The 56,568-nt window shown below is 40.1% G+C and carries 63 protein-coding genes and 3 riboswitches (1 of these 66 cut by a window edge); of the genes, 48 read left to right on the top strand and 15 right to left on the bottom strand.

The features are described from left to right. Window positions 1-234: 234 nt before the first annotated feature. The 5 genes from IMZ31_RS15490 (at window position 235) to IMZ31_RS15470 (ending at window position 5,477) form a co-directional block, all read left to right on the top strand. Window positions 235-621, top strand: coding sequence for a DUF302 domain-containing protein (locus IMZ31_RS15490; RefSeq protein ID WP_207528186.1), 387 nt, complete (start codon window positions 235-237; stop codon window positions 619-621). Between the two features lie 150 nt (window positions 622-771). Further along, window positions 772-1,092, top strand: a complete 321-nt coding sequence (locus tag IMZ31_RS15485; protein ID WP_207528185.1) for a metal-sensing transcriptional repressor — start codon at window positions 772-774, stop codon at window positions 1,090-1,092. A gap of 12 nt (window positions 1,093-1,104) precedes the next feature. Next, window positions 1,105-3,492, top strand: a complete 2,388-nt coding sequence (locus IMZ31_RS15480; protein ID WP_207528184.1) for a heavy metal translocating P-type ATPase — start codon at window positions 1,105-1,107, stop codon at window positions 3,490-3,492. A 31-nt stretch (window positions 3,493-3,523) separates the two neighbouring features. Further along, entirely contained in the window at window positions 3,524-3,730 is a 207-nt protein-coding gene (gene copZ, locus IMZ31_RS15475; protein WP_207528183.1) for a copper chaperone CopZ, read from the top strand. 286 nt (window positions 3,731-4,016) lie between these two features. Continuing rightward, on the top strand, window positions 4,017-5,477 hold the full coding sequence (locus IMZ31_RS15470; RefSeq protein WP_256438009.1) for a catalase: 1,461 nt from the start codon (window positions 4,017-4,019) through the stop codon (window positions 5,475-5,477). Window positions 5,478-5,524: 47 nt separating this feature from the next. Here IMZ31_RS15470 and IMZ31_RS15465 read toward each other — a convergent pair whose 3' ends face one another. The 3 genes from IMZ31_RS15465 to IMZ31_RS15455 form a co-directional block, all read right to left on the bottom strand. Then, window positions 5,525-6,127 carry a lytic transglycosylase domain-containing protein gene (locus IMZ31_RS15465; RefSeq protein WP_242705581.1) on the bottom strand — a complete coding sequence of 201 codons (603 nt, stop codon included), beginning with the start codon at window positions 6,125-6,127 and terminating at the stop codon, window positions 5,525-5,527. A 433-nt stretch (window positions 6,128-6,560) separates the two neighbouring features. Beyond that, window positions 6,561-6,890: a spore coat protein gene (locus IMZ31_RS15460; protein ID WP_207528182.1), complete on the bottom strand. Its 330-nt coding sequence runs from the start codon at window positions 6,888-6,890 to the stop codon at window positions 6,561-6,563. 16 nt (window positions 6,891-6,906) lie between these two features. Then, entirely contained in the window at window positions 6,907-7,188 is a 282-nt protein-coding gene (locus IMZ31_RS15455) for a hypothetical protein (RefSeq protein WP_207528181.1), read from the bottom strand. Window positions 7,189-7,392: 204 nt separating this feature from the next. Here IMZ31_RS15455 and IMZ31_RS15450 point away from each other — a divergent pair, with 204 nt between their 5' ends. The 9 genes from IMZ31_RS15450 to IMZ31_RS15410 all read left to right on the top strand — a co-directional run bounded on the left by IMZ31_RS15450 (window position 7,393) and on the right by IMZ31_RS15410 (window position 15,945). Then, window positions 7,393-8,310, top strand: coding sequence for a proline dehydrogenase family protein (locus IMZ31_RS15450; protein WP_207528180.1), 918 nt, complete (start codon window positions 7,393-7,395; stop codon window positions 8,308-8,310). A gap of 189 nt (window positions 8,311-8,499) precedes the next feature. After that, window positions 8,500-10,899, top strand: coding sequence for a 3-hydroxyacyl-CoA dehydrogenase/enoyl-CoA hydratase family protein (locus tag IMZ31_RS15445; protein WP_207528179.1), 2,400 nt, complete (start codon window positions 8,500-8,502; stop codon window positions 10,897-10,899). 19 nt (window positions 10,900-10,918) lie between these two features. Beyond that, window positions 10,919-12,094: an acetyl-CoA C-acetyltransferase gene (locus IMZ31_RS15440; RefSeq protein WP_207528178.1), complete on the top strand. Its 1,176-nt coding sequence runs from the start codon at window positions 10,919-10,921 to the stop codon at window positions 12,092-12,094. A 14-nt stretch (window positions 12,095-12,108) separates the two neighbouring features. After that, the gene (locus IMZ31_RS15435; RefSeq protein WP_207528177.1) at window positions 12,109-13,893 is read left to right on the top strand and encodes an acyl-CoA dehydrogenase family protein; all 1,785 of its coding nucleotides are present in this window, start codon (window positions 12,109-12,111) and stop codon (window positions 13,891-13,893) included. Between the two features lie 126 nt (window positions 13,894-14,019). After that, entirely contained in the window at window positions 14,020-14,376 is a 357-nt protein-coding gene (locus tag IMZ31_RS15430) for an arsenate reductase family protein (RefSeq protein ID WP_207528176.1), read from the top strand. An 80-nt stretch (window positions 14,377-14,456) separates the two neighbouring features. After that, entirely contained in the window at window positions 14,457-14,840 is a 384-nt protein-coding gene (gene gcvH / locus IMZ31_RS15425; protein WP_207528175.1) for a glycine cleavage system protein GcvH, read from the top strand. Window positions 14,841-14,898: 58 nt separating this feature from the next. Next, window positions 14,899-15,072: a DUF2553 family protein gene (locus IMZ31_RS15420; protein WP_207528174.1), complete on the top strand. Its 174-nt coding sequence runs from the start codon at window positions 14,899-14,901 to the stop codon at window positions 15,070-15,072. 187 nt (window positions 15,073-15,259) lie between these two features. Next, window positions 15,260-15,619 (top strand): ribonuclease M5, encoded by a 360-nt coding sequence (locus IMZ31_RS15415; RefSeq protein WP_207528173.1) that lies wholly within the window; start codon window positions 15,260-15,262, stop codon window positions 15,617-15,619. A gap of 14 nt (window positions 15,620-15,633) precedes the next feature. After that, the gene (locus tag IMZ31_RS15410; RefSeq protein ID WP_207528172.1) at window positions 15,634-15,945 is read left to right on the top strand and encodes a thioredoxin family protein; all 312 of its coding nucleotides are present in this window, start codon (window positions 15,634-15,636) and stop codon (window positions 15,943-15,945) included. A gap of 197 nt (window positions 15,946-16,142) precedes the next feature. Here IMZ31_RS15410 and IMZ31_RS15405 read toward each other — a convergent pair whose 3' ends face one another. Further along, on the bottom strand, window positions 16,143-16,553 hold the full coding sequence (locus IMZ31_RS15405; protein ID WP_207528171.1) for a TlpA family protein disulfide reductase: 411 nt from the start codon (window positions 16,551-16,553) through the stop codon (window positions 16,143-16,145). Between the two features lie 83 nt (window positions 16,554-16,636). Next, window positions 16,637-16,740: riboswitch (SAM riboswitch) on the top strand. Between the two features lie 203 nt (window positions 16,741-16,943). Continuing rightward, window positions 16,944-17,049, top strand: a riboswitch (SAM riboswitch). 118 nt (window positions 17,050-17,167) lie between these two features. Here IMZ31_RS15405 and IMZ31_RS15400 point away from each other — a divergent pair. The 18 genes from IMZ31_RS15400 to IMZ31_RS15315 all read left to right on the top strand — a co-directional run bounded on the left by IMZ31_RS15400 (window position 17,168) and on the right by IMZ31_RS15315 (window position 35,136). Continuing rightward, complete coding sequence (locus IMZ31_RS15400; RefSeq protein ID WP_207528170.1) at window positions 17,168-18,199, top strand: methionine ABC transporter ATP-binding protein; 1,032 nt, start codon at window positions 17,168-17,170, stop codon at window positions 18,197-18,199. Then, entirely contained in the window at window positions 18,189-18,857 is a 669-nt protein-coding gene (locus tag IMZ31_RS15395; RefSeq protein WP_207528169.1) for a methionine ABC transporter permease, read from the top strand. Before IMZ31_RS15400 ends, IMZ31_RS15395 begins: the two co-directional genes overlap by 11 nt. A 15-nt stretch (window positions 18,858-18,872) precedes the next feature. Further along, a complete protein-coding gene (locus IMZ31_RS15390) occupies window positions 18,873-19,742 on the top strand; it encodes a MetQ/NlpA family ABC transporter substrate-binding protein (RefSeq protein ID WP_207528168.1) in 870 nt (289 codons plus the stop codon). Between the two features lie 87 nt (window positions 19,743-19,829). Then, window positions 19,830-20,189 (top strand): carboxymuconolactone decarboxylase family protein, encoded by a 360-nt coding sequence (locus IMZ31_RS15385; RefSeq protein ID WP_207528167.1) that lies wholly within the window; start codon window positions 19,830-19,832, stop codon window positions 20,187-20,189. A gap of 236 nt (window positions 20,190-20,425) precedes the next feature. Then, window positions 20,426-20,566 carry a YuzK family famiily protein gene (locus tag IMZ31_RS15380; protein WP_188652317.1) on the top strand — a complete coding sequence of 47 codons (141 nt, stop codon included), beginning with the start codon at window positions 20,426-20,428 and terminating at the stop codon, window positions 20,564-20,566. Window positions 20,567-20,895: 329 nt separating this feature from the next. After that, window positions 20,896-21,681, top strand: coding sequence for a Fe-S cluster assembly ATPase SufC (gene sufC, locus IMZ31_RS15375; protein WP_207528166.1), 786 nt, complete (start codon window positions 20,896-20,898; stop codon window positions 21,679-21,681). Window positions 21,682-21,699: 18 nt separating this feature from the next. After that, window positions 21,700-23,010 (top strand): Fe-S cluster assembly protein SufD, encoded by a 1,311-nt coding sequence (sufD, locus tag IMZ31_RS15370; protein WP_207528165.1) that lies wholly within the window; start codon window positions 21,700-21,702, stop codon window positions 23,008-23,010. Then, window positions 23,010-24,230, top strand: coding sequence for a cysteine desulfurase (locus IMZ31_RS15365; RefSeq protein ID WP_207528164.1), 1,221 nt, complete (start codon window positions 23,010-23,012; stop codon window positions 24,228-24,230). Before sufD ends, IMZ31_RS15365 begins: the two co-directional genes overlap by 1 nt. Continuing rightward, the gene (sufU, locus tag IMZ31_RS15360) at window positions 24,220-24,660 is read left to right on the top strand and encodes a Fe-S cluster assembly sulfur transfer protein SufU (RefSeq protein WP_036782548.1); all 441 of its coding nucleotides are present in this window, start codon (window positions 24,220-24,222) and stop codon (window positions 24,658-24,660) included. The genes IMZ31_RS15365 and sufU overlap by 11 nt, the downstream gene beginning before the upstream one ends. A 38-nt stretch (window positions 24,661-24,698) precedes the next feature. Then, window positions 24,699-26,096, top strand: coding sequence for a Fe-S cluster assembly protein SufB (gene sufB, locus IMZ31_RS15355; protein ID WP_036782551.1), 1,398 nt, complete (start codon window positions 24,699-24,701; stop codon window positions 26,094-26,096). Between the two features lie 352 nt (window positions 26,097-26,448). Continuing rightward, window positions 26,449-27,258, top strand: coding sequence for a sulfite exporter TauE/SafE family protein (locus IMZ31_RS15350; protein WP_242705580.1), 810 nt, complete (start codon window positions 26,449-26,451; stop codon window positions 27,256-27,258). Window positions 27,259-27,270: 12 nt separating this feature from the next. Beyond that, window positions 27,271-28,662 carry a bifunctional metallophosphatase/5'-nucleotidase gene (locus tag IMZ31_RS15345; RefSeq protein WP_207528162.1) on the top strand — a complete coding sequence of 464 codons (1,392 nt, stop codon included), beginning with the start codon at window positions 27,271-27,273 and terminating at the stop codon, window positions 28,660-28,662. Window positions 28,663-28,718: 56 nt separating this feature from the next. Continuing rightward, entirely contained in the window at window positions 28,719-29,033 is a 315-nt protein-coding gene (locus IMZ31_RS15340; protein WP_207528161.1) for a YunC family protein, read from the top strand. A gap of 102 nt (window positions 29,034-29,135) precedes the next feature. Beyond that, on the top strand, window positions 29,136-30,236 hold the full coding sequence (locus IMZ31_RS15335) for an HD-GYP domain-containing protein (RefSeq protein WP_207528160.1): 1,101 nt from the start codon (window positions 29,136-29,138) through the stop codon (window positions 30,234-30,236). 58 nt (window positions 30,237-30,294) lie between these two features. Beyond that, on the top strand, window positions 30,295-31,083 hold the full coding sequence (gene yunB / locus IMZ31_RS15330; RefSeq protein ID WP_207528159.1) for a sporulation protein YunB: 789 nt from the start codon (window positions 30,295-30,297) through the stop codon (window positions 31,081-31,083). Between the two features lie 61 nt (window positions 31,084-31,144). After that, a riboswitch (Lysine riboswitch) is annotated at window positions 31,145-31,328 on the top strand. Between the two features lie 237 nt (window positions 31,329-31,565). Further along, complete coding sequence (locus IMZ31_RS15325; RefSeq protein WP_207528158.1) at window positions 31,566-33,134, top strand: Na+/H+ antiporter NhaC family protein; 1,569 nt, start codon at window positions 31,566-31,568, stop codon at window positions 33,132-33,134. A gap of 392 nt (window positions 33,135-33,526) precedes the next feature. After that, a complete protein-coding gene (locus IMZ31_RS15320) occupies window positions 33,527-35,041 on the top strand; it encodes a sodium-dependent transporter (protein ID WP_207528157.1) in 1,515 nt (504 codons plus the stop codon). 2 nt (window positions 35,042-35,043) lie between these two features. After that, the gene (locus IMZ31_RS15315; protein WP_207528156.1) at window positions 35,044-35,136 is read left to right on the top strand and encodes a MetS family NSS transporter small subunit; all 93 of its coding nucleotides are present in this window, start codon (window positions 35,044-35,046) and stop codon (window positions 35,134-35,136) included. A gap of 46 nt (window positions 35,137-35,182) precedes the next feature. On the opposite strand, the gene IMZ31_RS15310 is transcribed toward IMZ31_RS15315, so the two are convergent. Together IMZ31_RS15310 and IMZ31_RS15305 are read right to left on the bottom strand one after the other, a co-directional pair. After that, complete coding sequence (locus IMZ31_RS15310) at window positions 35,183-36,148, bottom strand: M23 family metallopeptidase (RefSeq protein WP_207528155.1); 966 nt, start codon at window positions 36,146-36,148, stop codon at window positions 35,183-35,185. Between the two features lie 166 nt (window positions 36,149-36,314). Beyond that, window positions 36,315-36,989, bottom strand: a complete 675-nt coding sequence (locus tag IMZ31_RS15305; protein WP_207528154.1) for a YhcN/YlaJ family sporulation lipoprotein — start codon at window positions 36,987-36,989, stop codon at window positions 36,315-36,317. Between the two features lie 156 nt (window positions 36,990-37,145). Between IMZ31_RS15305 and IMZ31_RS15300 the strand changes: the two genes are divergently transcribed. After that, on the top strand, window positions 37,146-37,421 hold the full coding sequence (locus tag IMZ31_RS15300; RefSeq protein ID WP_036782576.1) for a YutD family protein: 276 nt from the start codon (window positions 37,146-37,148) through the stop codon (window positions 37,419-37,421). A gap of 56 nt (window positions 37,422-37,477) precedes the next feature. On the opposite strand, the gene IMZ31_RS15295 is transcribed toward IMZ31_RS15300, so the two are convergent. Genes IMZ31_RS15295 through glpX form a run of 3 tightly spaced genes read right to left on the bottom strand, consistent with a single transcriptional unit; the run spans window position 37,478 to window position 39,089 of the window. Continuing rightward, complete coding sequence (locus IMZ31_RS15295) at window positions 37,478-37,762, bottom strand: cytosolic protein (RefSeq protein WP_207528153.1); 285 nt, start codon at window positions 37,760-37,762, stop codon at window positions 37,478-37,480. A gap of 56 nt (window positions 37,763-37,818) precedes the next feature. Further along, complete coding sequence (locus IMZ31_RS15290) at window positions 37,819-38,088, bottom strand: DUF3055 domain-containing protein (protein WP_207528152.1); 270 nt, start codon at window positions 38,086-38,088, stop codon at window positions 37,819-37,821. A 29-nt stretch (window positions 38,089-38,117) separates the two neighbouring features. Continuing rightward, on the bottom strand, window positions 38,118-39,089 hold the full coding sequence (gene glpX / locus IMZ31_RS15285) for a class II fructose-bisphosphatase (protein ID WP_207528151.1): 972 nt from the start codon (window positions 39,087-39,089) through the stop codon (window positions 38,118-38,120). Between the two features lie 143 nt (window positions 39,090-39,232). Here glpX and IMZ31_RS15280 point away from each other — a divergent pair, with 143 nt between their 5' ends. After that, entirely contained in the window at window positions 39,233-39,670 is a 438-nt protein-coding gene (locus tag IMZ31_RS15280) for a DUF86 domain-containing protein (protein WP_207528150.1), read from the top strand. Between the two features lie 22 nt (window positions 39,671-39,692). After that, window positions 39,693-40,466 carry a TIGR01457 family HAD-type hydrolase gene (locus IMZ31_RS15275; protein WP_207528149.1) on the top strand — a complete coding sequence of 258 codons (774 nt, stop codon included), beginning with the start codon at window positions 39,693-39,695 and terminating at the stop codon, window positions 40,464-40,466. 85 nt (window positions 40,467-40,551) lie between these two features. On the opposite strand, the gene IMZ31_RS15270 is transcribed toward IMZ31_RS15275, so the two are convergent. Continuing rightward, on the bottom strand, window positions 40,552-41,049 hold the full coding sequence (locus IMZ31_RS15270; RefSeq protein ID WP_036782593.1) for a phosphatidylglycerophosphatase A family protein: 498 nt from the start codon (window positions 41,047-41,049) through the stop codon (window positions 40,552-40,554). Window positions 41,050-41,205: 156 nt separating this feature from the next. On the opposite strand from IMZ31_RS15270, the gene yutH reads away from it, so the two are divergent. The 3 genes from yutH (at window position 41,206) to IMZ31_RS15255 (ending at window position 44,743) form a co-directional block, all read left to right on the top strand. After that, entirely contained in the window at window positions 41,206-42,183 is a 978-nt protein-coding gene (gene yutH, locus IMZ31_RS15265) for a spore coat putative kinase YutH (RefSeq protein WP_207528148.1), read from the top strand. A 64-nt stretch (window positions 42,184-42,247) separates the two neighbouring features. Next, a complete protein-coding gene (locus IMZ31_RS15260; protein WP_207528147.1) occupies window positions 42,248-43,213 on the top strand; it encodes a 2-hydroxyacid dehydrogenase in 966 nt (321 codons plus the stop codon). A gap of 285 nt (window positions 43,214-43,498) precedes the next feature. Further along, window positions 43,499-44,743 carry a dicarboxylate/amino acid:cation symporter gene (locus tag IMZ31_RS15255; protein ID WP_207528146.1) on the top strand — a complete coding sequence of 415 codons (1,245 nt, stop codon included), beginning with the start codon at window positions 43,499-43,501 and terminating at the stop codon, window positions 44,741-44,743. A gap of 246 nt (window positions 44,744-44,989) precedes the next feature. Here the strand turns inward: IMZ31_RS15255 and IMZ31_RS15250 are convergent, their stop codons facing one another. Then, window positions 44,990-45,211 carry a NifU family protein gene (locus IMZ31_RS15250; RefSeq protein ID WP_036782805.1) on the bottom strand — a complete coding sequence of 74 codons (222 nt, stop codon included), beginning with the start codon at window positions 45,209-45,211 and terminating at the stop codon, window positions 44,990-44,992. A gap of 204 nt (window positions 45,212-45,415) precedes the next feature. Between IMZ31_RS15250 and IMZ31_RS15245 the strand changes: the two genes are divergently transcribed. From IMZ31_RS15245 to lipA, 4 genes are all read left to right on the top strand, one after another. After that, window positions 45,416-45,745: a YuzD family protein gene (locus IMZ31_RS15245; RefSeq protein WP_207528145.1), complete on the top strand. Its 330-nt coding sequence runs from the start codon at window positions 45,416-45,418 to the stop codon at window positions 45,743-45,745. 104 nt (window positions 45,746-45,849) lie between these two features. Beyond that, window positions 45,850-46,146: a YuzB family protein gene (locus IMZ31_RS15240; protein WP_052114962.1), complete on the top strand. Its 297-nt coding sequence runs from the start codon at window positions 45,850-45,852 to the stop codon at window positions 46,144-46,146. 165 nt (window positions 46,147-46,311) lie between these two features. Beyond that, window positions 46,312-47,130, top strand: a complete 819-nt coding sequence (locus tag IMZ31_RS15235; protein ID WP_207528144.1) for a lipoate--protein ligase family protein — start codon at window positions 46,312-46,314, stop codon at window positions 47,128-47,130. 39 nt (window positions 47,131-47,169) lie between these two features. Next, window positions 47,170-48,117 carry a lipoyl synthase gene (lipA, locus tag IMZ31_RS15230; protein ID WP_207528143.1) on the top strand — a complete coding sequence of 316 codons (948 nt, stop codon included), beginning with the start codon at window positions 47,170-47,172 and terminating at the stop codon, window positions 48,115-48,117. Between the two features lie 43 nt (window positions 48,118-48,160). On the opposite strand, the gene IMZ31_RS15225 is transcribed toward lipA, so the two are convergent. Next, the gene (locus IMZ31_RS15225; protein WP_207528142.1) at window positions 48,161-48,880 is read right to left on the bottom strand and encodes a DUF2225 domain-containing protein; all 720 of its coding nucleotides are present in this window, start codon (window positions 48,878-48,880) and stop codon (window positions 48,161-48,163) included. A 171-nt stretch (window positions 48,881-49,051) separates the two neighbouring features. Here IMZ31_RS15225 and IMZ31_RS15220 point away from each other — a divergent pair, with 171 nt between their 5' ends. Together IMZ31_RS15220 and IMZ31_RS15215 are read left to right on the top strand one after the other, a co-directional pair. Beyond that, a complete protein-coding gene (locus IMZ31_RS15220) occupies window positions 49,052-49,414 on the top strand; it encodes a HesB/IscA family protein (protein WP_207528141.1) in 363 nt (120 codons plus the stop codon). Between the two features lie 222 nt (window positions 49,415-49,636). After that, complete coding sequence (locus IMZ31_RS15215; RefSeq protein ID WP_207528140.1) at window positions 49,637-49,807, top strand: hypothetical protein; 171 nt, start codon at window positions 49,637-49,639, stop codon at window positions 49,805-49,807. 90 nt (window positions 49,808-49,897) lie between these two features. On the opposite strand, the gene IMZ31_RS15210 is transcribed toward IMZ31_RS15215, so the two are convergent. After that, window positions 49,898-50,887, bottom strand: coding sequence for an NAD(P)/FAD-dependent oxidoreductase (locus IMZ31_RS15210; RefSeq protein ID WP_242705579.1), 990 nt, complete (start codon window positions 50,885-50,887; stop codon window positions 49,898-49,900). Window positions 50,888-51,207: 320 nt separating this feature from the next. Here IMZ31_RS15210 and IMZ31_RS15205 point away from each other — a divergent pair, with 320 nt between their 5' ends. The 3 genes from IMZ31_RS15205 to IMZ31_RS15195 all read left to right on the top strand — a co-directional run bounded on the left by IMZ31_RS15205 (window position 51,208) and on the right by IMZ31_RS15195 (window position 53,758). Further along, a complete protein-coding gene (locus IMZ31_RS15205; RefSeq protein ID WP_207528138.1) occupies window positions 51,208-52,431 on the top strand; it encodes an NAD(P)/FAD-dependent oxidoreductase in 1,224 nt (407 codons plus the stop codon). A 169-nt stretch (window positions 52,432-52,600) separates the two neighbouring features. Further along, window positions 52,601-52,918, top strand: a complete 318-nt coding sequence (locus IMZ31_RS15200; protein WP_308422051.1) for a YuiB family protein — start codon at window positions 52,601-52,603, stop codon at window positions 52,916-52,918. 153 nt (window positions 52,919-53,071) lie between these two features. Continuing rightward, window positions 53,072-53,758: a 3D domain-containing protein gene (locus IMZ31_RS15195; protein WP_242705578.1), complete on the top strand. Its 687-nt coding sequence runs from the start codon at window positions 53,072-53,074 to the stop codon at window positions 53,756-53,758. 239 nt (window positions 53,759-53,997) lie between these two features. Here the strand turns inward: IMZ31_RS15195 and IMZ31_RS15190 are convergent, their stop codons facing one another. Continuing rightward, window positions 53,998-54,474, bottom strand: coding sequence for a divergent PAP2 family protein (locus IMZ31_RS15190; RefSeq protein WP_036782630.1), 477 nt, complete (start codon window positions 54,472-54,474; stop codon window positions 53,998-54,000). Between the two features lie 326 nt (window positions 54,475-54,800). On the opposite strand from IMZ31_RS15190, the gene IMZ31_RS15185 reads away from it, so the two are divergent. Beyond that, window positions 54,801-56,291 (top strand): leucyl aminopeptidase, encoded by a 1,491-nt coding sequence (locus IMZ31_RS15185; protein WP_207528137.1) that lies wholly within the window; start codon window positions 54,801-54,803, stop codon window positions 56,289-56,291. Between the two features lie 154 nt (window positions 56,292-56,445). Here IMZ31_RS15185 and IMZ31_RS15180 read toward each other — a convergent pair whose 3' ends face one another. Then, window positions 56,446-56,568 carry the 3' end of a YuzC family spore coat inner layer protein gene (locus IMZ31_RS15180; RefSeq protein WP_207528136.1) on the bottom strand. Its footprint extends 252 nt past the window's final position, so 123 of the gene's 375 nt are visible here — the last part of the coding sequence; its start codon lies off the right edge, out of view; the stop codon is at window positions 56,446-56,448.

The raw sequence follows: 56,568 nt of genomic DNA, 5'->3' as shown, positions 1-56,568 counted from the left end.
TATGTAATACGAAAGCGTTTTACTTAACTATGCAAATAGTAGCAATAATTTAGGGTGAAATCAATGTGAGGTTAAGGAAGGTTTCTTTTGACCTGTCTAGATTAACATGGCTAAGTTTCAATTAGGAGCTTCCTGTCTAACGGATGAATAAACACAAGCATAAAATCTGTTGTTTAGGTTATACCAATAAGGGTATATCAATGGTAGATCATATTTAATGAAGGAGGCAATACCATGTTCCATTACACAGTTGAAACATCTAAAACTTTAGATGAGGCGGTAGAGGCGCTTCAGGCTGAGTTGAAAGAAGAGAAATTTGGAGTACTTTGGGATTTCAATGTGAAAGATACTTTGCAAAGTAAGGGGTTTGACTTTGATACCACCTATCGAATTTTAGAGGTTTGTAATCCTGGAGAAGCGAAGGCCATTTTAGAGAAGAATCCACTCGCAAGTTATTTCCTTCCTTGTAAAGTTGTTGTATATGAACAAGAAGGTCAAACGAAGATCGGTATGCCAAAACCAACAGCCTTAATTGGATTTTTAGAGGACGCAGAACTTAATGATCAAGCGAAAGATATAGAAGAGCGTATGGCAGCATGCATGGATAAGGTAGCTCAATAATATACCCTGTGTATGTATATCAAATTTTATATAAATGAAGGGTTAGCAAAGTTTAATTTGCTAACCCTTTTTTACATGCAAGGAAGTTGACGAAAATACATAACGGGGGTATAGTAAATTATAAATTAAACAAAATAAGGAAGTGAGCGAATGGACCACTCCATGTTACCAGAAGATAGTGGGAGAAAGCCCGTCATGCCTCGTACAGATGAAGAAAAACAAAAGGTATTAAATCGCTTAAAGCGAATTGAAGGGCAAGTTCGCGGAATTCAAAAGATGATAGAAGAAGATCGGTATTGTGTCGATGTTCTCGTGCAAATATCAGCCATTAATGCAGCCTTGAAAAAAGTGGGCTTTTCTTTAATGGAACGGCACACAAATCATTGTGTAGCGGACGCAATTCATAAAGGGGATGGTGACGAAGCCATTCAAGAACTTATTAAAGTAATGGAACAGTTCTCCAAGTCTTAAGGAGGGTCTTCTATGGGTAATGAAGAGAAACAAATGAATGTCGGGATCACGGGGATGACTTGTGCTGCATGCTCGACTCGAATAGAAAAAGTCTTAAATAAAATGGATGGCGTCGAAGCAAGGGTGAATCTTGCGATGGAGAAAGCCCAAATTGAATACAACCCAAACCAAGCGAGTACCTCAGATATTGCGGCTAAGATCGAAAAACTAGGTTATGGTGTGCAAACTGAGAAAGTCGAATTAGACATCTATGGAATGACCTGTGCTGCATGCTCATCCAGAATTGAAAAAGTACTTAATAAGATGGATGGTATTCAAACAGCAACAGTGAATCTGGCTAATGAAACAGGTGTTGTAGAATATCAATCAGGTCTGCAAGATATTGATGCGGTCATAGCAAAAATACAAAAGCTTGGTTATGATGCAGAACCACGTGTGAATGCTGAGGAAAAATCATCACAAAAAGAGCAGGAACTGAAGAAAAAGAAAGTGAAGCTCGTTATTTCAGCACTCTTATCTTTACCTTTATTATATACAATGTTTGAGCACTTATTTGGTCTGCCAGTCCCTTCATTAATCATGAATCCTTGGGTACAGTTTGCCTTAGCAACACCTGTTCAATTTATTATAGGCTGGCAGTTTTACGAAGGAGCTTATAAGAATCTTAAAAATAAAACGGCAAACATGGATGTGTTAGTTGCTCTTGGTACAAGTGCCGCTTATTTTTATAGTCTGGCTGAAGCCATTCAAGCAACAGTAGGGGCTACGGATACCCCTCACTTGTATTTTGAAACAAGCGCAGTTTTAATTACGCTTATTCTTTTAGGGAAGTATTTTGAAGCCATTGCAAAAGGGAGAACGACACAAGCTATTTCATCTTTACTTAATTTACAGGCAAAAGAAGCAACTGTAATAAGAAATGGAGAAGAGATGAAACTTCCTATTGAGCAGGTAGTCGTGGGTGATCATATTCTTGTACGTCCAGGTGAGAAAATACCTGTAGATGGCAGTGTTATAGAGGGGTATACATCGATTGATGAATCTATGATTACAGGCGAGTCGATCCCTGTTGAAAAGAGTGAGGGAGAAGCGGTTATAGGCTCCACCATTAATAAGAATGGAACCATTACAGTTGAAGCTACGAAAGTAGGCAAAGATACAGCGCTTGCTGGCATCATAAAAGTAGTTGAAGAGGCACAAGGATCCAAGGCACCTATTCAACGTATGGCTGATGTCATTTCGAGTTACTTTGTACCAATCGTTGTAGGCATTGCTCTTGTAACATTTATCATTTGGATTGCGATTGTTAATCCAGGTAACCTGCCGATAGCACTTGAAGCGTCTATAGCCGTTCTCGTTATTGCTTGTCCTTGTGCTCTTGGATTAGCTACACCAACCTCAATTATGGTAGGGACAGGGAAAGCGGCAGAACAAGGAATTTTATTTAAGGGTGGCGAACACTTAGAATCCACCCACCATGTTCAAACGATTGTATTTGATAAGACTGGGACGATTACAAACGGAAAGCCAGTAGTAACTGACTTTGATGGAAATAAAGATGCTTTAAGATTGGTTGCAGCTGCTGAAAACAGTTCAGAACACCCATTAGCTCAAGCAATCGTCCAATATGTCAAAGACAAAGGTGTTCATATACCAAAGGCAGATTCTTTTGAAGCAATCCCGGGGCATGGTATTAAAGCTTATGTAGAAGGTAAAAGAGTATTAATTGGAACTAGGAAGTTATTTGAGGAAGAAAATGTGGAATATACTTCTTACAAGGACGCGATGGTTGATCTCGAAAATGACGGGAAAACGGCTATGCTCCTAAGTATAGATGGAAAGTCTAGTGGGATTATAGCTGTAGCAGATACCGTAAAAGAGTCAGCCGCTAATGCTTTAGCTGAATTAAAAGAACAAGGGATTGAGCTTGTGATGCTGACTGGAGACAATCAACGTACAGCACAAGCGATTGCCTCACAAGTTGGAATCGATCGCGTCATTGCTGAAGTGGTTCCAGAGCAAAAGGCAGAAGAAGTTCGAAAGCTGCAAGAAAGCGGTAAATCCGTAGCCATGGTTGGAGACGGCATCAATGATGCGCCAGCTCTAGCTGTAGCAGATATCGGAATCGCTATTGGTACGGGTACAGACGTAGCCATTGAAGCTGCTGATGTGACCATTCTCGGTGGAGAACTGACCCTTATACCAAAGGCGATTAGAATCAGCCATCAAACAATGAAGAATATTCGTCAAAATCTGTTCTGGGCACTTGCTTATAACACTGCAGGAATTCCAGTAGCAGCGCTTGGCTTATTAGCCCCATGGATTGCAGGGGCAGCGATGGCATTTAGTTCAGTAAGTGTTGTTTCTAACTCCCTTCGATTGAAGAGAGTTAAGATATAAAATTAAATTCTAGGGAAAGGATGAATGAATAATGCAAATTACATTAGCCGTTCATGGCATGACTTGTGGTCATTGCGAAAAAGCAGTTAAAGGAGCCGTTGAAGAACTTAACGGTATTCAAGGAGTAGAAGTACATTTAAATACGAATAAAGTAGATGTTACGTATGACGATGTTTACGTATCAAAAGAACAAATTGAATCAGCTATTGAGGAACAAGGTTACGATGTTGTTTCATAATTAGTTTACAGACCTTACATTGTTAAAGGGAAAAGGCGAAATCTTAAATGATTTCGCCTTTTTCTGTATCATATGTTGAACATACATCTCCACGTCTGAAAAGCAAACAAGTACATCAAAAAGTTTTACTACCAATTCCTGAGTTCTTCTTTTACATGTCGTTTTTTATAAGAGTATTTTTTTAATAACGAGTATAAATAATAGGGTGAAAAACGTTTTTAAATGTTTATAGTTGGGAATAGGATAAGCAGAATCGGGTTAGCCCATAAAAAGGAGATGTTACATAGTGAGTGATAAGAGAAAAAGATTGACGACTGAAGGTGGAATTCCTGTAGGTGATAATCAGAATTCCATGACAGCAGGTTACCGTGGCCCTACTATAATTCAAGATGTTCATTTGCTCGAGAAGCTTGCGCACTTTAATCGTGAGCGCATTCCTGAACGTGTGGTTCACGCTAATGGAGCGGGTGCATTTGGGTATTTCGAAGTGACCAATGACCTTTCCAAATACACAAAAGCAGACTTTTTATCTGAAGTCGGTAAGAGAACGGAGATGCTTGCTCGCTTTTCTACAGTAGGTGGAGAGAAAGGTTCTGCAGATACAGCCCGAGACCCGCGTGGTTTTTCTCTTAAATTTTATACGGAGGAAGGAAACTACGATCTTGTTGGGAATAACACACCCGTGTTCTTCATTCGTGATGCAATTAAGTTCCCTGATTTTATCCATACTCAAAAGCGTGACCCGCAAACGAACTTAAAGGACCCGGATATGGCATGGGATTTCTGGTCTCTTTCTCCAGAATCTCTGCATCAGGTTACCATTTTATATTCTGATCGAGGTGTCCCGGCTACTTTCCGCCATATGCACGGGTATGGTAGTCATACATTTAAATGGACCAATGCAGAAGGAGAGTCTGTTTGGGTGAAGTATCACATCCGTACAGATCAAGGATATAAGACCTTAGATGAGGAAACGGCTGTGAAAATTGCGGGTGAAAATCCTGATTATAAAACAGAAGATCTATTCACTTCTATTGAAGAAGGGGATCATCCTTCTTGGACAATGTATGTACAAATAATGCCACTAGAAGATGCTGAAACGTATGACATTGATCCGTTTGATGTAACTAAAGTGTGGCCACATGACGACTATCCTTTAATTGAAGTAGGTAAAATGGTTCTGAACCGAAACCCGAAGAATTATTTCACAGATATTGAGCAAGCTGCATTCAGTCCTGGTAACTTTGTACCTGGAATTGACGTATCACCAGATAAGATGCTTCAAGGACGTATCTTTGCATACGCAGACGCTCATCGCTACCGCTTAGGAGCAAACTATGAAACCCTGCCTGTAAATCGACCTAAAGTAGAAGTGAACAATTATCAACGAGATGGTGCCATGCGATTTGATGATAATGGGGGAGGATCTAAAAACTATGAACCAAATAGTTATGATGGACCAGTAGAGGATCCAAGTGTGAAGCAGGCTACTTATCCTGTTTCAGGATTAGCAGATAGTACCCCTTATGATCATGATGATCATTACACTCAACCTGGTAATCTGTACCGTCTCATGAGTGAGGATGAGAAGCAACGTCTGGTATCCAATATTGTCGGTTCAATGAAGGAAGTGCGTAAAGAAGAAATTCAATTACGCCAAATCGAACACTTCTATAAAGCAGACCCTGATTATGGCGAGCGTGTAGCACAAGCGTTAGGGTTAAAAGTACCAGAAGAAGTAAAATAAGTATTGACTATAAACAAAAGTGCCCGTGGGAATCCCGGGCACTTTTGTTATGCGTTTAGAAAATGCTCCATTACTTTTGGTACATAGGCTTTTGTTTCTTGAAAAGGAGGAATGCCTCCGTACTGATCCACGTTCCCGGGGCCGGCGTTATAAGCTGCAAGAGCTAACTCAGTGTCATCGTTATATCGGTCTAGCATTTGGCGAAGGTACTTGGCACCACCATCAATATTCTCTTTCGGATCAAAAATATTCTGAACCCCAAGCCCTTCAGCCGTCGAAGGCATGAGTTGCATTAACCCCTTAGCGCCAGCTTGACTCTCTGCACTTGGGTTATAGTTAGACTCTTGTTTTATTACTGCGTGAAGCAGATTTGGATCTATATTATATTGTCTGGACGCCTCTTCGATATAGGATTGATAGTTTTCAGAGCTCCCTTTATTGATAGGGAGAGAGCTATAAGGAGCGGAAGCCAATGGAGGGGGCCCGCTCCCTTTTTGCGTAATAGGCGTTATAGTGGATGACTTAGTTAGCTCACTTTCGAGTAATTGAGTGAAAAGCGTTGAAGCAGAAAAGGAAGTAGAGGAAGACCCACTACCTAATGATCGGATGGCTTGCAACTGAGCAAGTTGTTGCCACATTTTTATGTTCAAAAAACCACCTCTTGTATGTAAACTAGTATCTTTATTATAAAGGATTTCTAGAATTATGTGGAAAATAATTTAGTGAAGGACGAAAAAATAGGGCTATCTCAAAAGATTGTATCTTTTGAGATAGCCCGGTCTCGCAGGTCGATGGCGATTTTAGTCTAGCTTCTGCTTTTGCTGAACAGTCGCCTGTGCTTTTCTTAATGTCTAGCTCCGGGGGCTAAAGGCTAGCGCGATAAGCAATCGAACTACAGTGGCAGAAGCCACTTCCATTCGCTTGCTTATCCGTACGCCTTTGACCAAGCCCCCTGTGCTTTTCTTAGTGTCTAGCTCCGGCGGGGAGGGCCTAGCGCGATAAGCAATCTACCTCCAGTCTGCTGCGCAGACTTCCAGTAGCTTGCTTATCCGTACGGCCCTAAGCACCCCGCCTGTGCTTTTCTTAATGATAAGGCAGTTGATTCGTATATCCACTAAATTGTTGGTAGGTTTGTTGCATTTTTTGTTGGTCTGCTGCTTCGATGCTGTACCAGCCGTTTTTGAACATTAGGTTGTACAGGTTGCGTTGGCAGTCTTGGGATTCGTTGAAGATTGTGGATACGTCTTGGTAAAGATGGTCACAGCTTGCTTCGTTCATAGCTGTGCAGTACGCATCGGTCATGTATTTTTCAGTTGCTAACATATCGTTTATAAAGTCGCGTTCATTCATTTGTGCATTTTTAGGTACAGACGTTTCGGGGTTTTGTACTTTTTGGCTTTGTTGTTGATTCATGAGCTGGTCCTCCTTTCTAGTTTAAAGGTTGATTATTGTTTTGGTTTGGAGATGGTTTTTCATTTAAATGTTGTAGCATTTTTTCATAGTGACGTTGGTGCATTTGTCCTGCTTGTTCTAGTGCTGCTTTTAGTTCTGGGTTTTGGCAGAATCCTGCATAAAAGTGAGCTTTCTTTGAAGCCATTAAGTTCCAAGACAGCATATCTGAAATATACAGCTGATCCTTGGTGCTTACCATTGTTGGTGGTTGAGGCATAATGTTTGTTTGATTTTGTGCATTGGTTTGGTTTTGTTGCATATGAGGTACCTCCTTACATAAGACATATTTTTCAAGCTTAGATTTCCACAGTTTTGGAGTCTTATCCATGAATTCTGGACTCAATCTACGTTGATGTGTCGGAATTGGGCGAAAATTATACACGTTTTAAAGACTGAATGGTAAAATGGATATAGACATAATGGGTAATGGCTTCATAAGGTTGAATAGGTAGGAGGTCATCAAATGGAACAGATCATGCGTAATTTCTTTTTATTCCTTTCTAAAAACAAGGCATTTACGAAGATGGCTAGAAAATACGGGCTTAGGTTTGGCGCTGGTCGCTTTGTAGCCGGTGAGACAATGAGTAATACAGCGAAAGTAATTCAGGAATTAAACGCTAAAGGGATGGATGTTACAATCGATCACCTTGGTGAATTTGTCGATAATGAAAGAGAGGCGAAACAAAGAACTGAAGAGTGTATAGAAGCGATTAGAGTCATATCAGAGCAAGATTTACATTCTCAGTTGTCCTTGAAAATGACTTCAATGGGATTGGATGTTTCAGAAGAATTAGTACTTGAGAATATGAGAAAGATCCTGGATGCTGGAAAAAAGTATGATGTATTTGTCACGATTGATATGGAGGACTATGAGCGTTGCGGGAAGACGCTTGAAATCTTTAAACAACTAAAATCCGAATATGAAGGTATTGGTACAGTACTGCAAGCGTATCTGTATAGAACGGTAGAAGATATAGAAGAATTGAATGCATACAGCCCAAACTTGCGATTGGTTAAGGGAGCTTATAAAGAATCTCCAAAAGTTGCTTTTCCTGCTAAACAAGATGTAGATCAAAACTTTAAGAAGATCATAAAAATGCACATGTTAAACGGAAATTACACAGCAATTGCTACACACGATGATCAAATGATTGAATACACGAAACAAATTGAAAAGGAATATAATATTCCTAAAGACCAATTTGAATTTCAAATGTTATACGGGATTCGTACCGAGAGGCAAGAAGAACTAGTGGCTGAAGGTTATCGAATGAGGGTCTATGTCCCTTATGGAGATGATTGGTACGGATACTTCATGAGACGGTTAGCTGAACGACCTGCTAATGTAGCTTTCGTTGTTAAAGGAGTCATTGGCAAATAGAAGGGAAGGGACCGGTATTTATAGAGCCGGTCCGAAGCTTTGTAAAAAGATAGAAATAAGTCGGTAAAAAGGATTGCGAAATGTCTGAAAATAATTTATAGTAAAAGTAGAATTAGATCGAATGAGGATCTATTTATTTTTTCGCCGTAAAATGAATGAGTATTCATTCAAACGATAGGGGGAGCTGAAATGAATCGAACAATCAGGCGTGCAGCTGTATTAGGCTCAGGTGTAATGGGAGCTGGCATTGCTGCTCACTTGGCAAACGTAGGAATACCGACACTAATGCTCGATATTGTACCTCGTGAAGTAACAGCTAAAGAGGCGAGTGCTGGGCTTACATTAGAAGATCGACAAGTTAGAAACCGAATAAGCCAATCTGGCAAGCAAGGTCTCTTAAAGCAAAAACCATCTCCTTTAACAAGTAAAAGTAATTTAGAACTTATAGAGGTAGGTAACCTTGAAGATGATTTAGAACGTTTAGGAGAAGTGGACTGGATTATTGAAGTTGTTGTTGAGAATCTAGAGGTGAAGCAAAAAGTCTTTGCTTCTGTAGATCAATATCGTAAACAAGGAGCAATTGTAAGTTCGAATACATCGGGGATCTCAGTTGAGGCTATGGCAGAAGGGCGATCAGAGGACTTCAAAAAGCATTTCCTTGGTACACACTTCTTTAATCCTCCTCGTTACTTAAAATTACTTGAGGTTATTCCAACGAAGGATACAGATTCTAATGTTCTTCAATTTATGAAAACGTTTGGAGAAGACGTGTTAGGTAAAGGGGTTGTAGAAGCGAAGGATACCCCAAACTTTATCGCAAACAGAATTGGGACGTATGGTTTGCTCGTTACGGTAAGAGAAATGATAAACGGTGGATACAGTGTTGGTGAAGTTGATTCTGTAACAGGTCCGATGATTGGACGTCCGAAGAGTGCTACATTCCGAACTCTTGATGTAGTAGGTCTCGACACTTTTCTACATGTAGCTAAAAATGTGTACGATCAAGTGGAAGGAAAAGAAAAGGAAGTCTTTGACCCTCCAGCTTTCATGAAGACGATGCAAGAAAAAGGCTGGATTGGAGCTAAAGCAGGTCAAGGATTTTTCGTGAAAAAGAAAGGGGAAAAGGGGAGCGCTATATATGAGTTGAATCCTGAAACCCTGGAATACGTTGACCGCAAGAAATTAAAGACAAAGGCAACAGAAATGGTGAAGCAAGAAAAAGGACCTAAGCGGAAACTGAAAGCTCTTGTTTCAGCTAAAGGAGATCGTGCGGGTGATCTAGTCTGGAATGTGGTCAAACCTGTTCTTATATACTCTGCTCAATTAGCCGGTGAGATCGCTGACGATATCCCTTCTATTGATGATGCAATGAAGTGGGGATTTGGCTGGGAGCTAGGACCATTTGAGATGTGGGATGCAATCGGTGTTGAACAATCAGTAGCTCGCATGAAAGAAGAAGGTGAAGAGGTCCCACAATGGGTGGAAGACATGCTAGCAAAAGGCCTTTCCTCGTTCTATAAACAAGAAAATGGAAACGTTTACTTCTATCATAATGGTGACTACAAACAACAATCGTTTAATGATAAAGAAATTCATCTAAAACGTCATAAAGAAGTTCATGGCGTCATTAAAAGCAATAAAGGTGCCAGCCTCATTGACATAGGAGATGACGTTGCGCTTCTTGAATTCCACTCACAGAGCAATGCGATCGGATTAGATATTATTCAAATGATCAACTACGCTGTTGAAGAAGTCGAGAACAATTACAAAGGGCTTGTTATTGGGAACCAAGCGAAGAATTTCTGTGTGGGTGCAAACCTTGGAATGATTTTAATGGAAGCACAAGATTATAATTTCATTGAAATTGAAATGGTCGTGCGTCAATTCCAACAAGCTATGATGAATATTAAGTATTCTAATAAACCAGTAGTAGCTGCTCCGTTTGGTATGACACTTGGTGGAGGCACAGAAGTAACGTTACCAGCAAGTGCTGTTCAAGCATCCCAAGAAACGTATATGGGGCTAGTTGAACCGGGTGTGGGTCTAATCCCAGGTGGCGGCGGAAATAAAGAACTTTACATTAAACATCTTCAAGGCATTCCAAAATCAGTAGACTTTGATTTACAAAAAGTCACTAATGATGTTTTCCAAAAGATTGCTACAGCTAAAGTCTCAACCTCCGCAGAGGAAGCTAGAGAGCTAGGTTTTCTTAACCAATTAGATGCAATCAGTGTAAACGGGGATCATTTGATTCACGATGCAAAACAAAAAGTTCTAGGTCTAGCACAAGCGGGCTATAAAGCTCCTAAGCGCGAGAAAATCCCTGTAGTAGGTGAAGCGGGCTATGCAACGATGCTCCTAGGAGCTAAAACGATGGGCTTTGGTGGATATGCTTCTGAACACGATATCAAGATTGCCCAAAAGCTTGCTTATGTGCTTGCTGGCGGAAAGGTTGCACAAGGGACTCTTGTTGATGAACAGTATTTATTAGATTTGGAAAGAGAAGCATTTTTAAGTTTAGTTGGAGAGCCAAAATCTCAGCAGCGGATGCAACACATGTTAGTAAAAGGAAAGCCACTACGCAACTAAACAGATAGGGGGAAGTATTGTGAAGGAAGCTGTAATCGTTGCAGGTGCCAGGACACCTGTTGGAAAAGCCAATAAAGGAACGCTTCGGAATACGCGCCCAGATGACCTGGCCGCTCTAACAATTCAAGAGACGCTTAAGCGTGCAGAAGGATACGACGGCAATATTGATGACGTTATTATAGGATGTGCCATCCCAGAGGCTGAACAAGGTACGAACATGGCACGTAATATAGCGGGTTTAGCAGGATTGCCTAATGATGTGCCAGGTATAACGATTAATCGTTATTGCTCAAGTGGTCTTCAAGCAATTGCCTATGCTTCAGAGCGAATCATGCTTGGTTATAGTGATACGATTATCGCTGGTGGTGCAGAATCTATGAGTCTGGTACCTGTCCCGGGGCATGTTGTAAAGCCTAATGTAAAACTTGTCGAAAATGCACCTGGCTATTATATGGGCATGGGGTATACGGCAGAAGAGGTTGCAAAGCGCTATGGTATATCAAGAGAAGAACAAGATGCTTTCGCTGTTAGAAGTCATGAGCGAGCAGCTAGAGCGATTCAAGAAGGAAAGTTTGAAGATGAAATTGTTCCAGTCGATGTTATGCATCGATTTGTTGGGGCTGATCACAAGCAACACGAGAAGCAAGTAACTTTTAGTGTTGATGAAGGTGTCCGTAGCGGTACGAGTATGGAAGCTCTAGCTAAGTTGCGACCTGCCTTTTCAGTAGGGGGGTCTGTTACAGCTGGAAACTCTTCTCAAATGAGTGACGGAGCGGCTTCTGTACTAGTCATGGACCGAGAAAAGGCAGAAGCACAAGGGTTAAAGCCTCTTGTTAAGTTCCATTCATTCGCCGTTGCTGGTGTAGAACCTGAGATTATGGGTGTAGGACCTGTGAAAGCAATCCCGAAAGCTCTTAAACTAGCTGGATTAAGTCAGTCAGACATTGGATTGTTTGAATTAAATGAAGCATTCGCCTCTCAATCCATTCAAGTCATTCGTGAGCTTGGCCTTGATGAAGAGAAAGTAAACGTTAATGGTGGAGCTATTGCGTTAGGTCACCCTCTAGGGTGTTCTGGGACTAAGTTAACACTTAGTTTGATTCACGAAATGAAACGTCGAAATGAACAGTTTGGTGTAGTTACAATGTGTATCGGTGGCGGAATGGGCGCTGCCGGAGTCTTTGAACTTATTTAAAGGGGGAAACCAAGATGAGTGAAACGAAGGAAAGAGTATTTAAAGGTGGAAGCTTTTTAGTTGAAGATTTACAGGCAGACGATATTATTACGCCGGAAGATTTTACAGATGAGCATAAAATGATTGCAAAGACAGCTGAGGATTTTGTTTTAGGAGAAGTGGTTCCTAAAATTGAGAACCTTGAAAATCATGAATTTGAGCATTCCGTTAACTTACTTAAGAAAGCCGGAGAGCTTGGTTTACTAGGAGTAGACGTTCCTGAAGAATATGGTGGACTAAACCTAGATAAAATTAGTTCTTCTTTGATAACAGAGAAATTCTCTAGAGCTGGTGGTTTCTCAGTTACACATGGCGCCCATGTAGGGATTGGTTCTTTGCCAATCGTTTTCTTTGGTAACGAAGAACAAAAACAAAAGTATCTGCCTCTTCTAGCCACAGGTGAAAAAATCGCAGCGTATGCCCTTACTGAACCTGGATCTGGGTCTGATGCGTTAGGTGCTAAAACAACAGCTAAGCTAAATGATGCAGGTACACACTATGTATTAAATGGAGAGAAGCAGTGGATTACAAACTCTGCCTTCGCAGATGTATTTGTTGTATACGCTAAGATCGATGGAGATAAATTCACGGCCTTTATTGTTGAGAGAGATTATAAAGGTGTTTCTACAGGTCCTGAAGAGAAGAAGATGGGGATTAAGAGCTCAAGTACCCGTACTCTAATCCTAGAAGATGCCGAAGTTCCTGTAGAAAATGTTTTAGGGGAAATCGGTCGTGGGCATGTGATTGCATTTAATATCTTAAATGTTGGACGCTACAAGTTGGCGATTGGTGGAGTAGGTAGCTCCAAACGTGCGCTTGAACTAGCTGTTAAATACGCAAACGAAAGAAAGCAGTTTAAAACACCAATCTCTAGCTTCCCATTAACTCAAGAAAAGCTTGGCACAATGGCCGCTAATACGTATGCGAACGAAAGTGCTGTTTATCGTACAGTCGGCTTATTTGAACAGCGAATGGGTAAATTAAGTGCTGAACAATTAAAAGACGGAAAAGCAATAGCAGAAGCCATTGCTGAGTACGCCATTGAGTGCTCATTGACTAAGGTATTTGGCACAGAGCTATTGGATTATGTTACGGATGAAGCGGTTCAAATCCATGGTGGGTACGGATTTATGGCTGAATACGAGGTCGAAAGAATGTACCGTGACTCCCGTATTAACCGAATCTTTGAAGGTACAAATGAGATCAACCGTATGATCGTTCCGGGTACCCTTTTGAAAAAAGCAATGAAAGGTGAACTGCCTCTACTTCAGAAAGCTCAAACGCTTCAGGAAGAGCTTATGATGATGATGCCAGAAGAGCCGGGGACAGAAACGTTAGAGCAAGAAAAATACTTGCTGAAGAACGCCAAGAAAATCGGCCTCCTAGCAGCAGGTTTAGCTGCTCAGAAATTTGGCGAAAAGCTTGAGAAAGAACAAGAACTTCTTGTTAATATTGCAGACATCGTAGGTGAGATCTACAATATGGAATCCGCTATCCTTCGTACTGAGAAGGCGATCCAGTCAAGCGGTGAAGAGAAAAACATGCATAAACTTGCTATGACTCAAGTTTACACTCAAGAATCATTTAACCGTATTGAAGCTCATGCAAAAGAAACTCTGATTGCAAGTGAAGAAGGCGACTCTTTACGAATGATGCTCTCAGCACTTCGTAAACTAACACGCCACACTCCAACAAACGTTATTAAGAAAAAACGTGAAGTTGCAGCAAAAGTTATCCAAGAAGAGAAATACGTTCTTTAAATGATTAACAATAAAACCCTCCCCTTTGTAATAACAAAGGGGAGGGTTTTGTGTGTCTAATAATTAGGAAGCTGCAGTAAAATATGATAAAATGAGGGCACATAATAGAGAAAAGGAGGTCCTTCTATGGCGTTAACGGTTTATTGGTACCCGCAATGTGGTACGTGTAAAAAAGCAAAGAAATGGTTGGATGATCAAAACATCTCTTACGAAACAGTACATATTGTTGAGCATCCTCCATCTGAAGAGCAACTGAAAACGTTAATCCAACAGAGTGGCTTACCACCAAAGAAGTTCTTCAATACGAGTGGCAAGAAATATCGTGAACTCGGCATGAAGGACAAACTTCAAGATGCGAGTGAAGCTGAGATGAGATCTTGGTTAGCTTCTGATGGTATGTTAATTAAGCGTCCGATTGTTACTGATGGAAATCAAGTAACGGTTGGGTTTAAAGAAGAAACGTTTGAAAATACTTGGAAGTAGATCGTTGATAGGCAAAACATTTGGCTCTTTGAGCCGTGTTTAATACATTAAGAATGTAAAAGTAAAATGGAGGGTTATGAATGAGCGTACCAAAAGAGTTGTATTATTCAGAAGAACACGAATGGGTGAAAGTAGAAGGAGACAAAGTACGTATCGGAATTACGGACCACGCACAATCGGAACTAGGCGATATTGTATTCGTAGAACTACCTGAAGTAGGAGATACAATCGAAACAGATGAGCCTTTTGGTAGCGTTGAATCTGTTAAGACCGTTTCTGAACTTTACGCACCGATTTCTGGTAAAGTTGTAGGAATCAACGATGAGCTAGATGATAGCCCAGAATTTGTTAACGAAGCCCCATATGAAAAAGCATGGATGATTATTGTAGAACCATCTGATCAATCTGAAATTGAGAAATTAATGACTGCTGACAAATATCAAGAAATGATCGCTGAAGACTAATATTGGTATTATACTATGCTCAATCCTAGGACACCTTAAGTGTAAGGGGTGAAATAAGATGGAGAAAAAACGCCAGTCTTCTACAGCGAGAAACCGTTCTGCATCAAGAACGGGTATAAAGGTTACAAATACCACCAAGCAAGTGCGACAGAATCAGTCTTGGAGAGGGACAAGTAACCCTTCCCGAGTAGATAAGTATGTAGATTGCGATGATGAAAATGGTTGGTGTTAGGGGAAATGGCAGTGGGGTTCCACTGCCATTTCTTTATATAAATTTATCCCCTCCACTTAAATAGAGAAATTCTTTTATATCAATAGTGGCCTATTTATTATTATTTTTATTATGAAGTGAGAATTTCTGCACCGAATCACATATAGTAATAAGAAACACTTACGTTGGAAAAAGACAGGTGGTTGCGATGAACGAAATCAGTGCACTTGAAAAAGTGATTATCGTAGAGGGTAAAACTGATAAACAACAAATTCAAAAAGTGATTAATGAAGACGTTGAGATCATATGCACAAATGGAACGCTAGGGGTAGAGCGGCTGGAACAGCTCATTCTTGATTATGACCTGGATCATAAGGATGTATTTATATTAGTGGATGAAGACCATTCAGGGCATAAGTTACGCAAACAACTATCATTCGAACTTCCCCACGCTGAGCATATTTATATAGATCGTTCATTTAGAGAAGTGGCTGCGACGCCTGAGTCAGAGTTAGCCCAAGCTCTGGTAAGCAGAAGCATATCGGTTGATCCTATCTTCTTAACATAGTTAGGTGGTATTCTTTGCAAACACTATCCAAGTGTCCTTTAGAGGAGTTAAAGCAGAGTGAAAAAGATGTTGATTTTATTTTTATTCATAGTCCTTTTTGCGGGACCTGCCATTTGGCGAGAAAGATGCTGGAGACATTGGAAGAGACATTAAAAGGAACTGACTTTAGAGAGTTGAACGCAGCGATTCATCCTGACTTCATGAGTTATTACGAAGTAGAGAGTGTTCCGTGTCTTCTGATCGTAAAAAAAGGCATGATTCTTGAAAAAATCTATGCATTTCAATCAGTACCTTATCTCTATGAGAAAGTGAATCAATATCAATAAGAAGAGGCTGTCCTATATGGGACAGCCTCTTCTTATGTATGAAATAATGTCGAACGATGATTTCCCAAGAAATAATTGAGTGAATCATGTAAAGAAATGTAGAGAGAAGGTATTGGTAAATCACAAATGATCGAACTATGACTGGAGAAAATAAGGACTCATCATAAGGAGTCCTTATTTATACTATTGCAATTCATTTATAATAACGTTCCAATCGTCTTCATAATCTCCATGACATCTGCTTTATCTCCAAACTGCGCTTCAATCTTGCCCTGTTGATTTATGACCACAGTTGTTGGCACGCCTGTACACTGATATAGGTCATAAACTTCACGTCCTCGATCAATTAGGGTAGGTTGAGCAAGAAATTTGTTGGCAAATGCCACACCTTCTTCAACGTTTCGTTCTCTTCCGGCTACGTTAATCGTCAACATTTTGACTTCATCACGATTTAAGGATTGATAGAAATGTTCTTTCTTCGGAAGATCCCTTGAACAGTCGGGACACCAAGAAGCCCAAAAAGTGAGGACGATGACTTTTCCGAGATCTTGTTCCAATTGATAATGGCTGCCATCCATAGCGGGGAGCTCAAAGTGAGGTGCTTGCATGTTCGTTGCCTCCTTTAATGATTTGAATTGACTCTTTTATTATCACCATGCTAACATATGATTTAACTTAAAATCGATTTCAGATCTTATCTGGAGAGGTGGAGGGACTGGCCCTTTGAAACCCAGCAACCATCCTTTTTAGGAACGGTGCTAATTCCTGCAAGGCGTGAGCTTTGAATGATAAGAGAGTATACGTACATGCGTTTCCCTCTCTTTGGGAGACGTTTTTTTTATTATCTACACCATTCATTTCCGTATACTGTTTGCTGATAGGATTTATTTAGATGAAAGAATTGAGTGAAAGTTTCATATTGACTGAATGTTAAGACGCGTGCTAGAATTCTTTCTAGACTTAAAAGAGTTAAAGCGTTAATTGAATAAAGGATTTTACTCTTATCACGAGAGGTGGAGGGACTGGCCCTTTGAAGCCCGGCAACCATCAAACTATGTTTGAAAGGTGCCAAATCCTGCTAAGCATAGCTTAGACAGATGAGAGGACGAATCGGTTTAGATAAACCTTTCTGTCCTCTTAGGGGATAGTAAGGTTTTTTGTTTAGGGAAGGTTATACAAGAGAATCCTTAAACTTTTTCGCATTTGAAAAGGAGGAACAACCGTGATTTCAATCAAGAATCTACAGAAAATATTCAAATCTGGGACAAAACAAGTTCAAGCGGTTGATGATGTTAATTTGAACATCGAAAAAGGAGAAATCTATGGAGTGATCGGATATAGCGGTGCTGGTAAAAGTACATTTATTCGGTTGCTTAACCGATTAGAAGATCCTACGAGCGGGGAAATCGTCATAGATGGTGAAGATATAGCAAGTTTGAAAGCGGGCAGTCTACGTAAGGCTAGACAAGAGATTGGGATGGTATTCCAGCATTTTAACCTTCTTTGGTCTCGAACGGTAAGAGAAAACATTGCGTTTCCTTTAGAAATCGCAGGAACTCCAAAGAAGGAAAGGCAAGAACGAGTTGATGAACTGATTAAGTTAGTCGGCCTAGCAGGCAGAGAAGATGCATACCCATCGCAACTAAGTGGTGGACAAAAGCAGCGCGTAGGTATAGCAAGGGCGCTTGCTAACAGACCAAAAGTTCTGTTATGTGATGAAGCCACATCGGCACTAGACCCTGAAACAACTGATCAAATATTAGACTTGTTGGTTGATATCAATGAACAGTTAGACTTAACGATTATCCTTATCACTCATGAAATGCACGTTATCCGCAAAATCTCTCACCGAGTAGCGGTGATGGAAGAAGGTAAAGTTGTAGAAGAAGGCGATGTATTAGATGTCTTTCTTCATCCAAAAGAAAAAGTAACGAAACGATTTGTAGAACAAATTATGGGCGATCAAGACCAAGACGAAGCAGTGGAGACGATCTTAGCTCAGTATCAGACTGGACAAGTCGTTCGTCTGCATTTTGTGGGAGAGAAAACGAATCAAGCTTTAATTAGTGAGGTATCGAGAGAATTCCCTACTGTGAGCTTCAACATTTTACAAGGTAAGATTACTCAAACTAGTAAAGGTGCTTATGGAACGCTCTATGTTCACATGGATGGGACAGAAGAAGACATCAAGAAGGCAATCGATTATATTTCCGAAACGTCCGTGCAAGTAGAGGTGAATAATCATGTTTCATAAGTTGTTTCCAAACGCAAATGTAGAAGATCTGATTACGGCTACGGAAGAAACGTTATATATGACCGCTCTTTCTGTAATTGGAACGTTTATCTTAGGATTGTTGCTAGGGCTGTTACTGTATTTAACTTCAAAGCAAAATATATGGGCTAACAAACCATTGAATTTCATTGTGGCAACGATTGTAAACGTGTTCCGTGCTATTCCATTTATTATTCTAATTCTACTCTTATTCCCATTCACAGAATTTTTAATTGGGACAATAAGAGGCCCTAATGCAGCACTGCCTGCTTTAATTATCGGAGCAGCACCATTTTATGGTCGTCTTGTTGAAATTGCTCTTAAAGAAGTAGATAAAGGTGTAATAGAAGCAGCAAAATCTATGGGAGCTAAGACCTCTACAATTATCTTTAAAGTCTTGCTTCCAGAATCAATGCCAGCTTTGGTTTCGGGTATTACGGTTACCTCTATTAACTTAATTAGCTATTCAGCCATGGCAGGTGTCATTGGAGCAGGTGGTCTTGGTGATTTGGCTTATCTCAAAGGGTTCCAACGCTGGGACTTTGATGTTGTATTCTTGGCTACAATTTTAATTGTCATTATTGTATTCATATTCCAATTCGTTGGAGACCTTATATCTAACAAATTAGACAAACGATAGAAGGAGAGTTAAATGATGAAAAAATTCTTAACACTATTCCTCAGCGCATTATTCATATTCGCACTAGCGGCATGTGGATCAGCAGAGGATGACTCAAGCAGCAATGGATCTGAAACAGGCAATGAGAGTGGGGAAAGCAGTTCTGAGGAAGAACTAGAGGAAGTTGTTATTGGTGCATCTAGCACTCCTCACGCAGAGATCTTGGAGAAAGCTAAACCAATCCTGAAAGATAAAGGGATCAATTTGAAAATTGAAACATATCAAGAATACATTCTACCCAACAAAGACTTAGCCAGCGGTGCCCTTGATGCAAACTACTTCCAGCACACACCGTATTTGAAAGAACAGAAGCAAGAATTTGATTATGACTTCACGAGTCTAGGCCCAGTTCACAATGAACCAATGGGCGTTTATTCTAAAAATATTACAAACGTAGATGAGATTCCAGAGGGAACAGAAGTCATCATGCGTCGTTCTGAATCTGAACATGGTCGTATCCTTTCCTTATTTGAAAAACAAGGTCTGATTACATTAAAAGAGGGCGTTGAGAAGAAATCAGCAACAATCGACGATGTTGCAAAAAACCCTAAAAATCTTGAATTCAGCCCGGATGTAGATGCAGGGCTGCTTCCGCAAAACTATGAGCGTGAAGAAGATGCTCTAGTTGCAATAAACACGAATTATGCAATAGAAGCAGGTTTAAATCCTACTGAAGATTCCTTGTTTATTGAAGGGGATGACTCTCCATACGCGAACCTTCTTGTTACAAAAACGGAAAACAAAGATAGTGAAGCGCTAAAAACGGTTTTAGAGGTTCTTCAATCTGAAGAGATTCGTAGCTTTATTAAAGAAGAATATAAAGGTGCTATTGTACCTGTGAAATAATTATGGTCATCCTGTCCCTCCTTGGATAGAAAGTAAACTCATCGCTCATAATAGTGATAGTTACTTTTATCCTGGGAGGGATTTTTTATGGATCAACAACATCAACCACAAAATTCAACAGAAAAAGCATTATTCACGTACAAACATGGTATGGGACTATTTCAAAAAGAAATGCCTGATGTAGCTCATCATTTTAGTGAGTTTTCAGAAGCTTGTTTTAAAGAAGGTCAAATCTCAAAAAAAGATAAGCAGCTCATGGCTTTAGCTATTGCTGTCGTTGCTCAAGATGAGTATTGTATGATTTATCACTCAAAGGGATGTCTCGACAATGGCGCTACAAAAGAAGAGATGATGGAAGCTTGTGGCGTAGCAGCTGCCTTTGGTGGAGGTGCAGCACTTAGTCAGGCAGTAACACTCGTTAATGAAAGTATCCAAGAGCTTCATTAATATTTGAGAATTGCATAAATTTAAGTAAACAGAAGCAAATTCGATGTATTATAGGGTATAAAAAGGTATCACTTTCAACTCAGATAAATTGTCATTCCTTCCCTTAAATTGAGTTTATATGGACTTTGTTATGGGAATAAGGATTATGCTAGACTAAGTTGGAAAACAATTGAAGGGATGGATTCACTATTAGTGACCAGTTGAACTTAAACTACACAAGTGAGATGGAAAAGGCGATGCACCAATCTCACGGAATGGGCTATCAAGAGTATAGTCGCCGAATTGACCAGCGTTTAAAGGTAGAACAACGTAGGGAAGCAGAGTACCAAGCAAGTCGGCAAATTGTAGCAGAAGTTGATCGGCAAATCCATCGATAAAAATTGTTTATAATGTGTTACTTAATAAATTGAAGCAGGCGTACCACTGGCCTGCTTATTTTTTGTTCAATCTTTCAGGGGCAGGTGGTTTTCTTTCTTAAGGATTTGTTGTTACTATATATATATAAGGAAGTTAATTGGCAAAACCTATGCGTGTAACACGGATTAGGTTTCTACTATCTTAATAGTAAGAACTTATTATAGCGTGTGGTAAAAAGTTGATATTACTTTCGAAATGATTTAAAATTGTAATGAGAATAGATTGAGAATCGATACATTTTACGTATCCTTAATTTACGATAGTTAGAAACCATATTGGAGGTATCAAAATGGCAGGATCAACACTAGAAATTAAAGATCTTCATGTAGAAATTGAAGGTAAACAAATCTTAAAGGGTGTAAACCTTACAATAAATGGTGGCGAATTCCATGCTGTCATGGGTCCAAACGGAACAGGTAAATCTACGCTTGCATCAGCAATCATGGGTCATCCTAAGTACGAGATCACAGGTGGAAGCATTCACTTAGACGGCAAAGACGTACTAGAAATGGAAGTGGACGAGCGCGCTCAAGCTGGTCTTTTCTTAGCAATGCAGTATCCTAGTGAAATTAGCGGTGTAACAAACTCAGATTTCCTTCGTTCTTCAATTAACTCTCGTCGTGAAGAAGGCGATGAAATTAACCTTATGAAGTTCATCAAAGAAATGGACGGAAATATGGATGAACTTGAAATGGATAAGAACATGGCTCAGCGTTACCTAAACGAAGGTTTCTCAGGCGGTGAGAAGAAACGTAACGAAATTCTTCAACTTATGATGCTTAAGCCAGAGATTGCAATCCTTGATGAGATTGACTCCGGTCTTGATATCGACGCACTTAAAGTGGTTTCTAAAGGAATTAACAAAATGCGCGACGAAAAATTTGGTTGCCTAATTATTACTCACTACCAGCGTCTGTTAGATTATATTACTCCAGATAAAGTACACGTAATGATGCAAGGTCGTGTAGTGAAATCAGGCGGACCTGAATTAGCTAAGCGTCTTGAAGAAGAAGGTTACGACTGGATTAAGCAAGAATTAGGCATTGAAGACGAAACAGTAGGTCAAGAAGCGTAATCAGTTAGGAGGGATATCATGACTGTTGAAACACAACAACTTCCATTCGATAAACAATATGTCAGCCAGTTTTCAGAGAAACGAAATGAACCTAAATGGATGACAGACCTTCGTGTAAATGCGTTGGAACAAGCTGATGCGCTCCCAATGCCAAATCCAGATAAAACGAAAATTGATAAATGGAACTTTTCTCGTTTTAAACATGAGGCACAAGGTCAAACCATTTCTTCACTAGAAGAATTACCACAGAAAATCCAAAGTTTCCTTGATATAGAGAAACAAGACCAAAACCTTGTTATTCAACGTAATCACACGGTTGCTTATTCTTCTTTATCTCAAGATCTAAAAGATAAAGGTGTCGTATTCACAGATGTCTTCACTGCGCTATCTGAGCACAGTGAGCTTGTTCAAAAGTACTACATGACAGATGGAGTTATGGTAGATGAGAATCGTCTAACTGCTCTTCATGCAGCACTTATGAACGGTGGAGTATTTGTATATGTACCAAAAAACGTAGTCATTGAAGAACCAATTCAGTCTATATTCTGGCAAGAAGACGATGAAGCAGCGCTTTATAATCACATTCTTGTGGTAGCTGAAGAAGGAAGTTCTGTAACGTATGTTGAGAACTATATCAGTGACAATGAAGCAGAAGAAACGGTTGCAAATATAGTTACAGAAGTAATCGCAAAAGGTAACGCTAAGGTTTCCTTCGGTGCAGTTGATAACTTTGCAAAAGGTACAACAACTTACGTGAACCGTCGTGGTGTAGCTGAACGTGATGCTCAGATTCAGTGGGCACTTGGTCAAATGAACGATGGTAACACGGTATCTGAAAACGTCACGTATTTAATGGGTGATGGCGCTCATGCGAATGCGAAGACGGTAACCGTTGGCCGCGGAGAGCAAAAGCAGAACTTCACTGCGAAAATTGTTCACTATGGTAAAGACACAGATGGGTATATCCTACAGCACGGCGTTATGAAGGAAAGTGCTAGCTCGATCTTTAACGGAATTGGTAAGATCGAAAATGGTGCGTCTAAATCTAACGCAGAACAAGAATCACGTGTTCTTATGCTAAGTGATAAAGCTCGCGGAGACGCAAACCCAATTCTTCTTATTGAAGAAGATGATGTAACAGCAGGTCACGCTGCTTCTGTAGGTCGCGTTGATCCCGTGCAGCTTTACTATCTAATGAGTCGCGGTATTCCACAACATGAAGCAGAACGTCTTGTTATTCACGGTTTCCTAGCACCTGTTGTGAACCAACTTCCAATTGAAGCGGTGAAGAATCAATTACGTGATGTAATTGAAAGGAAAGTTTACTAATGGATATCAACCAGGTTCGTAAGCAATTCCCGATTTTAGATCAGGAAGTAAACGGACATCCATTGGTTTATCTTGATAGTGCAGCAACATCCCAAAAGCCTCAATCCGTTATTGAGGCTTTGGATGAGTACTATCGAGGCTATAACTCTAACGTACACCGAGGTGTTCATACACTAGGTACGAGAGCTACAGATGGTTACGAGGGTGCTCGTGAAAAAGTCCGTCGTTTTATTAATGCAAATAGTACAGAAGAAGTGATTTTCACTAGAGGAACAACCACTTCTATTAATACTGTTGCTTATAGTTACGGACGAAACAATCTCCAAGAAGGTGATGAGATTGTCATCACCCCAATGGAGCATCACAGTAATATTATTCCTTGGCAACAAACAGCAAAAGCTACTGGAGCGACGCTTAAGTACATTCCTCTTCAAGAAGATGGAACAATATCTTTAGAGGATGCTAAAGAAACTATTACGGACAAAACAAAAATTGTTGCAATGATGCACGTTTCGAATGTACTTGGCTCTATTAATCCGATTAAAGAAATTGCTGAAATTGCACATGAAAATGGAGCAGTGATGCTAGTGGATGGCGCGCAGAGTGCACCGCACATGCGTATCGATGTCCAAGATTTAAATTGTGATTTCTTCGCCTTTTCCGGTCATAAAATGGGAGGCCCAACAGGCATTGGTGTTCTTTATGGGAAGAAATCTCTTCTTAAAGATATGGAACCTGTTGAATTTGGCGGCGAAATGATTGATTTTGTAGGATTGTATGATTCTACGTGGAAAGAGCTCCCTTGGAAATTTGAAGGGGGAACACCTATTATTGCAGGCGCTATTGGAATAGGAGCTGCGATTGATTTCTTAGAAGATGTGGGACTTGATGAAATTGAGGCTCATGAGAAACGATTAGCTCAATATGCAATGGATCGACTGAAAACAATAGAAGGTGTTACCATTTACGGACCAGAAGATCGTGCTGGGTTGATCACGTTTAACTTAGATGATGTTCACCCACATGATGTTGCTACTGTATTAGATGCTGAAGGTATTGCTGTACGTGCTGGTCATCACTGCGCTCAACCATTAATGAAATGGCTAAATGTATCAGCTACGGCTCGTGCAAGCTTTTATGTATACAATACAGAAGAAGACATCGATGCATTTGTCGATGGATTACAAAAGACAAAGGAGTTTTTCGGAGATGTCTTTTAATAATCTCGACCAACTATACAGACAAGTCATTATGGATCACTACAAGAACCCTCGTAATAAAGGGGCTCTTGAAGGGGACCATTTAACTGTAGATATGAATAATCCTACTTGTGGTGACCGCATTCAGCTTCAGTTGCAAGTAGAAGATGGCATTGTTCAAGATGCAAAATTCGATGGTGAAGGTTGCTCTATTTCTATGTCTTCAGCTTCTATGATGACGCAAGCGATTAAAGGTAAAAGCGTTGAAGAGGCTGTGAAAATGTCTCACGTTTTCTCTGATATCATGCAAGGGAAAGAAATAAGTGAAGAGATGGAAGAAGAATTAGGTGACATTCAAGCGTTACAAGGCGTTTCTAAGTTTCCTGCACGTATTAAATGTGCAACATTATCTTGGAAAGCGATGGAAAAAGGTGTAGACGAAAAGGAATAAAGTTTTTGTGATATACCACCTAAAGGAGGTTTTGACCGATGGCTAAAAAAGCACCTGAGGTCGGCGAGTATAAGTACGGGTTTCATGACAAAGACGTTTCGATTTTCCGCACAGAACGTGGACTGACTGAAGAAATTGTACGTGAGATCTCTAGACAGAAAGATGAGCCAGAGTGGATGCTTGATTTCCGCTTGAAAGCTCTTAAACAATTCTATAAGATGCCAATGCCACAATGGGGCGGCGACTTAAATGAACTTGATTTTGATGAGATTACGTACTACGTAAAACCATCTGAAAAGTCTGAGCGTTCTTGGGATGAAGTACCTGATGAAATTAAGCAAACGTTTGATAAATTAGGTATCCCTGAAGCAGAACAAAAATATCTTGCAGGTGTATCCGCTCAGTATGAATCTGAAGTTGTATACCACAACATGCAAGAAGACTTAGAAGAACAAGGAATTATATTCAAAGACACGGATACAGCTCTTAAAGAAGATGAAGAGCTCTTCCGTGAGCACTTTGGTAAAGTGATTCCGCCTGCAGATAACAAGTTCTCTGCACTAAACTCTGCAGTATGGTCTGGTGGTTCATTCATTTACGTACCAAAAGGCGTAAAAGTTGACACACCACTACAAGCCTACTTCCGTATTAACTCAGAAAACATGGGTCAGTTTGAGCGTACGTTAATTATTGTTGACGAAGACGCTTCTGTTCACTACGTAGAAGGTTGTACAGCACCTGTTTATACAACAAATTCTCTACACAGTGCAGTTGTTGAAATTAACGTTAAAAAAGGCGGATACTGCCGTTATACAACGATTCAAAACTGGGCAAACAACGTTTATAACTTGGTTACAAAACGTGCGGTTGCTGAAGAGAATGCAACAATGGAATGGATTGACGGTAACTTAGGTTCTAAGTTAACGATGAAATATCCGTCTGTTGTTCTTAAAGGCGAAGGCGCGCGTGGTATGACTCTTTCTATTGCACTTGCTGGTAAGGGGCAACACCAGGATGCTGGTGCGAAAATGATTCACCTAGCACCGAACACGTCTTCTACAATCGTATCAAAATCCATCTCTAAACAAGGTGGTAACGTAACGTATCGCGGAATCGTTCAATTCGGTCGTAAAGCGGAAGGTGCTCGTTCTAACGTTGAATGTGACACGCTGATTATGGATAACAAATCAAAATCAGACACAATCCCTTACAACGAGATTATGAACGAAAACATTTCCCTTGAGCACGAAGCGAAAGTTTCTAAAGTTTCTGAAGAGCAGCTGTTCTATCTTATGAGCCGCGGACTTTCTGAAGAAGAAGCTACAGAAATGATCGTAATGGGCTTCATCGAACCATTCACGAAAGAACTTCCAATGGAATACGCAGTCGAAATGAACCGTCTGATCAAATTCGAAATGGAAGGTTCAATCGGTTAATTTGCATTCGATCTAAACGAATAGCGCATAGTAAGAGGACGAAATCCCCTGATTTCGTCCTCTTTTTGTATGCTCTCCTATAGAATATGATAGTTGAGGCAGTGGGGGAAGAAGGCCGTTACGTTTGTTGAGTGCTTGGGGTGTCTGGGGAAGCGAGTGATTTCCCGGACCACCTTATGCTCAATAAAAGCAAACGGAAACATTCTCTCAGATCAGCGTCTTCCATATAAGAAGGCTTATATGGAAGGCAGAGGTGCTTTCTTCATGTTTTTAAACTGAAAAAGATGGTAAGATAATGATAGACTGAGGAATTGTTTTTGGAAAGGAATTGTGTATTTTGGTTGCTCTTATTATGTTAATTATAGGTTTTTTTACAGCCTTTGTTGGCAGCATCGCTGGCATTGGTGGAGGAACCATTTTAGTACCTTCTATGTTGTTCTTACACAACGTTTCGGAATCTTTTGAGTGGGCTACTCCTCAGAAGATTGTAGGTATTTCAGTAGTCGTGATGATTTTCACTGGGCTATCTTCAACAATTGCGTATTGGAAGAGCAAGCGAATTGACTATAAGACCGGACTTATCTTTTTGATTGGTTGTCTGCCAGGTGGAGTGTTTGGGTCATGGTTTAATCAGTTCGTGGATACTAAAACGTTTTCTATTGCCTTTGGAGCTATAATGATCGTCATATCTTTATTGTTCTTTTTGCCGAGACCCGATCGTTCTAAAAGTTCTAAATCCACTAAGTGGCTACATATTAATCGATCATTCACACTGGATGAGAAAACATATCACTATCAAATCCACATAATTGGTGGCTTTCTTTTGGCGTTCTTTGTGGGGGCATTATCCGGTTTATTTGGAATTGGTGGAGGTTCATTGATGGTTCCTGCTATGATCCTTTTATTCGGATTACCGCCTCATGTGGCTACTGCAACTTCAATGTTTATTATACTCTTTCTAAGTATCTCAAGCTCTAGCACTCATGTTCTATTGGGACATGTTCCGTGGCTTTACACACTATGTTTCATACCTGGTGCATGGGTTGGTGGTACGATTGGAGCAAAGCTTAATCAACGAATGAACGGGAAAACGGTTGAATGGATATTACGAATGATTCTCATTTTAATCGGTGTTCGCTTAATTTGGGATGGAATTGGGTAAGGAGTCGATTAGATGACGGAAAATATTTATCTTTACTACACAAATGATTTACATAGCCATTTTGAAAACTGGCCTCGAATTGTAGGCCATTGGAAAGAACGGCGAAATCACCATGAAAAGATGAAAGAAGATATGTTTCTGTTGGATGTAGGAGATCACGTAGATCGCTTTCATCCAATTTCAGAAGCAATGATGGGAAAAGCAAATATAGATTTACTAAATAAAGCAGGTTATAACTGGGTTACTTTGGGGAATAACGAAGGGATTACTCTAACGCACGAAGATTTGTATACTCTGTATGATGAAGCAACATTTGATGTAATATGTGCAAACCTATCAACCATAAATGCTCCTGACCCCGCATGGTTAAATCCCTATTCTATTCAGACAACGTCTAATGGAACCAAGATTGCGGTAATTGGACTTACAGCACCGTTCTATACATTCTACAAGCAAATGGGGTGGGAAGTCGTTTCCCCTTTTGATAAGCTTGATGAGTTATTAGAAGAGATCGAAAAGAAAGCTGATATTATTGTGTTATTATCCCATCTAGGGATTAACGATGACGAAGCAATTGCCAATCGCTATGATTCGGTTGATGTGATTATCGGTGGTCATACCCACCATTTATTTAAAGATGGTGAGTATATTAATGGTACTTTGCTATCGGCGGCTGGTAAGCATGGCATGTATGTTGGTCAGGTTGCCTTTAAGTGGGATCAGTTCAATCGAAAGCTAAGCCATAAATCTGCTAGCGCCTATTCGCTTGAGATGCAGGATGAGGATAAGGAGACAGAGCAGCTTGTAGAATATTATTCTAAGCGAGCTTCCCATATGTTGCATGAGACGGTAGCAGAATTAAGCCAAAATCAGGATGCAACATGGTTCGAAACGTCTGAGGTGATGAAAGGGTTCGTTAGGACGCTCAAGGACTGGACGGGTGCTGATGTAGCCATGTTAAATGCGGGAGTGTTGTTGGAAGGGTTTCCTCAAGGACCTGTTACTAGAGGAGATATCCACCGAAAATGTCCTCATCCCATGAATCCTTGTAAGGTGGAACTTAAAGGGGATCAGCTTATGGAAGTCATTCGTCAATCACACGCGAAACGTTTTATGGAGCTAAAGCTCAAAGGATTTGGGTTTAGGGGCGAAGTGATAGGACGCATGGTGTTTGATGGAGTGGACGTGCAAAGCAGAAAAGCTCAAGATGACCAAGAATACGTTACAAAAGTCACCATTGATGGAGAAAGAATTGATCCAACTCGTACGTACTCTGTCGCTACAGCTGATACCTTTACTTTTGGTCGTTTGCTTCCTGAAATTGCAAATAGTCCAAAAAAAGAATATTTTATGCCAGAGTTGCTTCGTGACCTATTGCTTGAAACTCTTAAGCAAATGCCATAAATAATGCACTTTCTTCTGCTATTTTCATAAATTGTAGCAGAAGGGAGTGGATCACGATGGTTACGGTAGAGCCTGTATGGATTGAGGGTGTTCCGTTTACAGCTGTTTCTGTTGTTTTACCAAAAACCAACTTGTTAGTTGTGACTCATGAAAAAGGATACATTATGTGTGGGGCATTAGATGTAGACCTATTAAATGAGAAGTTAGGTGATCGAAACGTTATAGCTGGGAGAGCAGTGGGGGTGAGAAGTATACAAGATCTACTAGAAGCGCCTCTAGAAAAGGTTACCATAGGCTCAAAAGCCTTTGGTTGGGAAGAAGGAATGATTGGTAAAGAAGCTATGTTAAGATTGGTAAGAGAAGAGTCTTAACTATATTCAGTACGAGGGAGTTTGTAGATCTACTTCAAATTCTCTCGGTGTACATAGCTATAAAGAATTGAGGAGTTAAGTTTGGTATAAGGTTGGGGTAGAATGCGATTGCTATCAACGTTTTCCTTAGAACCTGGTCATGAATTGGCAAAACCGATCCATAACGAAAAGGGAAAGGTCTTAATCCATTCAGGTGTGTCGTTGACTCTAAAAATGATCGAACGATTAAACGACATGGGGATTACATATGTTTACATAGAAGACGAAGTCACGGATGATATCGTGACTGAATTTCCGATTACAGATCAAGTTAGGAATCAAGCTATCCATCGTATTACGGATACGTTTGATAAAGTCAAATCTTCAAATACTCTACAAGATTCTTTTATTTTCGATCGTACTGGGGAGAAGATGAAAGAGGTAGTTCGAAAGATATTATCGGATATACAGAGGCATGATCGAGCTATTTCTTTATTATCAGACGTGTTTACATACGATGATTATATCTTTACACACTCTCTAAATGTAACGATCTATACGTTAGCATTGGGAACAGAACTCGGTTTAAATCCGAAGAAACTTGAAGAGCTAGGGTTTGGAGCTATTCTGCACGATGTTGGTAAAGTTCAAGTCCCAAGGGAAGTACTGTTTAAACCAGGTTCTTTAAGCGATGATGAATTTGAGCTTATTAAAGAGCATTCAGAAGCTGGTTTTAATATGCTTCGATCAGTACCTAGTGTCCCCTTGGTAGCGGCACATTGTGCATTTCAACACCATGAGCGGCTGGATGGCTCTGGATATCCAAGGGGGCTGTGCGACAAAGATATTCATTACTACGCTAAAATCTTGGCAATTGCAGATGTTTTTGATGCAGTTACAAGTAACCGAGTGTATAGAAGAGCTATGCTCCCTCACGAAGGTCTTGAGATTTTATACGGAGGTGCCGGGACAAAGTTTGATTTACATATGATTCAAGCCTTCCGAAGAAGTGTTGCTGTGTACCCAAATGGCTTGAGTGTTAGTTTAAGTGATGGACGAAAAGGTATAGTGTCAAAGCAAAATGAGAACATAAGCGACCGTCCTCACGTGAGAATTTTAGAAGAAAATGGACGTTCAGTTCACTCATATTATGAATTAGATTTAAGTAAAGCTCTGAATATCGTCATTACAGAATGTGACACTACGTTGGTGGGAAAAACGTAATAAAACAGTCAAACCCTGTCCTCATCTTGCATAAGATTGAGGAGAGGGGGTTTTTATTATGGGTAGAAATAGAAGAAAAGGTTCAATGGCACCACCTCCAGCCAGGCAGATATTTATTATAACGTTCATGTTTTTTCTCATAAGCACTTTTGTAAGCTTATGGATTATAAATAAAGGGATCGAGCCAAAGATTATGGAGATCGCAGAGGCGAGAACCGAACAATTTGCGAAAGAAGCCATTGCAGAAACCGTCAGTAAGAAGATGGCAGAAGACCTGAATGTGAATGATTTAGTCCAGTATACTTACGATGATCAGGGAAATGTAGTGTCCGCTGGCTTCAACTCAGCAGCGATCAATAAAGTTACCCGCGATACGTTATTTCGTGTAAATCAATACTTAACAAGGTTAGGTGAAGGCGAAGACCCTGACCCTGGTATATCCTATGATGTTGACATTGACAAACCTGAGGAGACGAATACTGAGGTTGTCCAAGACAAACGAACCATTGCCCGAATTCCTTTAGGGCAAGCTACTGGAAATACATTATTATCAAACCTAGGACCGGAGATTCCTGTCCATTTCACTTACATTGGAAATGTAAAAGCAGATGCTGTAAAAGAAGAAAAAGAATACGGCATTAATATGCTAGTTGTCGATATTGATTTGAGGGTTGAAGTCAACTTACAGGTTCTTCTCCCTTTTTCTACAAAGATGATTACAGTGAATACAGAAGTTCCTATTGCGCATAATGTGATTATTGGGAAAGTACCTGATTTCTACAATGGTGGTGGCGGTGGAATGAATCCATCTATTGAAGTTCCAACAAACCCCTTGCCAGGACCATAAAATCTTGTTAAGATAATACTTGTCTTACACAAAAATTGAATTTCATCTACCCTTATCATATCGATGAGGTAGAGGCGCATTTAGCATTAGTACCCAGTTTGAGGATGACAACAATGAGAACTGGCGAAAGGGCTACTTGCCGAAGTGTAACGAAGGGTCCCCTTCCTTACGCTGGTGCATTCCCGAATAGAGAATGTACTGTCATGCAAACCGAACGTTGGATTGCATGATGCGCTACTGATCGAGATGGAGGATAACAATATTATTTGCGATAAACAGCAAGTAATGATAGGTTATTTTCTCTATCATTATTTGCTGTTTTTTTTATTTCCTCTTACTCTTCTGCATCTAAAGCCAGATTACCACACCAATCTGTGCTCGACAGTACTTGCATCGTCATGTCCATCGTTCCTTTCCTTCGAAAGACATCAGGCCTGAAACACGAAGGAGACCATTATTTAAAATACGGAGGGAACGAAAAGATGGAAGGAACGATTTACTCACTTATTCCACCACTTGTTATGCTTGTCTTAGTCTTAGTTACAAGGCGAGTGCTTATCTCATTAGGAGTAGGAATATTACTTGGTGCTTTCATGCTCCATGATTTTTCAATATCCGCAACGCTATCTGAAATATGGACACAATTCTATACGATTTTCTATGTAGATGGCGCGCTTAATTTAGGGAATTTATTCTTACTCAGTTTCTTAATCTTGTTAGGAATTACAACAGCCTTTATGACCGCTTCCGGAGGAAGTCGTGCATTTGGAGAGTGGGCGATCCAACGTGTTAAAACACGTAAGGGTGCTCAAACTATGCCAGCTGTATTAGGTATTATTATTTTCATTGACGATTACTTTAATAGCTTGGCAATAGGACAAGTAGCTCGCCCATTAACAGATCGTTATAAAGTTTCTAGAGCGAAGTTAGCGTACTTGATTGATTCCACATCAGCACCAATTACGGTGATCTCACCGATTTCAAGTTGGGGTGCCTATATCATTGGTACAATTGGAACTATTATTGCAACAAATGAATTAACTCAGTTTAGTGGCTTAGAAGCCTTTGTTAAAATGATTCCAATGAATTTATATGTGTTCGCAGCTATTTTACTTGTGTTCTTAACCATTTATCGCAAGTTTGATATTGGAGCCATGAAGAAACATGAGCAAAAAGCTGAATTTGAAGGGGAACTTGTTGACCAAACGAAAGACGTTCCTGGGGATTTGAACAATGAATTTAAAGATGTCCATAACGGACGCGTCTATCACTTGATTGTTCCTATTATTGTATTAATTGCGGCTACTGTCATTGCCATGGTGATTACTGGAATTCAAGGAACAGAAGGAAACGTAACCATCCTTGAAATCTTCAAGAATACAAATGTAAACCGCTCATTATTCGCTGGTGGCTTATTTGCCGCACTAAGTGGATTTGTTCTTTATGTAGCCCAATCAGGCGAAAAGTCATCGCTTAGCAAAGTTAGCCTTGAAGGTTCTAAAGCAATGATGCCAGCTATTTATATTTTAGTCTTTGCATGGATGATTGGGGCTATTATTGGTGAGCTTGAGACAGGTAAGTTTCTAGCAGCTCAATTTGAATCTCTAAACATTCAGGCATCATATTTACCACTACTCGTTTTCTTAGTTTCAGGAGGAATGGCCTTCGCCACAGGAACATCATGGGGAACATTTGGAATTATGCTTCCGATTGCAGGTAATATCGCAGCAAACACTGACGTAAGCATGTTCTTACCTGCTTTAGCAGCCGTATTAGCCGGAAGTGTGTTTGGAGATCACTGTTCACCGATTTCAGACACATCAATCCTATCTTCTACAGGTGCAGGATCAAATCACATTGACCACGTCATGACACAGTTGCCTTATGCCTTAATTAGTGCCGCTGCCACTTCTGTTGGTTATGTGGTTTATGGCATGACATCTAGTACTTTGCTATCCCTTGTTATTACCCTGTTGATTGTAGTACTTGTTGTATTTGCAATTAATCCAAAAAGCAATTATTCAGAAGTGAATGATTCCAAAACTGCATAGATGTGTGAATCCCGTTATGTAACCTACATGACGGGGTTTTTTTTATTGCTCAACTAAGACCTGCCTTAGTTCCACATAAGGGCAGGATTATTGAATATCCGAAGTTGAGAGAATGTTTCCGTTTGCTTTAGTAGAGTGTAAGGTGGGCCTGGAAACCACTCGCTTTCCTGTGGGGAACAGGTTTGGTTAGAAAAATAGGCATAGGATAAAAAGCCTAATTGTAAATATCTGAAAATTTTAAATATTACTTTACAAGCTGAGTTGGACTGGTTAGAATAAAGACAGCTAATTAGTAAGAAAAGTCTGAAAAAAAGAAAAAACCACACATTCTCCTGGTATTATAAGCATATGCTTGTAACGCAGGAGAAGACTGGTGAAGGGGAGGGCTATTTATGGAAAAACGTTCTCAATGGGGAACACGGGTTGGCTTTTTGCTTGCAGCAATGGGGTCAGCTATTGGACTAGGGAATATTTGGCGATTCCCGGCGACGGCTTACGAAAACGGCGGAGGTGCTTTTTTCTTACCTTATTTATTCGCACTTCTTACTGCCGGGATTCCACTTTTAATTATGGAATACACCATCGGTCATAAGTATCGAGGATCTGCACCTAAATCATTAGGTAGGATGCGAAAAGGTTTTGAATGGATTGGTTGGTGGCAAGTTGCGATTGCATTTATTATTTCTACTTACTATGCAGTTATTATTGCCTGGGCGATTCTTTACGCAGGTTATGCTTTAAATGGAGCCTGGGGAAGTGATACAGGTACATTCTTGATGGAAGATTTCCTAAATATCACAGAACCTGGAGTTGTTGGTGGAATGAATATGAAGATTCTTATTCCGCTGGCGATTGTTTGGATGATTACTTTAACAGTTCTTGGAATTGGTATTAAGAAAGGGATTGAATTAGCGAATAAAATCTTTATCCCAACGCTTGTGGTATTATTCTTAATTATAGTTGTACGTGCTTTGACGCTTGAGGGAGCAGTCGATGGTCTTCAAGCATTTTTCCAACCAGATTGGAATGCGATAGGTGACCCGGGTGTTTGGGTTGCGGCCTATGGCCAGATCTTCTTCAGTTTATCCATCGCTTTTGCGATTATGATTACGTATTCTTCTTATTTACCGAAGAAATCTGATATCACAAACAATGCCTTTATCACAGGTTTCGCGAACTCATCTTTTGAATTATTAGCTGGTATTGGTGTGTTTGCTGCTCTTGGCTTTATGGCCATGCAAACAGGTCAGGATGTCACAGAAGTGGTGGCAGGGGGAATTGGTTTAGCGTTTGTTGTCTTCCCTCAGATAATTAATGAAATGCCTGTATTGTCTGGATTCTTTGGTTTCTTATTCTTTGCTTCACTAGTGTTAGCTGGTCTGTCTTCGTTAATTTCTATTACCGAAACCTATGTAGCTGGTGTTGCTGAGAAATTCAATCTTTCACGTGTAACGGCTGTTGTAATTGGTGGAGGACTTTCAGCAATTATTTCCCTTCTTTACGCAACAAACGGAGGTCTTTTCTTCTTAGACGCCGTTGACCACTTTATTAACAGTTATGGTGTTGCGCTTGCTGGTCTGTTTGAAGTTGTAGCTGTTGCTTGGTTTGCGAAAGAACTAAAGAATCTTCAAGCCCATGCTAACAATCTTTCTGATATTAGACTTGGTATATGGTGGAGAATTTGTCTAGGTTGGATTACTCCAGTTGTATTAGGGTTTATGTTATTACAAAACCTACGTGTTGAACTTATGGAAAACTATGAAGGATACCCGATTGAATTCTTATTCTACTTCGGATGGGTAGTTGCTATTGGAGCCATGTTCGTTGGCGCCTTAATGACGGTCAGGAAGTGGCCGAATAATGAACTGGCAATGCCGAAAGAGTCGGAAGAGAAGGAGGTTGGCTAAACATGAGCTGGATCGTAATGTTTGTAATCGGAGCTACTGTCATCTGGGGTGGTTTAATAGCCAGCATTGTGCGGGCTGTAAAAGCATCTAAATAATAAAGTTACTAAAAATCCCTCTACGCAATAGCGTGAGAGGGATTTTTTATTTTTTCATTTGACGTGTTTGTCGTTCCCAAAGTTTTAAATGGGGATAAGGATCAAAGGACCACTCTGAGTGACCGTTATCTTTATACATTCCGTAATGTAGGTGTGGTGGAAATTTTCCTGATGTGCCAGGCGGTCCATAGCCTGAAGCACCAACATATCCGATAACATCTCCTGGTTTAACCACTTGTCCTACATTGACATTTTTCTCAAAGCCGTTTAAATGAGCGAAATAATGGTAAATATTATGGATATCTCTTACACCAATTCTCCATCCACCGTACTTGTTCCATCCTTTCATCTCTATTACGCCATAAGATGTAGCACGTACAGGAACTCCATAATTAGCAAATATATCGGTTCCTTCATGAATTCGTCGTCCACCAAATCCACGTGGGTCTCCCCAAGTGTTTTTATAGCTATAGTTATGGTGAAGGGGGACGGGAAATATGTGTTGATTTAAATTAATTGTTTTTTCTTGCTTAAAAACTTCTGCTGTATTAACGATCGTTTGAACGGATAAATCTCTTTCGTAATAATTCCAAAGAGCAATTTTAATATCTTGTTTAGATGTACCAAATCCACTCATCCATTGGGAAAAGGAAACAAGAATATCGGCATCATTGGTGCGATCAGCCAAATGGTCTCCATCGCCGTCTTGGCCTATTCCTTCAAATAGTGCAATTTCTGATACAGGAAGAACATCTTTTTGACTAGGATTCGTTGCGCCGTTCCACATCTCTTTAGGAATGGTAATCGAAATGACTCCTTCAGATGCAGGTTCTTTTTGAGTGTTGCGCTCATATTGATCGACAGCTGCAAGGTAGTACCACGGAATTTGGGTTAGGGACTCCATAGTTTTATAAAGGTTCATACGTTGTGCTGTGACATCAGTTTTCTCTTCTGCCCAAGTATGTTGTGGGAGGAGGGCTAGCAGCAAGATGAATGCTACTAAACGTTTCATATAATTTCACCTCCAAGTGATGGATTATAACAATAGTGTGCGAAAGCCTTGTATGAAACATAAGTGGTAAATGTTAATAATAAGAAGATGTTTGATCTAGTATGAAAAAAGGGACTGTTTATGGCAAACAGTCCCGTCTTAGCTATAATTTAGCGTTCGCTTAAGGCTACTGGTTCATTCTTTGATCTTGAACGTCACGTTTGTCTTTTTTGGACTTTGTTTCATCATTGTACATAGCTTCTCCTTGTGGAGACTTACGCATTTCTTCAATTGTTGATTCAAGCATGTTACGGTAGTTTTTATCGCTTGTTTTCATATTGCTTAAAGATGCTAAGTCTTTATACATGTCTTGCTGGTCTGTGACATACACCTCGAAGTAACGAGGAACAGTTGAGATTGCTGTCTTCTTCGCAATGTCAGCCGCACGGTCTCGATCTACATCGTCTTCTTTCGTATAGGCAACCAGAACTTCTGAATCCGTTACAAGTGTAGCCGCATCTTTAAATGCGTTAGCTTGTAGCATGTAACGAGTGATTAAATCACTTACAGCTTCTCGGTCCATAATTCCGTAGCGGACTTCATCAAGCTTGTCGACTTCACCGCGAGAGTAGCGGTTGTAGCCAAGACGTTGAGATGAATTGTTATTGGTATTCATATCCTCAACAGATTGGTAATTGTAGTTCTTGTTCTTATTGCGGTCGGCATCATCGTAGCTTACATTGGTGCCGTACCCATCGTTATTCATATCCATTGCGCCCTGGTCTGTGTTTTCAGCACCGCAGCCCGTTACAACTAAAGTTGTTGCAAGAGCAGATGCTGCGATCCATGATTTGTAGTTCAATGGAAACCCTCCTCTAGCATGATATTGTCTCTCCCTCACCTATAGCTTTAGTCAATATGGAAAGTTCATGCTAGAAAATATTGATCAAACAAGAAAAGTAAAAGTCAAAATATCCAAAATATGATACACTAAAAGCACTATTAAGAGGTGATCGACGTGGTAGAAATTCAAGGAAAGAATTATCAGGTTGTTCTAGACGAAAAAGAGGGCTTCCAGGAAGAAGCAGTTAAGGAACGATTTAGCGATATTCTAAGTAAGTATGATTTTATCGTTGGAGATTGGGGATATGGACAGCTTCGTTTAAAAGGTTTTTATGACGATCAGAATCCTAAGTCTACATTTGATACTAAGATCAGCACGCTAGATGATTATATGTACGAGTACTGTAACTTCGGTTGCGCTCATTTCGTATTGAAGAAAACAGACAAGTAAGCATGTGAAAACTCTAAAAGAGCAGGGCGAAACCTATTATGGTTTGCCCTGCTCTTTTATTGTTCTTGAGATGGCTTTACTTCTTTGTCTGGGTGATCGTGTGTTGGGTGAGAGGCTGGGTCTAAGCGTTGTAAGTCTTTATGAAGCGATTTATTCTCATAGTTAAAAGCGCTATAGTACCGTTGGCCTGCTCGCCAGGGCGTGCTTTTATTTTCTACGGGCTTATCTTTATTACGAGGAGCCCCGTAAGGACCCTCAGGCATTTGCTCTGGTGTAACGTAATTTCTCATGGCTTCAACATTTGAGAAATCAGAATATTTCTCTTTATCTTGTTCAGACATAAAAATCCCCCTCCTTTTGGAATGTAGTGTTCCATCATGAGGGGGATTTCATTCATTTATACAACTTCACGTAGGAAGGATCTTAGTTCTTCTGCTTCCACTTCTGTTAAATTGAAGGCATGCTCAAGGTGTCCATCTTCCTCTACTTGCGATTGGTTCAAAAGAGCGTAATGGTTGCTTTGTAAATTCATGACCATTTTCTTGTCTTCGTATTTTTTCGAGGTTGTAATAGCCAAGTCGTAACGATGGCTCTCGCCCATAAAGCTTACAAAGCGTGTAGAAGTGCTTTCTTCTTCATCAGTAAGAAAAAGTCGGTCTTCTTTCATGCTTGTACTCCCTTCCTTAACAAGTCTTATTATTCGTTTACTAACAAGTGTGGCTTACGGTCTAAGTGGTGATTCGCTTTTATGAAACGGACAGTGCCTGTTTTAGCGCGCATAACAATTGAATCTGTCTCAGTAAGATCATTACCTAAGAATTTCACACCATGTAGCAATTCGCCTTCTGTTACACCTGTAGCAGCGAAGATTGCGTCATCACTTTTTACCAAATCATCGAGTGTCAAAAGCTGACGTGGATCTGCAAGGCCCATCTCGATGCAACGGTTTGCTTCTTCGTCATTTTGGGGAACTAAGCGAGCTTGCATGTCGCCATCAAGACATTTAACGGCAGCTGCAGAAATAACACCTTCTGGCGCGCCACCTGTGCCGACAAAGAGATCAACACCAGTGTGAGGTATGCAGCTTGCTATAGATGCTTCTACATCACCATCACCAAACAGTTTAACACGGGCACCTTTAGCACGGACACGTTCGACAAGGTCTTCGTGCCTGGAACGTTCTTGAATAATGACAGTTAGGTCGCGAATACGTTTATTATTGGCTTTTGCGACAATATCAATCGTTTTTTCGATCGGATCATCTAAACTAATTTTTCCTTTTGCATTTTTTCCGACTGCAATTTTCTCCATATACATATCCGGAGCGTGAAGAAGGGCACCGCGATCAGCAGCTGCAATAACAGCCATAGCGTTGTTGTGTCCTTTTGCTACGATATTTGTTCCTTCCAAAGGATCAACAGCGATGTCTACGGCAGGTCCTTGTCCATTCCCTAGTTCTTCCCCGATATACAACATTGGGGCTTCATCTAGTTCTCCTTCTCCTATCACGACCGTCCCCTGCATCGTAATGGAGTCAAACATGCTTCTCATGGCGGAAGTGGCTGCATCATCTGCTTCATCTTTCTTACCTCTTCCCATCCATTGAGCTGAGCTCACTGCTGCGGCTTCGGTTACACGTACAAGTTCTAGAGCTAATTCGCGATCCATTTCATTTCCTCCGATACTTTAAATTCCTTTTATATCATAGCAAAATCGCAACATAATTTAAATGAAATTTGTATTTTAGCGTTTTGTGATATCATGAAATAAGAGAAATTGGTCTTGTAGTATGAAATGAGGAGGACATACTTATGTATTTTGTGGATCGAAGTAAAATTGAAGCTACTCTACAGCATTTGGATTACTTAATGAAAGTATATGAACGCCAAACCTTTGAAGGTGATGTGGGGTCACTAGCGCTTGAACGTTTGGCGCAGATGAGTATAGAATCGGTTATTGATGTAGGCAACATGATGATTGACGGTTTTATTATGAGAGATCCGGGAAGTTATCATGATATCATTGATATATTAGTCGACGAGAAAGTGATTCCTAAAGAAGATGAAGACTGTTATAAAACACTTATTTCTTTAAGGAAGCCTCTTGTTCAAGACTATGTCAATATAAAACCCGACACGATTCGTGAAACGTTAGAAAAGAGTAGGCCAGCAATTATTCATTACAGTGAACATGTTCGCTATTATTTACATCATGAATTGGGTCCCGTTTCAGCGTTTTCAAACTCCTAATCAATAAAGAGGTGACACAGCAATGAATAAGACATATAAAGGTTATTTAATCGATCTAGACGGAACAATGTACAGAGGAACAGAGCGAGTTGAAGCTGCATCTGATTTCGTGAAGGCCCTGCGAGAGAAAGGGACTCCTCATCTGTTCGTAACGAACAATTCATCACGTCGTCCAGATCAGGTGGCAGATAAATTAAACACGTTCGATATTCCCGCTCAACCTGAACAAATTTATACAACAAGTATGGCGACAGCATCTTATATTAAAGCGCAAAAGCCAGGGGCAAAAGTATATGCAATGGGAGAAGAAGGTCTGATACATGCTTTAAAGAATGCTGGGCTTACACTAGCAGAGGAAGATTGTGATTATGTTGTATTGGGTTTGGATCATGAGTTGAATTATGAGAAGCTCACAAAAGCTTGCTTAAATGTACGAGCAGGTGCAACCTTCTTGTCAACAAACGGTGATGTTGCCATACCAACTGAGAGAGGCATGTTACCAGGTAATGGTTCAATCACTTCTGTTGTAACTGTATCAACCGGTGTTGAGCCCACATTTATTGGAAAGCCAGAGTCCATTATCATGGAGCAAGCCATGGCTGCAATTGGCTTAAATAGAGAAGAAACGTTAATGATAGGTGACAACTACCACACGGATATCTTAGCAGGGATGAACGCCGGGATGGATACCCTGCACGTTCAGACAGGGGTTACGACAAAAGAACAGTTGTCTCAATATACACAGCAACCAACTTATACGATCTCAACATTAAATCAATGGATTCCTTATTTATAATACAGATAGATACAAAAAGGCAGCTTACCGATGAGGGAAAGCTGCCTTTTTTCGTCTTATTCTATGTAGGGGAAGGAGGCCGGTTTTAGGCCTCTGCATTTGCGTCACTGTGAGCTAAACGACTTGATGCCGCAGCTGCAATGGCACCCACAATGTCATCCAAGAAAGTATGGCAACCATTTGATTTGTCATTTAACTTTTCCAGGATTCCAGGTTTTTGCTTATCAATATATCCGTAATTTGTAAATCCAATAGAGCCGTATACGTTGACTATGGATAAAGCAATGACCTCGTCAATGCCATATAAACTTTCGTCGGTTTCAATTGTTTCCTGAAGAGGAGATTGAAGCATTTTCTTCTCAGCCATTATATCTAATTCGATCCCTGTTAAGATCGCATTTTGTACTTCTCTTTTTGCAATTACTCGGTTTACGTTGTGCAAGCACTCTTCCATCTCAAGGTTGTCATGATACTTAGATTGAAGATAGTGTACAAGATCTGCGATATCGTTTAGTGTTACGCCACGTTCTTTTAATAGTTCTCGTGCTTTTTGTTCTAACTCTGTCATTTTTTCTTTTGCCATGATTATCACCTATTTCTTAAGTATCGAGTATATCCATACTATTACCTATATCGCATAGTATGAAACTAAATGAAAAACGTGCATGAGAACCAATCATGCTTATCGTTATCATACATATCTATATAGATAAGAGCAACTAAAAGGGTGGTAGGTTATATGAGAGACCAACTTCAACAAGAATATCAGGTGTACTTAGGTAAAGAGATTCATGATAATGGGTTGTATGGTTTCGAAGGAAATGATGGGCATTATTTCTTAATTCCTTACGAAGAAGGACTGGATGAAGAGGCATATGAACAACGTTCAATTAGCGAATATATACGTAATCAAGGTGCCGTGCAGATTGGCGTACCTCTTTTCACAAAAGAAGGTAAACTTTATACACAAAAAGACAATCAATCTTACATGTTGGTCCATGTCCCTTGGGCTTCCTCAGATGTTTCTGAGGGGGAGTGGCTTACGACTCTTCATGACATAGGAAATCGTTACCCTTATCAACCACAACAGATTTCTAGGTATGGACAATGGAAATCTCTTTGGGAATCTAAGGTGGACGCTTGGTTTGAACAGTATAAAGTCCAGTGGAATGAGCGGCCGTGTTCTTCTATGAGAAGGTTATTTATTGAAACGTTTCCGTATCTTGAGGGTATATCTGAAAATGCAATTCAATATTTACAAGAAAGTGAACAAGACTGGAGATATGAACAAAACGATCAGGGTACGTTTACCTTAAAGCGCCTTCATCCATCCATGATGTCCCAAATCATCTGGCCTCATACATTGGTGTATGACCATCCTGCACGGGATTTGGCAGAATGGATCCGGTATTCATTATTGAATCAAGGCAATAATGCGTACCCTACTATTCGTACAATGCTTGATGAATATGAACGAAATCGCCCTCTTTCAGTTTTTAGTTGGCGCTTAATTTATGCCCGGCTTGTATACCCGGTTCATCTATATGATGTCTTAGAGCGTACATTACAAGCTGGAGAGGGAGAACAAAATAGGCTTGAACAAGAATATCGATCCCTCCTTCAACAGCAAGGTCAGTATGAAAAACAGCTAATAGAATTCTTCGATGCTATTCATATTGACTATAAAAGACTCCGTATTCCAACATTAGATTGGTGACACCAAAATCAGGGAAACTTCATGCTATAATGGGCAATAATTATAGTTATAGAGGAGGATCCTGATGTCAAAACCATTTATCTATATCACACGAAAACTACCTCAATCAGTGGTTGAACCGTTTGAGTCTAATTATACGATTGAAATGTGGCCAGAAGAAGAAAAGCCGGTAGAAAGGGAAGTACTACTTGAGAAGGCTCAACAAGCTGATGCATTAGTAACAATGCTCAGTGATCGAATTGATAGTGAGATCTTTGAACAACAAACCAATCTTAAAGTGATTGCGAATTTAGCCGTAGGATATGACAACATTGATTTGGGTGCTGCAGAAGATGCAAATGTAATTGTCACAAATACACCTGATGTCTTAACAGATACAACGGCTGATCTAACTTTCGGATTGCTATTATCTACGGCAAGACGCTTAATGGAAGCTGAACGATATGTAAAAAATAATGCCTGGGAAAACTGGGCTCCTTTATTGATGGCTGGAAAAGATGTTCATCATAAAACGATCGGCATAATTGGTATGGGCCGTATAGGGGAAGCTGTTGCTAAGCGAGCGACTGGCTTTGAAATGGAGATCCTTTACCATAATCGCAGTCGTAAGGTTGAAGCTGAAGAAAAGCTAGATGCCACCTATGTAGGGTTTGAAGAGCTTTTAGAACGGGCTGATTTTGTGGTTTGCTTAACACCTCTTACCGAAGAAACGCGTGGCATGTTTAATAAAGATGCATTTGAAAGAATGAAGGATAGCGCTATATTTGTTAATGCCTCTCGCGGTGCATTGGTAGACGAAGGAGCACTCTATGAGGCAATCGAGCAGAATGTAATAGCAGGAGCGGGGTTAGATGTGTTTCAGAATGAGCCGATTTCAGCTGACCACCCATTGTTAGGTTTTGATCAAGTTGTGGCTACCCCTCATATTGGCTCTGCATCTGAAGAAACAAGGAAAACAATGATGACACTTTGCCTTGAGAATATCCAGCGAGTAATGAATGAGGATGAGGCTAAGACTCCAGTAACATGAGTGTAAAACCAATATAATAGGAACCGTTTGGAAAGGGCATGTAGATTTGTAACCGAATCTACATGCCTCTTTTAGCGGAGGTTAGTTTTTATACAAGGAGGTGGTCGTAGAGAAAGGTATGATAAAAAAATTAGGTTTAATAAGGTTGATTTGGCGCGAAGTTATGCGGATGTTGATTAATGTCTGTATTAGATTTTTCGAACTATTATTGAATTACCCGAACTCTCTCTTTTATAATGGTGTTTATATATACAATAGTATACCAGCATGAGGGAGAGGAAAGAGATGTCATTAACGAAAAAAATCTTACTTGGAATGGGACTGGGTGTGTTAGTTGGACTATTACTAAATAGCTTGGACCCTTCCATTTATGATAATGCACAAAAATACGTTCTGTATCCAGTCGGGCAATTGTTTGTAAGCCTGATTAAGATGCTCGTTGTACCGATCGTTGTTGTTTCATTAATTCTTGGGACCTCGGGAATTAGTGATCCGAAAAAGCTAGGGAGAATTGGGATTAAGACGGTTCTGTTCTTCCTCGTTACAACAGCAATTGCCCTGACGCTAGCTTTAGGGTTGGGATCGCTCTTCCAACCAGGCGCTGGTGGATCGGCTATGCAAGGTGGAGATTTTGAAGCAAGTGAGGCTCCACCAGTTGTGGATACACTCATTAACATTATCCCTTCTAATCCACTTGATGCCATGGTGAAGGGTGATATGCTGCAAGTTATAGCATTTTCTATTTTTATCGGAATTGGGCTATCCCGCATTGGACCTCGCGGTAAAGACTTATACCGATTAGTGGAACAGGCTAATGAAGTCTTGATGTATCTAGTTCAGCTAGTTATGAAGTTTGCTCCTTATGGTGCATTTGCTTTAATCGCAGACGCAATTGGATCACAGGGTAGTGATTCTCTGTTAAAAATGGTGAAATACTTGGCTGTAGTACTACTAGCACTCTTCATACACCTTGTTGTCACCTACGGATCAGCTATTGCTTTATTAGGGAAGATGAACCCTATTCAATTCTTCAAAAACTTCTCTCCAGCAATGGTTGTTGCGTTTAGTACATCAAGTAGTTCAGGTACATTGCCGGTCTCTATGAAAACAGTACAAAATAAGTTAAATGTGCCAAAACCAATTAGTAGCTTCGTGCAACCACTTGGTGCAACGATCAACATGGACGGTACAGCCATTATGCAAGGTGTAGCGACAATGTTCATCGCTCAGATGTATGGAGTTGATCTTGCTTTTAGTGATCTTGTAACGGTTGTTCTAACAGCAACACTTGCGAGTATTGGAACAGCAGGAGCACCTGGGGTAGGGTTGATCATGCTTTCAATGGTTCTGACATCGGTTGGACTTCCTGTTGAAGCAATTTCTCTAGTCCTTGCCGTTGATCGCCTGATCGACATGTGTCGTACAGCGGTAAACGTTTCCGGAGACGCTACAGCAGCTGTCATTATCGCGCGCTCTGAAGCAGGACGCGAAGACGAAATACCAGTTGTGCAAGAGCAGCAACATGCTTAATAAAAAGCAGTTCTTCCTATCAGGAAGAACTGCTTTTTTTATGTCATATTCTTTATCTGTATTTTATTTGTTCCATATAAGCTCCTTTATATGGAAGACTCGAAGCTGAGGCACTTCTTTGTGGTTAGGGCCGTTACGTTTGTTGAGTGCTTGGGTTGTCTGGAGAGGTTCGGAAGGCATAAAAAAAGCTTGTAGAATGATCTACAAGCTGTTTCATATAGTGAATAGCCAAATACTTGCTACAAATTAAAAGACTTGTTCTACTTCGCGAATTCCAGGTACCTCTTCTACGAGTGCACGTTCGATCCCGGCTTTTAGGGTGATTGTTGAACTTGGGCAACTACCGCAAGCCCCCATAAGACGAAGGCGAACAATTCCTTCATCTACATCTACTAATTCAACGTCTCCACCATCACGTAGTAAGAAGGGACGAAGTTTATTCAATACTTCTTGTACTTCATTTTCCATCATCCATCTTCTCCTTTCCTATACATCCATTATAATGCGTGTAAGCAAAAAAATCTATTGTGCAAACTGAATTTATCATAGTGAAACTTGATTTCACGATCTTATTTTTATTTTACAATTAATTAGTCGATTTCAAAAATAATTTTATATTTCTCGAAACATTTTGTAAAATGGAAGATAGCAGAAGTTTTGTGTGAGGGGGGAATGGATTTGAGTAAAGTTGTCATTACGGTATATGGAGCAGAAGAGCGCTGTGCAAGTTGTGTGAATGCTCCTGGTTCTAAAGAGACGTTTGAATGGTTACAAGCAGCAATTGGGCGTAAGTATCCTAAAGAGCATTTTCAATATCAATATGTCGATATCATGAAGCCTCTTGTTGAAGAGGAAAATAGAGATTTTACACAACGCATATTAGATGAAGAATTTTTTTACCCACTGATTGTCATAAACGGAGAGGTCGTAGACGAAGGTACCCCCCGATTAAAAGTTGTTTTCAAAGCAATTGAGGAGAAGGGAATTCAGCCAACTGGGTGAATGGAAAGTTAGTATTTGTCTGTCTTATAACAGAAGATGAATGCGCAGGTATTTCCTGTTTAGAAAAACCATGAGTTAAGTCCGTTGTCGTCTTGGACTAGAATATGGTAGCATGTATTTTTGAAGAGGGGATTCACCATAATAGAAAAGCAGAGGTGGATCTTGTGAACCCAATTATCGAATTTTGTATTAATAACTTAGCAAGCGGATCTCAAAAAGCCAAAGAAGAGCTCGAAAAAGATCTTGAACTTGATGTCATAGAATATGGATGCCTTAGCCATTGTGGCTTATGTGCTCAAAGCCTATTTGCGCTCGTCAACGGTGACCGAGTAACAGGTGAAACGCCAGAAGAGTTAGTGAAGAATGTGTATCAACACATCGAAGAGAATCCCCTGTTCTAACTTCACGATCAATAGAAAAGCGCGGGCCAAATTACCTGCGTTTTTCTTTTATTTCCTTACATAGAAGATGCAGGGGGTTTTACAAGTATTGGGTATCTTGTTAAAATGTACTTTGTTTATTTACCCAGGTAAAGGATTTCTTACGTATAGAAAAGAGGCTCACGCATGAAAGAAAAATGGTGTTATGTAGATTCGGGTTATGCCTCCCCTGCTTATAATATGGCGCTCGACGAAGCGCTTTTAAAATGGCATAGTAAGGGTGAGATCCCTCCAGTCATTCGTTTTTATGGTTGGGAACCAGCTGCTGTGTCAGTAGGATATTTTCAAAAGATAGATGGCAAGATTGATCTTGAATCTGTTAAGGCGCATGGGTTTGAAATCGTTCGCCGCCCTACAGGAGGAAGAGCTGTCCTGCATGATAATGAATTGACCTATAGTGTAATTGTTTCTGAGAATCATACTTCTATGCCTCCTACGGTAACAGAAGCTTATCGAGTTATATCTGAAGGTTTATTAAAAGGATTCAGAAATTTGGGAGTAGAAGCGGAATTCTCAATTCCAGAAGGGAAGATTAAACAAACGGGCTCAGCAGTTTGTTTTGATGAACCTTCTTGGTATGAATTAATTGTTGAAGGTCGAAAAGTTGCAGGGAGCGCTCAGACGAGACAAAAAGGTGTTATTCTTCAACACGGTTCAATCCCCATAGCGATGGATGATGTTACATTATTTGATATGTTCATTTATCCAAATGAGCGTGTGAAAGAGAGAGCGCGTAAAGCCTTTGGTGGGAAAGCGGTCGCAATCAATGAGGTGGCTGATTGTGATGTACCAATGGAAGAAGTGAAGAGTGCTTTTAAAGCTGGCTTTGAACAAGGACTAGATGTAGAATTAATACCATACACACTCACAGATGAACAACGAGAAGAAGTAGAGGAGCTTGTTCGTACCAGGTATCAGACAGATGAATGGACTTACTCTCGTTAAATGTTTTGCTTGAAATAATAGGTATAAGGATGTGTAAACATGGCGAAGAAAGAAGAACACGTACGTAAGCCGGAATGGCTTAAAATTAACATCAAGACTAATAAATCTTATAATCGCTTAAAGAAAATTATGCGTGAGCGCGGCCTACATACAGTTTGTGAAGAGGCAAGATGTCCAAACATTCACGAGTGCTGGAGCGAACGTAAAACAGCGACCTTTATGATTCTAGGTGATACATGTACACGTGGTTGCCGTTTCTGTGCCGTTAAAACGGGCCTTCCGAATGAATTGGATATGCAAGAACCAGAGAAAGTTGCAGAGTCAGTAGAACTTATGGACCTTAAGCACGCCGTTGTTACTGCTGTTGCGCGTGACGATTTAAAAGATGGCGGCGCGTTTGTATTTGCTGAAACCGTTAAAGCGATTCACCGTCGTCAGCCTGGTTGTACTGTTGAAGTACTTCCATCTGACATGGCCGGGGACTATGACAGTCTTCGTATGCTTATGGACGCAGGACCTGATATCTTCAACCATAACATTGAAACCGTTCGACGTTTGACGCCAAGAGTTCGTTCAAAAGCAACGTATGATCGTTCTCTAGAACTTCTTCAACGTGTAAAGGAAGTAGCTCCAAACACGCCAACAAAGTCAAGTATCATGGTGGGTCTTGGTGAAACAAAAGAAGAAATCATTCAGGCTATGGATGATTTACTTGCTCATGACGTTGATATCATGACTATTGGCCAGTATCTTCAACCTACGAAGAAACACTTGAAAGTAGAAAGATACTACCACCCAGACGAGTTTGAAGAGCTTCGTCAGATTGCTATGGAAAAAGGATTTCAGCACTGTCAAGCAGGACCATTGGTTCGTTCTTCCTATCACGCAGATGAACAAGTAAACGAAACTTCTCTTCAACGTCGTATTAAGTACATGAAGGGTTATGAAGAGACTTCTGATGAGAAGTTAGACACATTAAATTTCTAATTTATATTACCGAAAAGACCTGCAGTGCTATACTGCAGGTCTTTTAATTTCCTGTATTTAAAAGTTTGTTCGCCGTTTTCTTCTGGTCATCTTTAAGTTGAAACCATCCATCTCTAGCCATGTTAATAATTTTAGGATCAAAAGCTAACTGTTTCTTCTCGACTACAAGGGAGAAGTATTTAATGGCTTCCTCATTCCGTCCAAGGCGACGGTTCAATTCCCCGATTAAGTAAAGGACACGTAGTGCGTTCATCTCTGTAAAGAAGAAATCATCCTCTTCGTAAGCTTTTTTGTACATTTCTTCAGCCAATCGGATGAATCTGGCTTCTTGAAGAGCATCTTTCCTTTTACGGTATAGCCACACTACTCTTAAATACAATCCTGCTATGACAATGGCTTTTTCCTTCTTTAATTGAGCTGTATAAATTGCTAATTTGTAAGCATTTAGAGCATTGTTTTCTGTTCGTTCTTCGGAATAGTTCTGAGGTGTCCAGCGCTTAACAAGTTTTTCTGTAATTTCGTTACGAGACTGCTCAGACAAAAGGGTGGAGAATTGATCTGTATATGAATATCCACAATCCGGACAAACAATAGGAACGTAAAGCAACGGACTGTATTGCTCGTGTTTGTATAGCGTGCAAAAGTCTGTATCTGTCTTTATTGGGCGAGTGAATCGAGAGCGTACTTTTTTGGTTGTGAATGTATGTGCACAAAACGGACATTGGGACTGTTTATCATATAAAGGATGAATCGATTCGCTCATAAAAGCCCTCCTTAAATGATTTGGTTAGTTCAAATGTACTAAATATTTATGGCGCCCTCAAGTCTTTATACTCACGATAGGAAAAGGATTATTCTATTCTGGTTTGAAAAATTGAAGAGTATGCCATTTGTTAGTATACTGAGGGTAAGAAAGACGTAAGGAGGTACATGTATGACAATTAACATTACCGATAGTGCCAGCCAACAGATCCAGGAAATGCTAAAGGATGAAGAGAATCAGAATGTTCGCCTTCGTTTTGGCGTGAAAGGCGGCGGTTGTAGTGGTCTATCTTATGCAATGGGTTTTGAGAGTGAATTTAACGAAGAACTAGATACAACATTTGAAGAGAATGACATCCCTGTAGTGATGAATAAACAAGACATGGCTGTAGTAGAAGGAACCACTATTGATTTCAAGCAGAACATGATGGGTGGAGGATTTACGATTGATAATCCAAATGCCATCGCTAACTGTGGTTGTGGATCATCATTTAAGACTGCAACGAACGCTGGTACACCTGATAAAGATTGTTAATACCATTTAAAAAACCGCAAGCCTTCAAAAGGCTTGCGGTTTTTTTATGCTTTGCAGCAATGAAGGGTGTCAGACACCCTTTCGTGCTTTAGCGCAATAATGCGTGCCAGACACCGTTTAATGCATCATTTCGGTAATGTGCTAAAGGGTGTGTCTGTATGTTTAAGTGTTGGAGAATGGGTTAAAGGGTTTTATAAGGAAAACCATATGGGAGGCTCATTTTTGAAGTATTGTAAAAGCTTTTTGATGGTGCTCGGTATTTTAGGGCTTATACTTAATGCATGTGGACAAACAGAGGATAACTCAGGTGTAGAGCTATTAACTGCTGAGAAGGTAAATCAAGGCTTCTCTTTTGAGAGTAGTGAAATCATGAACGATTTATTCTCAGGCTAAGTTTGCGTTAAGCCTTTTGAGAAGGGAAATAATTATGGGGACTGCAGATAAAAAAAGATAGCCTCATGGAAGGAGGCTATCTTAAAAGGTTTAGGAACCGAAAAGGCTTGTAGAGTGCATTGGTTGTACCTTCGCCTTTGGATCAATGTATGCTTTAGCATTGTTTACAGCCGTTGGACCTTCACCAAATCCTGAAGCAATCAGTTTGACTTTACCAGGATATGTACAAATATCACCAGCTGCATAAATGCCTTTAATGTTTGTTTCCATACGAGAATTTACAACGATATTGTTTTTCTCGATGTCTAAGCTCCAGTCTTTAATAGGACCAAGCGAAGAAATAAAGCCGTAGTTAACAAGTAAGGAATCAATATCAAGGGTTTCTACACCTTCGCCTTTTGCTTCTTTAAGGACAACTTGATCAATCGACCCAGATCCAATTAATTCTTCTGGATTATATGGAGTCATTATGTTCACACTAGAATTATGAAGTTGTTCCACACTGTGCTCGTGAGCACGGAATTTATCTCTGCGGTGTACAAGTGTAACCTGCTCGGCGATTGGCTCAAGCATAAGGGCCCAATCGACAGCTGAATCTCCACCACCACAGACCATAACTTTCTGTCCTGCGAATCGTTCCATATTATCTACATGGTAGAACAAGTTTGATTCTTCGAATTGCTCGCAACTATCGATTTTCAAACGACGTGGTGAAAAGGCACCGTTTCCAGCTGTTATAATGATGGTTTTTGTGTAGTGTATGCCTTGATTTGTGGTGAGTTTAAAGGTTTCATCTTCAAGCTTCTCAACTTCCTGTACAGCTTCATTAAGTGCGATGGCAGGGTCAAACTGGTTAGCTTGTTCAACTAAATTGTCCACTAGTTCCTGGGCACGTACTTTTGGAAAGCCGGCTACATCGTAGATATATTTTTCAGGGTAAAGAGCGGAAAGTTGCCCGCCAAGTTGAGGAAGACTTTCGATAATTTTTACACTAGCTTGTCTCATACCACTGTAGAAAGCGGTGAACAGACCGACTGGGCCACCACCGATGATGGTAATGTCATACACTTTTTCTGACACAATAAATTCCCCCATTCTAAGAGTTTCATTCCGGATTCTATTTTATCATACTTATGATTGCCTTCTCCTTATCATATCAAAAAACCTTTCGTGGGGAAAAATATTTGAAATGTCTGAATGTCGATGATTTGTGATTTTAGGGTTGAAAATTGTAGAAAAAAAGACTATGATGATTTTTAGAAAATATTTTACGAAATTATGACAATTCTATTATCATAGGTGTCTTTTTTTATGCCGTAATTCGTGAAGTAAGTCACAATTAAGGCTTAGAAAGATGTACAGTGTATTTTGAAAAATTTATGTAAATGGAAGTGATATGTATGAACAGACCAAACATTGTTGTACTTGGTGCTGGGTATGGCGGAATGATCACGACTGCTAAACTGCAAAAGATGTTGGGCTCTAATGAGGCGAACATTACGTTAGTGAACAAACATAATTACCATTACCAAACAACTTGGCTTCACGAAAATGCTGCAGGTACGCTTCACCACGATCGTACGCGCATTAAAATCAGCGACGTGATTAATTTCAACCGTGTTAATTTCGTTCAAGATACAGTGGTAAGCCTTGATCCATCAAGTAAAAAGGTTCAACTTGAGAACGGCGAATTAACTTATGATTATCTTGTAATTGGACTTGGTTTCGAGGCTGCTACATTCGGAATCGAAGGTTTGAAAGAACACGCATTTACAATTAATAACATTAACTCAGCTCGTTTAATTCGTGAGCACATCGAGTATAACTTTGCTCGATACAACAATGAAAAAGAAGAGCGCCAAGACTTGCTTAACATTGTTGTTGGTGGTGCTGGTTTCACAGGAATCGAATTTGTCGGAGAAATTGCCAACAAAGTACCTGAACTATGTAAAGAATACGACATTCCTCGTGAGAAAGTTCGTATTATTAACGTAGAGGCTGCTCCAACTGTTCTTCCTGGTTTCGACGAAGAACTTGTTGAATACGCGATGAACCTTCTTGAAGGAAAAGGTGTTGAATTCAAGGTAGGAACAATGATTAAACAAGTAGAAGAACATAAGATTCTTGTTGAGAAAGACGAACAGCAAGAAGAGATCCCAACGAATACGGTCGTTTGGGCAGCGGGTGTTCGCGGTAACTCTCTAGTCGAAGAAGCTGGATTCGAAACAAACCGTGGCCGTGTTCCTGTTCGTGACGATCTTCGTCCAAATGGACATGATGATGTCTTTATCGTAGGGGACTGTGCTTTAATTATGAACCCTGAAAATGATCGTCCTTACCCTCCAACAGCTCAGATTGCCATTCAGGAAGCTGAAACAACAGCTCGTAACGTGAAGAAGGTTGTGAACGGAGAAGACAACCTTGAAACGTTTAAACCAGACCTAAAAGGTACAGTTGCTTCTCTTGGTGAAGGCCAAGCAATCGGTGTGGTATTTGGTGATAAGAAGCTATTCGGCTGGACAGCTTCTGTTATGAAGAAGATCATTGATAACCGTTACCTTCTTAAGTTAGGTGGAGTTGGATTACTTCTTAAAAAAGGTAAATTTAACATCTTCACGAAATAAATGTATGTAAAAAGCAAGGAAGAGATCTCTTCCTTGCTTTTTTATGATTTTCTTTCTGCTGATATAGCTTGTTTTTCTACATAGAACATAATAAAATATGGTAAGAAACCGTTTTACTACGTGGTCAATAGGGTAAAAGGATAGATTGATCAGACAGGAGGAAGCATCGGTGTTTATTTTTCAGGCTATTGTATCTGTTTTGTTATTCTTTGTGCTGTTTTTTGGGATTTCATTTCTAGTGAATATGTTGTTAAGAAAAACATGGCTGATTGCCTTTTTATATCCAATTATAATTGTGTTCATTGTTGATAATATCTCAACATTTAATTATTTCACAGCCTTTAATGAGTCGCTTGAAACAGCTATGAGTCACCTCGTCAATCTTCAAGTGATTGACATGGTCATCCTCTCTTCTGGCCTAGCAGGTGCTATTTGCTCAGGGGTTGTAATACGGATGCTACGCGTAAGAGGATATCAAATGTTCTAAGCAAACAGGTTAATACCAGTTTGCTTTTTTTTATGGGAAAATCATGATGATTCGAAACTAAGAAACTTTATTGTGTTTGGGGTCGTTGCGTTTCTTGTGAATAATCACTGAATTGTTTGGAAAAGATGACATCTAGAGAGGTGTTTACAAACAATGAAAAAAACAATGAAACGAATGCTGATGGTAGTTTTGTTTTTTGGTGCACTTAGTACAACTTTCATGTCCATTACGAATGTGTCTGCTAAAGAAATATCCAACTGGCTTCAAGATCAAACGAACTCGTTATTCCATTATCAATCTGATTATGAGCAAGGCCACTTTCGTGATATTAGCTTGGCTAAGAAAGGCGTAAACTACTTTGCTGCAAAAACAAGATATATTTCTAGTCAGCAGGTTGAGGGGCCGACTAGTATAGAAGAGGCGATGGACTTATCTCAATACCCAAAGGAAACGGTCTTGGCTACCGGTTATACAGCTGGAGTTGAATCAACTGGTAAAGATGCATCCCATCCTACGTATGGGATAACTTATTCAGGTGTTAAAGTTAAGCGTGACTTGTATTCAACAATTGCGGCTGACCTATCTGTATACCCGCTAGGGACTATTCTTTATATTCCGGGATATGGATTTGGTGTTGTAGCTGATAAAGGCTCTGCCATTAAGGGGAATAAGATTGATCTATACTATGAAACGGTAAAAGATGTCTACGAAGAGTGGGGCAAAAAACATGTCGACGTTTACGTGATAAAACGTGGTGAGGGACAAGTGAGTGAGGAAACATTAGCGATGCTAAACGATAATGAAGCCTTACAAGTTTTTAGACAAGATTATAAAGGATAAAATGGTTAACAGATCAAACCAAGCAAAGAGCATAGAGTAATTACTCTATGCTCTTTTTGTAATAATCGTATTGAAATGAACCCTTTTCTTGGATTTCGGTTCCTAACGTGATGTAAAAGAAGCCAGTCCTGTTAAGGTAACACGCCTAATAAAAATACTCTATCGTCCTGTGGAGAACCTAGGCGATAGAGTACGTAATAAATAGTAAAGGTTAAATGAACGATCTAAAGTCAACCTTTTTAGAATAGCAATGTATGTAGGACGATTGTTAATAAGATCCCCGTTAGTCCGCCAAAAAAAACTTCTATTGGCTGATGGCCTAATAGTTCTTTCAATTCTTCGCGTTTCTGGTATTCTGCCTTTGAATTCCAAAGGCGAGCTTCTTCAACGAAATGAGAAAAGTCTTTTAACAGCTGATTTAGCATAATCGCCTGTTCACCAGCTTGACGTCTTACCCCTGTAGAGTCAAACATCACAATAATAGCGAAGACACAAGACAATGCAAATATATTAGAGCCAAGGCCTTCTTGTAAGCCAATCCCTGTTGCAAGGGCTGTTACAGCAGCTGAGTGACTACTTGGCATTCCTCCTGTTGCAAACGCGAGACCTGGATTGAATTCTCTCATTGCGATGAATTGTATTGGAATTTTAACGAGTTGGGCGAAGACAATTGCGAATAGCGATGCCCATAGAGGAAAGTTGCTGAAGATCTCCATGTGTGTAGTCCTTCCTTTCTGCATTTTGAAACTTTCATGTATTAGTTCTTTTAGTACTTTATATTTTACCATGATTCTAAACTAGACAGTTGAATAGGGCTAAAGTGGGTTGTAAATTTTGTGTAAAAGGTTGTAAAGAAGGTGGAAAAGAGAAAAAGTTCTCTTATCTTCTAATTTTGAATGTTTCAATATTATAACATATTCATTATTTTAAGTCTTGTACGAAAGGGGCCATGATATACCGTTTAGGAAAGAGAAAAATTGAATAAACGGGAATTTACTCAATAGTCGATATTTTTTGTATAATGGAACTGGAGGTGGATGCAATGTTTACAATACAACCAACAACAGCATTATTTTCAGAAACGGACGCGCTTATATTTGGACTTTATCATGAGAACAAACAACACCAACCCGTATATGGGCAGCTAAATGAAGCTCTTGGTGGAGCATTAGACCAGTACATAAAAGACGGGGATTTATCTAATGATTATAATAAAATTTCTAAGGTGTATACGTTAAACCAAACAACTGCAAAGCGTATTTATGTTGTAGGACTTGGGAAGAAGAAGGAATTAACTTCCCAGAAACTTAAGAAAACGTTCGGTCGACTTTTTAAACAACTTCAAGCCGACGGACAGTCTAATTCCACATTTGTGCTTAATAGTTTTCAGACAGACCAAATTTCAGAGGAAACGGCAGCTGAAATGCTATCTGAAGCCATGGTGATTGCTCCTTACCAATTCGAGAATTATAAAACAACCAATAAGAAACCTGTTACAAAAATGGAGCATGTGACGCTTTTATCCGATCAGCAAGAAGCAAGCTTAAAAGGAAGTCTAGAAAAAGGGTACGCACTTGGTCATGGTGCTAACACAGCGCGTCACCTTGTACAGCTGCCTGGCAACTTATTGACCGCTACAGATCTTGCGGAATACGCTGTATCTATGGCTGAAGATTATGGGTTTGAAAAAGAAATATTAGAAAAAGAAGATATGGAGCGTCTTGGTATGGGTGCACTCTTAGCTGTGAACCAAGGCTCGACAGAACCTCCTAAAATGATTGTCCTGAAGTATCAAGGTAAAGAAAAATGGGAAGACGTAGTTGGCCTTGTAGGGAAGGGGATTACATTTGATACAGGAGGATACTCCATTAAGCCTAAAGACGGGATAGTAGGTATGAAAGGGGATATGGGTGGAGCTGCAGCGGTTTTAGGCGCGATGGAAATTGTGGGTCGATTAAAGCCTAAACAAAATGTTGTCGCCGTAATCCCATCTACAGACAATATGATTAGTGGAAGTGCCTTTAAGCCTGATGATGTTATTACTTCTTTAAGTGGCAAAACCATCGAAGTCTTAAACACCGATGCAGAAGGGCGTTTAGCTTTGGCTGATGGTATTACGTACGCCAAGCACCATAAAGCGGATCGAATTATTGATGTAGCAACCCTTACAGGTGGGGTCATAGTAGCGCTTGGAGACTCGATGACAGGGGCTATGACCAATAACGACGATTTATATGAAAAGGTTGATCGTGCATCTAAACAAGTGGATGAACTTATTTGGCAACTTCCTTATAACGAAATGTATAAGCAACGCGTTCGTTCAAGTGAGCTTGCTGACTTAAATAATTCACCTGGTCGAAAAGGTCATGCTATTATGGCTGGGTCTTTCCTTGCCGAGTTCGCGGAATCCACACCATGGGTACACTTAGATATAGCGGGTACTTCACAGGCTGAGGCAGCTTACGATCTTGGTCCAAAAGGTCCAACAGGTGTTATGGCTCGTACATTAGCTACCTATATTATCAACTTGTAAGAAGTTCGAAGCATTTGATTATTCTGTTGAGCAAAGACATCGCTTATTGTAGTGTTACGTATGGAAAGTGAAGGAATTATAAGTGCCGGTTCTCCATTAGGAGGTTGGCACTTTTTTACTTGGGTGGAGGGGTTATAAAAGTAGAAACTCGCTTCTACCAATGAAAAGCGAGTTCCATTTTGCAGCAGTCTTGATTTTGAGATTGAGCAGTTAGTGTGAGGTGAATGCCGTCGGGGTTGTAGTGTATTTCTATCGGATGTTGAATGCCAGTTCCTTG

Source organism: Pontibacillus sp. ALD_SL1 (assembly GCF_017355605.1).
Note: the sequence above shows the minus strand (reverse complement) of the source record. Positions and strands in the feature narration are given on the sequence as shown.

What these genes read in the sequence shown, in the direction of transcription:
- yutH (WP_207528148.1), top strand. Translation starts at nt 41,206, where the DNA reads ATGAGAGACCAACTTCAACAAGAATATCAGGTGTACTTAGGTAAAGAG.
- IMZ31_RS15435 (WP_207528177.1), top strand. Translation starts at nt 12,109, where the DNA reads ATGAGTGAAACGAAGGAAAGAGTATTTAAAGGTGGAAGCTTTTTAGTT.
- sufB (WP_036782551.1), top strand. Translation starts at nt 24,699, where the DNA reads ATGGCTAAAAAAGCACCTGAGGTCGGCGAGTATAAGTACGGGTTTCAT.
- IMZ31_RS15245 (WP_207528145.1), top strand. Translation starts at nt 45,416, where the DNA reads ATGGATTTGAGTAAAGTTGTCATTACGGTATATGGAGCAGAAGAGCGC.
- IMZ31_RS15385 (WP_207528167.1), top strand. Translation starts at nt 19,830, where the DNA reads ATGGATCAACAACATCAACCACAAAATTCAACAGAAAAAGCATTATTC.
- IMZ31_RS15255 (WP_207528146.1), top strand. Translation starts at nt 43,499, where the DNA reads ATGTCATTAACGAAAAAAATCTTACTTGGAATGGGACTGGGTGTGTTA.
- IMZ31_RS15480 (WP_207528184.1), top strand. Translation starts at nt 1,105, where the DNA reads ATGGGTAATGAAGAGAAACAAATGAATGTCGGGATCACGGGGATGACT.
- IMZ31_RS15260 (WP_207528147.1), top strand. Translation starts at nt 42,248, where the DNA reads ATGTCAAAACCATTTATCTATATCACACGAAAACTACCTCAATCAGTG.
- IMZ31_RS15280 (WP_207528150.1), top strand. Translation starts at nt 39,233, where the DNA reads ATGTATTTTGTGGATCGAAGTAAAATTGAAGCTACTCTACAGCATTTG.
- IMZ31_RS15295 (WP_207528153.1), bottom strand. Translation starts at nt 37,762, where the DNA reads ATGTCTGAACAAGATAAAGAGAAATATTCTGATTTCTCAAATGTTGAA.
- IMZ31_RS15445 (WP_207528179.1), top strand. Translation starts at nt 8,500, where the DNA reads ATGAATCGAACAATCAGGCGTGCAGCTGTATTAGGCTCAGGTGTAATG.
- sufU (WP_036782548.1), top strand. Translation starts at nt 24,220, where the DNA reads ATGTCTTTTAATAATCTCGACCAACTATACAGACAAGTCATTATGGAT.
- IMZ31_RS15490 (WP_207528186.1), top strand. Translation starts at nt 235, where the DNA reads ATGTTCCATTACACAGTTGAAACATCTAAAACTTTAGATGAGGCGGTA.
- IMZ31_RS15450 (WP_207528180.1), top strand. Translation starts at nt 7,393, where the DNA reads ATGGAACAGATCATGCGTAATTTCTTTTTATTCCTTTCTAAAAACAAG.
- IMZ31_RS15310 (WP_207528155.1), bottom strand. Translation starts at nt 36,148, where the DNA reads ATGAAACGTTTAGTAGCATTCATCTTGCTGCTAGCCCTCCTCCCACAA.
- IMZ31_RS15485 (WP_207528185.1), top strand. Translation starts at nt 772, where the DNA reads ATGGACCACTCCATGTTACCAGAAGATAGTGGGAGAAAGCCCGTCATG.
- IMZ31_RS15365 (WP_207528164.1), top strand. Translation starts at nt 23,010, where the DNA reads ATGGATATCAACCAGGTTCGTAAGCAATTCCCGATTTTAGATCAGGAA.
- IMZ31_RS15430 (WP_207528176.1), top strand. Translation starts at nt 14,020, where the DNA reads ATGGCGTTAACGGTTTATTGGTACCCGCAATGTGGTACGTGTAAAAAA.
- IMZ31_RS15250 (WP_036782805.1), bottom strand. Translation starts at nt 45,211, where the DNA reads ATGGAAAATGAAGTACAAGAAGTATTGAATAAACTTCGTCCCTTCTTA.
- IMZ31_RS15195 (WP_242705578.1), top strand. Translation starts at nt 53,072, where the DNA reads ATGAAAAAAACAATGAAACGAATGCTGATGGTAGTTTTGTTTTTTGGT.
- IMZ31_RS15405 (WP_207528171.1), bottom strand. Translation starts at nt 16,553, where the DNA reads ATGCAAGCACCTCACTTTGAGCTCCCCGCTATGGATGGCAGCCATTAT.
- IMZ31_RS15325 (WP_207528158.1), top strand. Translation starts at nt 31,566, where the DNA reads ATGGAAGGAACGATTTACTCACTTATTCCACCACTTGTTATGCTTGTC.
- sufD (WP_207528165.1), top strand. Translation starts at nt 21,700, where the DNA reads ATGACTGTTGAAACACAACAACTTCCATTCGATAAACAATATGTCAGC.
- yunB (WP_207528159.1), top strand. Translation starts at nt 30,295, where the DNA reads ATGGGTAGAAATAGAAGAAAAGGTTCAATGGCACCACCTCCAGCCAGG.
- IMZ31_RS15315 (WP_207528156.1), top strand. Translation starts at nt 35,044, where the DNA reads ATGAGCTGGATCGTAATGTTTGTAATCGGAGCTACTGTCATCTGGGGT.
- IMZ31_RS15275 (WP_207528149.1), top strand. Translation starts at nt 39,693, where the DNA reads ATGAATAAGACATATAAAGGTTATTTAATCGATCTAGACGGAACAATG.
- IMZ31_RS15395 (WP_207528169.1), top strand. Translation starts at nt 18,189, where the DNA reads ATGTTTCATAAGTTGTTTCCAAACGCAAATGTAGAAGATCTGATTACG.
- IMZ31_RS15220 (WP_207528141.1), top strand. Translation starts at nt 49,052, where the DNA reads ATGACAATTAACATTACCGATAGTGCCAGCCAACAGATCCAGGAAATG.
- IMZ31_RS15390 (WP_207528168.1), top strand. Translation starts at nt 18,873, where the DNA reads ATGAAAAAATTCTTAACACTATTCCTCAGCGCATTATTCATATTCGCA.
- copZ (WP_207528183.1), top strand. Translation starts at nt 3,524, where the DNA reads ATGCAAATTACATTAGCCGTTCATGGCATGACTTGTGGTCATTGCGAA.
- IMZ31_RS15460 (WP_207528182.1), bottom strand. Translation starts at nt 6,890, where the DNA reads ATGAATCAACAACAAAGCCAAAAAGTACAAAACCCCGAAACGTCTGTA.
- lipA (WP_207528143.1), top strand. Translation starts at nt 47,170, where the DNA reads ATGGCGAAGAAAGAAGAACACGTACGTAAGCCGGAATGGCTTAAAATT.
- IMZ31_RS15420 (WP_207528174.1), top strand. Translation starts at nt 14,899, where the DNA reads ATGGAGAAAAAACGCCAGTCTTCTACAGCGAGAAACCGTTCTGCATCA.
- IMZ31_RS15345 (WP_207528162.1), top strand. Translation starts at nt 27,271, where the DNA reads ATGACGGAAAATATTTATCTTTACTACACAAATGATTTACATAGCCAT.
- IMZ31_RS15235 (WP_207528144.1), top strand. Translation starts at nt 46,312, where the DNA reads ATGAAAGAAAAATGGTGTTATGTAGATTCGGGTTATGCCTCCCCTGCT.
- IMZ31_RS15290 (WP_207528152.1), bottom strand. Translation starts at nt 38,088, where the DNA reads ATGAAAGAAGACCGACTTTTTCTTACTGATGAAGAAGAAAGCACTTCT.
- glpX (WP_207528151.1), bottom strand. Translation starts at nt 39,089, where the DNA reads ATGGATCGCGAATTAGCTCTAGAACTTGTACGTGTAACCGAAGCCGCA.
- sufC (WP_207528166.1), top strand. Translation starts at nt 20,896, where the DNA reads ATGGCAGGATCAACACTAGAAATTAAAGATCTTCATGTAGAAATTGAA.
- IMZ31_RS15340 (WP_207528161.1), top strand. Translation starts at nt 28,719, where the DNA reads ATGGTTACGGTAGAGCCTGTATGGATTGAGGGTGTTCCGTTTACAGCT.
- IMZ31_RS15415 (WP_207528173.1), top strand. Translation starts at nt 15,260, where the DNA reads ATGAACGAAATCAGTGCACTTGAAAAAGTGATTATCGTAGAGGGTAAA.
- IMZ31_RS15335 (WP_207528160.1), top strand. Translation starts at nt 29,136, where the DNA reads ATGCGATTGCTATCAACGTTTTCCTTAGAACCTGGTCATGAATTGGCA.
- IMZ31_RS15320 (WP_207528157.1), top strand. Translation starts at nt 33,527, where the DNA reads ATGGAAAAACGTTCTCAATGGGGAACACGGGTTGGCTTTTTGCTTGCA.
- IMZ31_RS15190 (WP_036782630.1), bottom strand. Translation starts at nt 54,474, where the DNA reads ATGGAGATCTTCAGCAACTTTCCTCTATGGGCATCGCTATTCGCAATT.
- IMZ31_RS15185 (WP_207528137.1), top strand. Translation starts at nt 54,801, where the DNA reads ATGTTTACAATACAACCAACAACAGCATTATTTTCAGAAACGGACGCG.
- IMZ31_RS15225 (WP_207528142.1), bottom strand. Translation starts at nt 48,880, where the DNA reads ATGAGCGAATCGATTCATCCTTTATATGATAAACAGTCCCAATGTCCG.
- IMZ31_RS15270 (WP_036782593.1), bottom strand. Translation starts at nt 41,049, where the DNA reads ATGGCAAAAGAAAAAATGACAGAGTTAGAACAAAAAGCACGAGAACTA.
- IMZ31_RS15205 (WP_207528138.1), top strand. Translation starts at nt 51,208, where the DNA reads ATGAACAGACCAAACATTGTTGTACTTGGTGCTGGGTATGGCGGAATG.
- IMZ31_RS15350 (WP_242705580.1), top strand. Translation starts at nt 26,449, where the DNA reads ATGTTAATTATAGGTTTTTTTACAGCCTTTGTTGGCAGCATCGCTGGC.
- IMZ31_RS15380 (WP_188652317.1), top strand. Translation starts at nt 20,426, where the DNA reads ATGCACCAATCTCACGGAATGGGCTATCAAGAGTATAGTCGCCGAATT.
- gcvH (WP_207528175.1), top strand. Translation starts at nt 14,457, where the DNA reads ATGAGCGTACCAAAAGAGTTGTATTATTCAGAAGAACACGAATGGGTG.
- IMZ31_RS15240 (WP_052114962.1), top strand. Translation starts at nt 45,850, where the DNA reads ATGGTAGCATGTATTTTTGAAGAGGGGATTCACCATAATAGAAAAGCA.
- IMZ31_RS15455 (WP_207528181.1), bottom strand. Translation starts at nt 7,188, where the DNA reads ATGCAACAAAACCAAACCAATGCACAAAATCAAACAAACATTATGCCT.